Here is a 57,671-nt window from a genome sequence, read left to right on the forward strand (position 1 = left end):
CTCATCGATCGGCTGCTCGCCAGTCCCGAGTACGCACGACACATGGCGGGCGTGTTCGACGTGGCACTGATGGAACGGCGGCCGGAGAAAAACGTTCCGATTGCCGAATGGCAGAAGTACCTGTACGAATCGTTCGCCGCGAACAAGCCGTACGACAAAATCGTGCAGGAGATACTCTCGGCCGATGGTGTCGATCCCGCCGCCCGCGCGCCGGCCCGCTTTTACCTCGATCGTGAAGGGGAAGCGAATCTGCTGACGCGCGACATCGGCCGCATCTTCTTTGGCATGGACCTGCAATGCGCGCAGTGTCACGACCATCCGCTGATCGCCGACTATTACCAGGCCGACTATCAAGGGCTGTACGCATTCTTCAATCGCAGCCTGCTCTTCACGGACAAAGACAAAAAGGTCTTCTTCGCCGAAAAGGCTGACGGCGACGTGTCGTACGTGTCGGTCTTCGATGCCACGCGCAAAGGGGTCGCACTGCCGCAGCTTCCCGGCGGCGAAGCGGTGCCCGAGCCGGCGTTCAACAAGGGAGAAGAATACGTCGTTGCGCCGGCCGACAATGTTCGTCCCGTACCCAAGTACAGCCGCCGCGCTCAACTGGCGCAGCAGTTGTCGGCAAAACCGAATGCATATTTCGACCGGGCGATCGCCAATCGGCTGTGGGCACTCTTGATGGGACGGGGCCTGGTCGATCCGGTCGACTTGCACCACGACGGCAATCCTCCGTCGAACCCTGCGGTCCTTACGCTGGTGGCCGACTCGTTCCGGGCGATGAAATACGACGTTCGGGCAATGCTGGCCGAGCTCGCGCGCACGCGAACCTATGCCCGGTCCATGGATCTGTCCCCCGACATGCCGGCGCGCGGCCCGCAGCTCGAGCCGCAATTGGCGACATGGGAAGCAGAGCGAGTGCGGTTGGCCGCCGTGCTCGATGCATCGCAAGAAACATCGCACAAGATCGGCGGCCAACTGTCGGCAGCGCGGACTAACGCCGCGCCGGTCGCCGACGAGTTAGCCAAAGCCCGCGCGACTGCTGCGGAAGCCAAGAAGAACGCCGAAACGGCCACCGCTACGTTTGCCGCCGCACAGCAATCGCTTCCGGGTCGCGAGGAGGCATCGCAACTGGTCTCGGCGGCCAATGCCAAGACGGCCGAGGCTGCGGCGAAACTTCCCGACGACAAGGAACTGGCCGACGCGGCAGCAAAACTCAAAGCCCGCGCCGAACAGTTGACCGCCGAGGTCGCGAAGCTCACTCAGGCCGTAGCCGAAGGTCCGGCCGCGGTCAAAACGACAGCCGAAGCGCTCGTGGCCGCTGACCAGGCATTGGCCGGGGCGACCAGCAAATTCGAACCCCTCCAAGCACGCGTTGCCGAACTCACGGCTCAAGCCAAAACGGCCGACGCACAAACCCGCGCCGACCGTACGGCGCTCGCCGCCTTCACCAGCAAGATGGACGATGCCCGCAGTGTCGTCGAGCTGTCGCGAGCGAACGACTCGGTGCAAGCCGGCCGCGCCGCGACCATGAAAGCCGACGCCGAGCTAACTTCGGCGCGCCAGGCGATCGCCGGCATGCAAGCCGATATCGATCGCGCGACTCAGGTCTTCAAAGCCGCCCAACAAGCGGCCGCGGCGGCAAGCGCTGCCGCCACCGAAGCGCGCCAAACACAAGGCGAGCGCAAAGCAACGTACGACGCGGTAGCCGAAGCCGTCGCCAAGACGCAGATCGCGCGGCAAAAGCTGCCCGACTCGCCTGAGCTGGCGGCCGCCGTGCAGTCGCTCGAGCGCAAAGCGGACGAGCTGGCGGCGAGCCTGAAAATGGCCGATGCCGAGGTGAGCGATCGCGACAGCGCCGCCAAAGTCGCCGCCGAACAAGCGTCCGCCGCCCAATCGGCCGTCGACGCACTGACGGCGCAGCGGACGAAACTCGTCGAACAATCCGCTTCGGCCGAACAAGCCGCGGCCGCCGCTCATCAGAAACTCAATGCGGACCTGGCCAGCGCCGACACGGCACAGCGCAAACTGGTCGATCGTAGCGGCGTTCGCTGTGCCGTCGCGGTGTTAAAGCCGCTCTCGCCCGAGCAGTTGGCCTGGAGCATGATGCAGGCCGCAGGCGTGGTCGATCGAGTGCGCGCGGCGGTCGAGGCCGAATGGAACAAGAACCATCCGACGCCGGATGAAGCGGCCCAGGCCGCGCGGTCTCGCGAGATCGACCGTGCGCTAAGCGAGAAGCTCAAAGGAGCGGTGCAGGCATTCGTCGCACGCTTCGCCGCTGCGGCCGGCCAGCCGCAACAAGTCTACTCGGCCACCGTCGACCAGGCGCTGTTCCTGGCCAACGGCGGCGAAGTCCGTTCATGGCTCGCGCCGGCCGAAGGCAATCTCACCGACCGCGTGACGAAACTCGCCGATCCGCAGCAAGCGGCTGCGGAATTGTACTTGAGCGTGCTCACCCGCGCGCCCTCCGATCAAGAGACCGCCGAGGTCGCAAGGTTTCTCGAGGCTCACACGGCAGATCGGGCGGCCGCCGTTCAAGAACTCGCCTGGGCGCTGTTTTGCTCGGCCGAGTTCCGCTTTAACCACTAACGAGGGAGGATACCCTGATGCGCTGCGACTATGCCTGCCATTCGCCCGAGCATTTGCTCGCGCGGCGTCGCTTCCTGGGGCAAGTGGCCGCCAGCAGTGGACTTTTCGTGGGCGGACTGGGCGCCGCCGTGCGTCCCGCCGCGGCCGAGCAACTGGCCAAGAACCAGAAACGCATCCTCTGCTTCTACATGGCCGGCGGCCTCAGCCAGTTGGAAAGCTGGGATCCCAAGCCCAAGACCGACACGGGCGGACCGTTCCGCGCGATTCCGACCTCGGTCCCCGGCGTCCACATCTCCGAGCTGCTTCCCAATATCGCCAAACAGATGCAGCACCTGATGATCGTGCGCGGCGTGAACACCAAAGAAGACGATCACGGCAAGGGGGGCTACATGATGACGACCGGCCGTCGCCAGACGCCCGCCGCCGATTACCCGACGCTGGGTGCCGTCACGGCCAAGGCCCTGGCTCCCGACGAAAGCGCCATTCCTGGCCATATTCGCATTTCACCGGGCGGAGGCGGCGGACGATCGGACGACGCCGCGTATCTCGGTCCGCGCTACGCGAGCATCGTGCTCGGCAATGGCAATCCGCCCGCCAACAGCGCCCGCGACGGCTCTCTTTCGGCCGCCGCGGATGAAGAACGTAATCGCCTGCGCCGTCTGGCGGACGAGCGCTTCCTGTCGCGCCGTCGCACGGCGCTCACGGACGCCTACACCTACAGCTATGAACAAGCGCAGCGGCTCATGGGCGAGCGCGACCTGTTCGATGTCAGCAAAGAGCCGGCCGCCGATCTCGAGCGTTACGGAACGTACGACCTGGGCCGGCACTGTCTGCTCGCCCGGCGACTATTGTCCGGGGGCGCGACGTTCGTCCAGGTCACGCACTCGAACTACGACACGCACAACGAAAACTTCGATTTCCACCTGGAACAACTCGGCGAATTCGATCGCTCGTTCGCCGCGCTCGTGGCTGACCTGGCCGATCGGGGCATGCTTGATAGCACGTTGATCGTGGTGCTGGCCGAGTTCGGCCGGACGCCGCGGATCAACCATTTTTACGGCCGCGATCATTGGTCGGCCGCCTGGAGCGTCCTCTTGGGCGGATGCGGCGTGCAGCGCGGCGGCGCCTTTGGAAAAACCAACGCCAACGGCACCGAAGTGGTCGAGCACCAGGTCGACCACGCGCAGCTTTTCCACACCTATCTGAGCGCCGTGGGGCTTGATCCGTCGGAAAGCTTCGACGTCGGCGGCCGTTCGATGCCCATGGCCGACCCGGCGGCCAGCGCCATCAAGGAGTTGCTCGTATGAGCGACGCCGCGCAAGCGCCCAAGGCCGATCCCGCGCAAACGCACGTAGCGGTCGAGTGGAAATACACGAGCCCCTTCATCTCGTGCCGCTTCGACCCGACCGGGCGATTCGCCTTTGCGAGCGCCCAGGACAACACCGTGCAGCGTTGGGAGGTTACCAGCGGCGCGAACGTCTCGCTCGCCGGACATGAGAGCTGGGTCCGCGCGCTCGCTTTTTCGCCCGATGGGCAAACGCTCTACACCGGCGGCTACGAGGGGCGCTTGATCTTCTGGCCGGCCATGGCCGATGCCCCCGCGCCCGCCCGCACGATTGAGGCGCACACCGGCTGGCTGCGCGGCCTGGCGGTCAGTCCCGACGGATCGCGCATCGCCAGTTGTGGCAACGACAACCTGGTCAAACTGTGGAACGCCGCCGACGGCGCTCTAGTCCAAACGCTTTCAGGCCACACGGGCAACGTCTTCAGCGTGCTCTTTCATCCAGGCGGCCAGTGGCTGCTCTCCGGCGATCTCATGGGCCAGGTCCACCAGTGGGAAGTCACAAGCGGCAAGCTCATGCGGAGCTTCGATGCCAAGGAGCTACACACGTACGAAAAGGGGCAGGCGGTAGATTACGGCGGTGTGCGCAGCATGGCCCTTTCGCCCGACGGCAAAAGCCTGGCCTGCTCAGGCTTGCACAAGGCGACCAATCCGCTAGGTGCCGTGCAGGATCCACTCGTGATGGAATTCGACTGGGAATCGGCGAAGCCGCGTATTTCGCACGCGCCCGACGCCAAGTCGATCGCCTGGCGCATCGTCTATCACCCCGACGGCTACCTGATCGCCGGCTGCGGTGGCACCAATCCGCTGTTCCTGTTCTTCAAGTCGGACCAGGACAAGGAATTCTTCCGCTTCGCCTTGCCGAATACCGCCCGCGACATGGACCTGCATCGCGACGGCGTGCAATTGGTCACGGCGCATTTTGATAATCACGTGCGCATCAGCCGGATGACGCCGAAGGCAGCGTAAATGCCAACTCGGTGACGAATCATCAAGAGGATTATTGTGGTGCAGGCGTCCCGCCTGCGAATTTGTCCGCTCGATCATTGTGGTGCAGGCGTCACGCCTGCGAGTTCGCCCGCTCTGTCCAGTACTTCGCGCGGCACGGGACGTCGGCGGGCAGGCGGGACGCCCGCAGCACAAAAGGCGGGCGTGACGATCCTTTTGCGAGCGGCCATGAAAAAAACCGCCTCAGGCGGCGCTTGGTGGCTCGCTCAAGCACCAAGGCACCACCTGAGGCCAGCGTGGCGTTCCGAAAAACCCTGCCGCCTTAGTTTCTCAGTCGGTGGCCCAGATGTTATTCCGCTCCTGGCCGACCGTGGCCGCCTCACCTTCGGCCGCACAGACCGTCGCGCGGTGCGGGGCCGCACCGTTTGCGTGGCCGCGGTGCGCGTCCGCCGGGTGGAATTGGGCTTCTTCCGTCGAGCCGGTCAGGGCCGTGGTCGATGCCTCGCCGCGCGAGACGCACTGCGTGACCTGGTCGAAGTAGCCGGTGCCGACGAAGCGTTGATGCTTGGTCGCCCGGTAATCCCCTTCGGCCTCGCAGGCGAACTCGCGCTCTTGTAGCGCGGCGTAGGCCGTCATGCCATGATCGCGATAGCCGCGAGCCAGCTCGTACATGGACAGGTTCAGAGCGTGGAATCCGGCCAGCGTGATGAACTGGAAGCGGTATCCCATTGCCCCCAGCTCGCGCTGGAAACGAGCAATCGAGGCGTCGTCCAGCTTGCGCTTCCAGTTGAAGCTCGGCGAGCAGTTGTAGGCCAGCATCTTGCCGGGGAAGCGTTCGTGAACGGCCTCGGCAAACGTTCGGGCTTCCTCCAGATCGGGATGCGAGGTCTCACACCAGATCAAGTCCGCATAGGGAGCGTAGGAAATGGCCCGATCGATGGCCACTTCCAGGCCGCCGGTCATCCGGTAAAACCCTTCGGCCGTCCGCTCGCCGGTCAAAAATCGCTGGTCGCGCGCGTCGATGTCGCTGGTGACCAGGCGTGCCGCGTCGGCGTCGGTACGGGCGATCAACACCGTCGGCACGTCGAGAATGTCGGCCGCCAGGCGCGCGGTGGTCAGGGTGCGAATGAAGTGCGACGTCGGCACCAATACCTTGCCGCCCAGGTGACCGCATTTCTTTTCGCTGGCCAGTTGATCTTCGAAATGCACGGCCGCGGCGCCGGCTTCGATCATGCCCTTCATCAGCTCGAAGGCGTTGAGCGCGCCGCCGAAGCCGGCTTCGGCGTCAGCCACGATCGGCAAGAAATAATTCTTGTCTGCGCGTCCCTCGGCGTGCTGAATCTGGTCGGCCCGGCGGAAGGCGTTATTGATCTTGCGCACCACGTTCGGCACGCTGTCGGCCGGATACAGGCTCTGATCCGGATACATCTGGCCGGCGTTATTCGCGTCGGCCGCGACCTGCCAGCCGCTGAGATAAATCGCCTGCAAGCCGGCTTCGGCCATTTCCAAAGCCTGATTGCCGGTCAGCGCCCCCAGCGCGTGAACGTAAGGCTCGGATTGCAAAAGTTCCCACAGCCGCTCGGCCCCCATCCGGGCAAGACTGTGTTCGACGTGTACGCTGCCGCGCAGCCGCGCCACTTCCTCGGCCGTGTACTCACGGCAAATCCCTTCCCAGCGCGGGTCCGTATCCCAACGCTCCTTCAACTCTCCGATCGACGGGCAAGCACGGCGAATCATCTCAAACTCCCCAGAAATCCTTTAGGTGTGGCGATGCGTTACAAATCGGTGATCAACATTCTCTTTGAACTCGTGAAAGTAGCGGCGGCTCATGACAACTCGTCGTAGGCCGGCAACGTCAGAAACTCGACGAACTCGTCGTTCGCCACGATCTCGTCCATCAGCTCTGCGGCGCGCTCGTATTTGCCTTGCTCGAAGGCCGCGTCACCTACCGAGCCGCGGATCTTCTGCAACTCTTCGGCCAGCACCTGGCGGAACAGGTCGAGCGTGACCCGGCGGCCGTCGCTGAGCACCCCGCGCGGGTGGCGAATCCATTGCCAGATCTGCGTGCGGCAAATCTCGGCCGTGGCGGCGTCCTCCATCAGGTTGTAAATCGGCACGCAGCCTTGCCCGCGCAGCCACGATTCCAGGTACAACAGCCCCACGTTCACGTTCACCCGCAAACCGGCCTCGGTAATCGGGCCCGTGGGTACCTGCAGCAAATCGGCCGCCGTGACACGCACATCGTCGCGGCGGATGTGTACCTGGTTCGGCGTGGGCATGTGCTTGTCGAACACCTCAAGCGCCACGGCCACGAGCGCCGGATGGGCCACCCAAGTGCCGTCGTGCCCATCGGTCACTTCGCGCAGCTTGTCCTGGCGTACTTTTTCGAGCGCCGCTTCGTTGGCCGCGGTGTCCCCTTTGATCGGAATCTGCGCGGCCATTCCCCCCATCGCAAACGCGCCACGACGATGGCACGTCTTGATCAATAGTTGCGAATAGCTGCGCAGGAAGTGCGTGGCCATGGTCACCAGCGCCCGATCCGGCAGCACGTAATCGCCTCGGGCGCGGAACTTCTTGATGAAGCTGAAGATGTAGTCCCAGCGGCCGCAGTTGAGACCCACGCAATGGTCGCGCAGCTCCCACAGGATTTCGTCCATTTCGAAAGCGGCCAGAATCGTCTCGATCAGCACCGTAGCGCGGATCGTGCTGCGCGGCAGGCCGAGCTCTTCTTCCGCGGCCACGAACACCTCGTTCCACAGCCGGGCTTCGAGATGGTTTTCCATCTTCGGCAGATAGAAGTAGGGGCCGGAGCCTTTTTCGATCAACTGCGTCGCGTTGTGGTAGGCGAAAAGCGCGAAATCAAAGAGCGACGCCGAAACCGGCTGACCGTCGACCAACACGTGCTTCTCAACCAGGTGCCAGCCGCGCGGGCGGACCAGCAGCGTCGCCGTGTCACGATTCAGGCGGTACTCTTTCCCTTCCGGCGTCACTAGTTCGATCGTGCCGCGCACGGCGTCGCGCAGATTGATCTGGCCCTGGATCGTCGCTTCCCACGTCGGGGCGTGCGAATCCTCGAAATCGGCCATGTACATCCGCGCGCCCGAATTGAGGGCATTGATGACCATCTTGCGGTCGACAGGACCAGTGATCTCGACGCGACGGTCCTGCAAATCGGCGGGAACGTCCACGACCCGCCACTCGCTTTCGCGAATGCCGCGCGTCTGCGGAAGGAAATCCGGCACGTAGCCGGCGTCCAACCGCTCTTGCAACTGGCGGCGCCGGGCCAAGAGCTCGCGGCGGCGACCATTGAAGCGGCGGTGCAGCCGGGCCACGAATTCCAAAGCTTGCGGCGTCAGGATCTCGGCGAATGCGGGCGTTACGGGGGCCGTCACCAGGGCGGCCGCGAGGCGTGGGCGGGCGAGCATCATCGAACACATGGAACGTTCCCTTTGCGTTGGGGCGGCGGTGGCGCGGAAGTTCTCGAGGCGCGTGGTTCCGTCCACGCTTGACCTGCGGGACTGCCCGGAACGCGAACCATTCGCTGCCCCAAGCGGCCCACTTCTGTCACGATGGTACGGCGTGAGCTATTATTTGGGAAAGTAATTGTGTCAATAGATTGAATTGTTACAATCAATCAAATACTGATCATTAACCCTTTCAATGATCTGCGGAGTCTTGCTCCCATGCCCAGCCGACGCCTGACGCACGCCTACAAGGGAAGCCGTTTGCCGCAGCTGCGCAGCTTCTGTTTCGCGGCACAAGCCGGTAGCGTTTCCAAGGCGGCCGAGCGGATGTTTCTCAGCCAGCCGACGGTCTCGCTGCAGATTCAGGCGCTCGAGCGCGAATTGAAAACCGCGCTCTTCGAGCGGCGCGGCCCGCGCATCACGCTGACGCCCGAGGGCAAAACGCTCTACGAGCTGGCGCTGCCGCTGGTGGAAGGGATCGATGCGCTCGGAGAGAAATTTGCCGCGCGGCGCGGCGGCATCGAAGCAGGCCGGCTGGACATCGCCGCCGGCGAGTCAACGCTGCTGTACCTGCTACCGCCATTCATCAAGGAATTCGCCGAACGCTATCCGGCGATCGAACTAAAGCTGCACAACGTCACGGGGCGAGACGGGGTGGCCATGCTGCGGGCCGACCAGGTCGACTTTGCGGTCGGCCCCATGACCGAGGAAGGCGAAGGAATGGATTACCGCGACATGTTCGCCGCCGAGCCGATATTGATCACGGCCACCGACCATCCCTTGGCGAAGAAAAAAGAAGTGACCATCCGCGACGTCGCGGCGCACCCCTTGATCCTGCCGCCGCGGCACCTAGCCACGTGGCGCGTCGTCGACTTCGTCTTTCACAAGCACAAGCTGAAATACCACGTAAAGCTCGAAGCTGGCGGCTGGGAAGTCATCAAGAAGTATGTCGAACTGGGGCTAGGCATTTCGATCGTGGCCAGCCTGTGCTTGACCGGCAAAGAAGCACTCGTCGCCATCCCCATGAAGCGCTATTTTCCCACGCGCCGTTATGGCGTGGTCACGCGGCGCGGGAAGTTTCTCTCGCCGCAGGCGCAGCGCTTCCTCGAGATCATGGCCAAGGCGGCGCCCAAGCGGGCTCCGGCCGCCGCGCATGCCGGATGAGCCGATCACGCACTCGGCGCCGTACAGGAAACACGAATACAACCACACATTTCGCAGATGGCACAGATTTCAGGAATAGAGTACGGGCGCGTATGAACCCAGTTCATCAATCAATCTGCGGAATCCAATCTGTGGACGCATTAGTCCTTGGCGATCATCACGTCCGAGGCCTTGATCACGGCTGTAACGCGATCGCCGGCGGCCAACTTCATCCGCTCGGCCGAGGCCCGCGTGATGGCCGCCACGATCTCGACCCCGGCGGCAGAAATGACTACTTCCGCAGCCACGGCGCCCAGCTTTACCGCCGTGATCTGACCAGGGACCTGATTGCGTGCGCTGATCATCGAAATCTCCTTGTCGTAGGCTTTATGGGTGTCGAATAGCTCGATGGTAGAATCGTCGCATGTTCGCCGTCGATATCGTTATTCACGACACCTATTTCATTCTCGATTGGCGGCTAGTGGCGGGCATCGTGAGCGCCTTGATCGTTATGGTGGCCGCCATCGCATGGCCTCTCTTAAGCAGGCGGAGATAAGACCGCTGCTCCGCGAGAGGAATATTACCAGAATCCCGGCAACTTGCTGGATCGATCCGGTGGGCGATAAAATGCAATGCCGCGCGACTGCCTCCAGGACGGCAGGGCGCGGAGATTACTCTCAGACCAAGGCAGCCCACGGATACGCATGAGCGAGGACTACTACAAGACACTCGAAGTTGCCCGCGATGCCTCGCAGGACGACATTCAAAAAGCTTATCGTCGCTTGGCGCGGAAGTACCATCCGGATCTGCATCCCGACGACAAGGCCGCGAAGAAAAAATTTCAGGAGGTACAGGGCGCCTTCGATGTCCTGAACGATCCGAAGAAGCGCGAGATGTACGATCGCTACGGCAGCTCGTTCGAGAGCGCCGCGGCGGGTGCCGGCGCGGGAGCGGGGCCAGGCGGCCCATGGAGAACGACGGCCGGAGGTCCGGATTTCGAGAACGTCGACTTCTCGCAATTCTTCGGCGACCGTTTCGGCGGTGAGGAAGGGGGCGGCTTCGCGAGCATCTTCGGCAACCTGGGTGGGCGCGGCAAGCAACGTCGCGGTCGCGCGGCTCAGCCCGGCGCCGATTTGGAAAGCGAACTCGAGGTTCCCTTCAACACGGCCGTGCTCGGCGGCCAGGCCCAGCTCAGCGTGCGTCGGGCCACGGGAAAGGTCGACACGATCAGCGTGAAGATTCCGGCCGGGATCGAAGACGGCAAAAAAATCCGGCTGCGCGGCCAAGGTGAGCCAAGCCCGACCGGCGGCCAAAGCGGCGACATCCTGCTGACGATCCATATCGCACCGCATCCCTTCTTCCGCCGGCGCGGCGACGATTTGGACGTACGCGTGCCCGTCACCCTGCTGGAAGCGGCCGAGGGAGCAAAAGTCGAAGTCCCCACGCCGCGCGGCACCGTCAATCTGCGCGTGCCGCCGAAAACGTCCAGTGGCACCAAGCTGCGCATCAAAGGACACGGTGTTGCCAAAAGCGGCAAAACGCCGGGCGACCTGTATGCGGAAATCGCAATTATCCTGCCCAAGCAACTTAGCTCGGAGGATATGGAACAGATTCGCGGCATGTGCCAGAAGAGCCCGATCGACCCGCGGGCCGAATTGCGATGGTAGTGCGCCGGTCCGCAACGCTGGTCGCTTTATGTCCGCCGCCTGCCTCGGTGTTGTTGTGGGCCTTCGTCGAGACGGCGGAATTGCCGGTCGAGCCAGTGGCCGAACTCGACCCGGCCACACGTGCTACGCTGCTTTTGGCGCTCTTGGCGATTATCGTATTAGGTGTCGGGCTGATCGTGATGGTAATTCTCGGTGGTCGGATGGTGCGGCGGTGGGCGCGGCTCACGCCGCCATCGCGGGTGCCTGTACGCGTACCCACGCCGCCGCCGCGCGAACTTGTGATCGAATTCGACGATGACGACCCAGACGCTCCGGCTGGCGATGCAAACGATGCCAGGCCATGAACTGCCTGCCCAATTCCGTTTGAAGAGTCGAGAGGACTTCGCGCGCGTCTTCGAGAAGCGGGTTTCAGCGGCCGACGGTGTGCTCCGCATGTATGCGGTCGAGGGTAACGAAGCGTACCCGCGACTAGGATTGTCGGTTTCGCGCCGCGTCGGTAACGCCGTGGTGCGGAATCGCCACAAGCGGCTCTTGCGCGAAGCGTTTCGGCTGTTGCGCCCCGATTTGCCGGCGTTAGATATGGTGGTGATTCCGCACTCGCGCGGCGAGCCCGAGCTGGCCGCCTTTCAGCGATCGCTGGCCGCACTCGCGCGGCGATTGGAGCGGCGGCTGCGAAAGGAGTCGCCATGAGCGGGCTTTGGACTGCCATCCTGCGGCTGCCTGCGGAGACCTTGATTCTGGCGGTTCGGGTTTATCAATACACACTCAGCCCGATCGTCGGCCGGCAATGCCGCTTTGAGCCGACTTGCAGCCACTATTTCATCGGCGCCGTGCGCAAACACGGGGTTCTTGTCGGCACGCTCCGCGGTGTGGGCCGCATCTGCCGCTGTCACCCGTTTCACCCGGGCGGATACGACCCTCCTTAGTCTGTCATTCGCAGTACTCAATACGTCCAGGACGCTATCAGCAGTCGTTGCAATGATGTGACATCGACGGTACTTGCTGGCAAGGGACGCGATGTGCCGTCGAGCACGCAAGCTCGCCTTGACGCCCCGGCACCGTCCCACTATCTTCCCCGCCCGACTACCTTTCTCCAATTCCTTTCGCGACATTTGCCGGCGCTGGTCCTCTCGGCCGACGTGCGCTTGACGAGCGCTCATTTCAGGCTGTGAAGAAAACCAGTGTCTACGTTTACGGAGCGCAATGGCATGAGGCCTGCACGCTGGTCGCTCGTCGTTTTTGTGGCACTCGCCGGCTGTGGCGGACCGTTTATCCGCTCGCAAAGCCCCGAGCCCGACGTCGATATGCCGCGCACGAAACTCGTCGGCGATTACGCCGTGCCGTTCGGGATGCACCCGGTAAAGGTCGAGGCCGTGGGCCTGGTGACCGGCTTGCCGGGCACCGGCAGCGACCCCGATCCGTCGCCGCAACGCGATGAGTTGCTGGCCGAAATGAAGGCCTATGGCGTCGACCACCCGAACAAGATCTTGGCCTCGGGCACGGCTTCGTTGGTACTCGTGCGGGCCTACCTGCGTCCCGGCATTCAACAAGGCGACCATTTCGATATCGAAGTGCGCGTCCCCAGCCGCAGCGCCACGACGAGTCTGCGCGGCGGCTGGCTGATGGAAACGCGGCTGGCCGAAATGGCCGTGGTACATGGCAGCGTCCGCGAAGGGAGCCTGCTGGCCAAAGGTCAGGGCCCCGTGCTCGTCGACCCATCAGCCGACAGCAAGGACGATAATCACGTTTCGTCCGGGCGAGGCCGCGTGCTGGGCGGCGGTATCGCGTACAAGTCGCGCCCCTTGGCGCTGGTGCTCAAGCCCGATCATCGCAGCGTTCCCATCAGCTCGCAAATCGGCACGGCAATCAATCATCGCTTCCACACCTATACCGCAGGGACCAAAAAAGGCGTAGCGAATCCCAAGGATGACCAGCACGTCGAGCTGATCGTCCACCCACGCTACAAGGACAACGTCGAACGGTACATGCAAGTCGTCCGCTCGGTCGCGCTCAAGGAGAGTTCGAGTCAGCAGATGGCGCGGCTGGTGCTGCTCGAGCGGCAATTGCTCGATCCCATCACGGCCGCGGCGGCTGCGCTAAAACTAGAAGCCATCGGCAAGGACGGCATTGCCACGCTCCGGAAAGGACTGCAATCCGGCGACGCCGAAATTCGCTTCTACGCTGCCGAGGCCCTGGCCTATCTCGATCAGAAGGACGCGGTCGAACCCCTCGTCGAGGCGGCCCGCGAAGTACCTGCCTTCCGCGCCTATGCCTTGACGGCCTTGAGCGCGATGGATGAGGTGGCCGCTTACGATGGCCTGCGCGAACTGCTGGACATGCCCAGCAACGAAACCCGCTATGGCGCCTTCCGCGCCTTGTGGGCCATGAACGCTCAAGATCCGCTTGTTCGCGGCCAGAAACTGAACGACCAATTCAGCTATCACGTACTCGACACCATGGGCCCGGAATTGGTCCACGTCACGCGCAGCTATCGGCCCGAAATTGTCGTCTTTGGTCAGGATCAGAAGCTGACGACGCCGTTCGTGATCGAAGCCGGCAATCAGATCATGCTCACGGGCAAGGAAGATCGGGTCACCATCTCGCGATTCGCTCCTAACGAGCCGGACCAGAAACGAGTCGTCTCGTGCGGGCTGGATGACTGCATTCGCGCCATGGCCGATCTGGGCGCCAATTACCCCGACATCGTCCAGGCGCTGCAGCAAGCGAAATCGATGGGAGTCCTGAGCGGTCGCCTCGCCATCGACGCCGTGCCGACCGGCGGACGGCGTTACGATCGCGGGGCTGCGAGCAGTAGCACCGACGCCGAAGAGCGTTCCGGAGCCAATCCCGAACAGCCCGACAACGGCGACAGTGACGCGAACGACGGCCAGGAGGAATCAACCGGGGTGGCGGTGGCAAACCCGCTGCCGGGGCTCTTTGATAGTGGTAAATCCACCTTTGACCGCAAGGCGGCCGACCGCCCGTCCCGCTCAGAGCCCGAGCCTGCGGAGGATAACTCGGCTAAGAAGGCCCGGTCGTGGGGCTCGTGGTTGGGTACAATGGAATGACGCTCTCGAGCCGACCGCGCATGGCGCTTGGCGAGTCTAGGTCCGTACCTGAAAGTCGACGAGGCCGACCAGCAAGCGGCCCTGATGGACCGCTCGTGGCTATCGACCTCGGAGCTGGCGATCGCTTTCCCACACCCATTCCAAGTTTGTCATGCTCAAGGCGCTGGAACTTGTCGGCTTCAAAAGCTTCGCCGACAAGACCCGTTTCGACTTTCCATCCGGCATCACGGCCGTGGTCGGGCCAAATGGCAGCGGCAAGTCGAACGTCGTGGACGCCATCAAATGGGTGCTTGGCGAACAGAGCGTAAAAAGCCTGCGCGGCAAGGAGATGGCCGACGTCATCTTCAATGGTTCGGCCAGCCGCGCGCCGCTCAACTACGCCGAAACCACCCTGACGCTCGACAACAGCACGCGCCGGCTGCCGATCGATACGGCAGAAGTGCTCGTTACGCGTCGCGTCTATCGCAACGGCGAAGGCGAGTACATGCTCAATCGGCAGCCATGCCGGCTGCGCGACATTCGCGAGCTGTTTTCCGGCACCGGCGTGGCCACCGAAGCCTACAGCGTGATCGAGCAGGGCAAGGTCGACGTGCTCTTGCAATCGTCGCCGCGCGACCGGCGCCTGATCTTCGAAGAGGCCGCCGGCATCAGCCGGTTCAAAGCCAAGAAGGTCGAGTCGCTGCGCCGCCTGGAACGGGTCGAGCAAAACCTGCTCCGCCTGGGAGACATCGTCGCCGAGGTGGAACACCGCCTGCGCCAGGTGCGGCTGCAAGCCGGCAAGGCTCGGCGCTATAAGGAGTACTCCGACCGCCTGCAACAGTTGAGGACGCACGTCGGCCTGGCCGACTGGCGGCAATTGAGTGCCCGCATCGCGGAAATGGAGCGGGAACTACTCGCGCTCACTCTCGAGCGCAATCAAACGGCCGATGCCGCTCAACAGAGCGAAACCGCGGCGGCACTGGGCGAAACGCAGCTTGCGGCCACGGCGGAAAAGATTCGCGCCACCGAGGCCCGCAGCGCGCAAATCCGCGAGGGCATCGCCACCCGCGAGGCGGCGCTCGATCATCATCGGCAGCGCACGGCGGAGCTCGACAAGGAGGCGGACCGGTTGCGCCGGCAATTGTCGGCGGTCAACGTGCGCGCCGGTTCGCTCGAACAGCAATTGCACGAGACGGCCGCACAGCTCTCCGCCGCCGAAAGCGATTATGCTCAAGTCGCGGCCAACGCCAGCGCCGAAGACCGACGCCTGGCGGATGTGACGAGCCGATTAGCGACCTTGCGCCGCGAGGGCGAGGCATCGCGCGACGCGTATCTCGCCGAAATGCGCCGGACGGCTCAATGCGAAAGCGAAACAAGCTCGCAGACTGCACGCCTGGAGTCGGCCCGAGTCCGCCGGCAACGTGAGGAACAACGGCAACAGGAATTACAGGCGGCGCGGAACACGCTTGAAACCGATCTAGCCGCATTCCGCGAGGGCGAATCGGCCTTATCGGCGTCGATCGCGCAGTTAGACCAGGTGATCAAGGCCGCACGGGACGAAGCGGCCGGTCTTGCGCAGCGACAAGCCCAGCAGCAACGAGAGATCGCCCAAGTTCGCGAGCAATTGACCGCCGCCCGCGAACGGGCCTCCGTGCTCGAAGAATTCCAGCGGCGCCGGGAAGGATACTCCGAAGCCGTCAAAACGGTGCTCGAGCGGGCGGGCATACCGGGCGGGCCCTTCGAGAACGTCCAAGGAGTCGTGGCCGAGCTTCTGCAAGTCAATTTCGAGATGGCGCCGCTCATCGAAGTGGCGCTCGGTGGTCGGGCGCAGCACATCGTGGTGAGCACGCTGGACGAACTGATCCTCTCGATGCAAAAGGACCTGCAGCGATTTCCCAGCCAGGTGACGTTCACGCCGATCGACGCGCCTGAACATCGCTCAGCCACGCGCGACGTCGATTTGCGCGGCCAGACGGGCGTCTTGGGAAGAGCCGACGATTTCGTGCGCACCTCGGCGCCGTTCGTTCCCTTGGCAGTCCGGTTGCTCGGCCGGACATGGATTGTCGACACGCTCGAGCGGGCGACGACGTTGGCGGCCGCGCACGCCGGGTTGAACTTCATCACGCTAGCCGGCGAAGCCCGTTTCGCGGATGAAACACTGTCCTTTGGCGCAAGCGCCCCCGCGGCAGGACTGATCTCGCGCCAGAGCGAGCTGGCGGTACTGGCCGATCAGATCAAGCGTTTCGAGTCCTCGCTCGCCGAACAGTCGCGCCTGGCCGCAGAGTGCGGCGCCGAATTGAACGCGGCGAATCGTCGTCGTGGCGAAGCCGAGCACGAGAGATCGCAACTGGTCGCGCAGCGCAGCGAACTGCAATCCAGGATCAAGGCGTCCGGCGAACGCGCGACGCAACTGGCAGACGAGCAGCGCCGTTCGCAGCTCGACCTGGCGACGATTGCCGAAACCCTGGCGACCATCGACGCGGCGCTCGTAACGCTTCGCGAGCGCGCCGCCGCATCTCGTGCCGTGCAGGCGGAACTGGAGACGCACGCCGCGGAGCTGGCCGAAAAGGTCGCCGACGAGGACGCCGCACGGTCCGCGATCGAAGCCGCCGTGGCCACGGTGAAGATCGAACTTGGTAAAAGCGAAGAGCGGCTGGCGAACCTACGGCTGCGGGCACGCCAATTGGAACAGGACCAGCGCGAGCGCCGACGCACCGTGGCCGAGGTGTCGGCGGAATTGGCGCGCGCCATCGAACGACGAACGGCCTCGGACCGCGTCCTCCTTGATACAGAATCGGAGTTGGCGCTGCTCTACTTGAACAAGGAAGGAGCCTTTGCCGAACTGGCCACGCTCGCTGCCAGAGAGGAAACGCAGCGGACCGAACGTGCCGCGCACCTGGCCGACGTGCAGCGACAACGCGCGCGGGCGCACGATTTGGAAGAGAAGATGCACGGACATGAGCTGGCCACTCACGAAATCCGCCACGCCCGCACCACGGTGGCCGATCGGCTGCGCGAGGATTACGGGCTGGATCTGGCCGCCGCCGAGGAGCCGCAAACGATCGAAGAAACGCGACGGCGCGAGGAAATCGACGCCGAAATCGCGGAATTGCGGCGCAAGATTGCTCATATCGGCAACGTCAACCTCGACGCCTTGGCCGAGGTCGAAGAGCTTGAGGGGCGTTTTGCCCATCTTTCCGCGCAGCATCGCGATCTGAGCGAGGCCAAGCAATCGCTGGTCGAAATCATCGACCGAATCAATGCCGACAGCCGCCGGCTCTTTGCCGAGACCCTGGCCCGGGTGCGCGTCAACTTTCAGGCCCTGTTCCGTAAGCTGTTCGGCGGCGGACAGGCCGACATTCTGATCGACGAAGGGGCCGACATGCTGGAAAGCGGTATCGAGATCATGGCTCGACCGCCGGGCAAGGAGCCGCGCAGCATTTCGCTTTTGAGCGGTGGTGAGAAAACGCTAACCTGCGTGGCCCTGCTGCTGGCCATTTTCCAATATCGCCCTAGCCCTTTCTGCGTACTGGACGAAGTCGACGCGGCACTGGATGAAGCGAATATCGAGCGCTTCATCGGGGTGCTGCAGGAATTCCTGGCCTGGACGCAATTCATCGTCGTAACACACTCGAAAAAGACGATGACCTGTGCCTCGACATTGTATGGCGTGACCATGCAAGAGTCGGGGGTCTCCAAACGGGTGGCCGTGCGTTTCGAAGACATCACGGCCGAGGGCAAGCTAGCGCCGGCAGCCGACACGGCGGCTAGCGACGACGAGACGCAGGCCGCCTAGCTGCCGTCGACGATCGCCACGGACGAAATGTCCAGGTCGTCGTCATCGCCGGATCGAGCCCCCTCTTTTATGGCCTGGCACGCTTGCACCGCGGCTGCCGGCAACTTTGCGCCACACGGCAGAACCGGCACAGGCCGCTTGTGCGCTATCCGTGGGACAGCAGTCGCAGCCGGCTATTGTGACGCAGACCGGCGGCTTTTCGCCCGCGCCAAGAGCGGCACGATCGGGGTGGACGTTACGATTGGAAAAAGTTTTTAAAGTCGTAAGCGTCTTTATCTCGAAACTTACTTTCGGATAGCTCATCAGGCACATGAGGCCTCAGCCGAGGTACGTGCTGCCGGGGTGAGTTGCAGGGGGGAACCTGCCACAAGACACGCCTTGTTTGCTGGTCCGCTTGGCCCCATGCGCCAAACGCGTGCGCCGGCTCTCCCCTCAGCGTTCGCCGCTTTGCCTTTAGCTAGCAGAGACCTTCCGCATTGGCGCGATGGGAACGCGTGTTCCCTAGATTGCGGATTTTCTCTGCGTGCTGATTGCAATGCATGCCGATACGGAGTCAGTAAGGCACCGGTCAGAGGGAGCTGAGCCAGAGCCGACACAAGAGCAAACAAGTTAAGCCCCGACCCAGATGCTTGCCCCGCTGGCGGCCTGGTTGCCCACAGCCGGCACGAAGGACCGCGAGAAGGCCGCCGTTGAGCGCAAGCGAGGGGCTGTTGCTCGTCCGAGACCCTGGTCGTCTCGGAGGAGCGAAGATCCCAAACAACGTGAACGAATTGGAGAGTTTGCGATGAAGGTCTTTACAACTGGACAGGTCGCCAAGATCTGTAAAGTAGCCCCCCGCACCGTCAGCAAATGGTTCGATTCCGGCCGGCTGAAGGGCTACCGCATCCCCGGCTCGCAAGACCGGCGGATTCCCCGCGAATATTTGATTCGCTTCCTCAAGGAGCACGGCATGCCGCTGGGCGACCTCGAAGACGAAGCGATGGCGAAAGTGCTGATCGTCGGTCAGGATCAGGTCCTGATCGAGAACCTGAAGCGCGAGCTTCCCGCCGAGCGTTCCTTCCGCGTGGCCGTGGCTGCCAGCGGTTTCGAAGCCGGCATTCAGGCCGAGAGCTTCCACCCGGATTCGATCATCGTCGACTTCTCGATCGGCCGCACCGAAGCCCTGCAGATCTGCCAGAACCTGCGTCGGAACGCCGAGTACTCGGATACGATCCTGATCGCCCTGTTGCCCGATGACGGCAACACGAACAGCTTCGATCGTTCGAGCATCAACGAGACGTTCAAGAAGCCGTTCGACGTGGCCCTGCTTGCCGAACGCGTCCGCACGCTGATCGGCGCCCGCAAGGAACTCGTCTAAGTCAGACCGGCGTCCCGCTCGCCGCACAATAAACAAACCCGTCGCGGTAGACCCCCGCGACGGATCGGGAAACACGAGAGGCAGCTGAACGACTCGGCTCTTGGCAACGCAGGGCATTCCGGCCCCGGCCTTGCCCCTCTTGCTTAAAAGCGGCTTGCCACTTGTGCAAGCCGCTTTTTTTGCGCGCCGACCGCTGCGATGATGTCCTGTGCTCGGCAGTGCCCCGCGTTCGAACGGGGCTCCGCCCTCGACGGCCACTCGTCAGGCCTTACAATGGGCGCAGGGGGTGAGGCGCAATGCTCAGGACTTCGGCAGCGAGCCTTCTGCGATGACCGAGTTGACACATTTCGACGCTGACGGCGCCAGCCGCATGGTCGACGTCGGCGGAAAAGACGTCACGGCGCGCATGGCGCGGGCCAGCGGCCAGGTTCGCATGGCGCGCGACACGCTGGCTCTCATTCGCGACCGCCGCGTGGCCAAGGGGGATGTGCTGGAGGTGGCTCGACTGGCAGGCATCATGGCCGCCAAGCGCACAAGCGACCTCATTCCTCTATGCCACCCATTGGGATTGGATTCGGTGGAAGTGGCATTCAGCTTCCCGGATGCAGAAACGGTGGCGATCGAAGCCACCACCCGGGTGACGGCCCGCACCGGTGTGGAGATGGAGGCGCTGGCCGCGGTAAGCATTGCCGCCCTCACGATTTATGACATGTGCAAGGCCGTCGATCGCGGCATGCAAATCGGCGCCATCTGTCTGGAGGAAAAGCAAGGAGGCCGGAGCGGTCACTATCGACGCCAAGCCTGATTCCGCCGCGGTCGGCGAATGCCGGTTTCGAAGAGGGCCGACTTCGGTTAAAACGCGTGTGGAAACGCGGTTAGGGTCTCGGCATTGAAGTCTGGCCTTATGGCCGCGAACGGTCAGGAAGCGATAGCCCGCATGGCAGCGAATCGAGGAAGGGCATGAGCCGATTGGTCGAGGTTTCCGGGAGCGCTCAGAAGGTTTTACTCGAGCGCCTCTATCTACCCATTGCCGGGGAATTGGCTCAAGCTGAAGAAATTTTGCGAGCCGAGCTGCGCAGCAAATTTCCCTTTGTCGACGAGCTCGTGCGACACAGCTTTCGTCTGGGAGGCAAACGCCTTCGGCCGGCGCTGGTGCTCTTGGCCGCGAAGGCCACCGGCACGGTCTGCCACGACCACCTGGTGCTGGCAGCCGTGATGGAAATGATCCACACGGCAACCTTGGTGCACGACGACGTTTTGGATCAGGCCAATTTGCGTCGCCATCTCGATACGATCAACGCCCGCTGGGGTAACGAATCGAGCGTACTCTTGGGCGACTATCTGTTCACCCACTCCTTCTATCTGGCGAGCACGCTAGGCACTACGTACGCCTGCCAGACGATCGGCAAAGCCACGAACATCGTCTGCGAAGGGGAATTGCGGCAAATCGCCAGCCGTGGAGATTACGACCTTTCCGAGCAGGCGTACCTCGACATCATCGAGGCAAAAACCGCGGAGCTTTGTTCCTGCTGCTGCCGGCTGGGCGCCCACTACGCCGGCGCCGAGGCTGCAGTGGAAGAGTCGCTCGCCCGCTTCGGCCGCTACCTGGGCATCGCCTTCCAGATCGTAGACGATCTGCTCGATATGCAAGGCGACGAAGACACGACCGGCAAATCGCTGGGTACGGACCTGGAACAGCGCAAGCCGACCCTGCCGCTGATTCGCCTGTTGGCACAGGCCGACGCCACACAGCGCGGCAAGATCGTAGCCGCGCTCGACGCCGATCCATGCTGCCCTGGAGCGCTCGATCCATGGTTCGACGCCTCGGATGCGCTTGCATACACGCGCGACAAAGCCCGCTGGTTCGCCGATCAGGCGCGGGCTGAACTGGCGCAACTGCCGGCGAGCGACGCACGCGCCGTCCTGGAAGTGGTCGCCGAATTCGCCATCGAACGCCAGCATTGATCGTTGGCCAGGGAACTCAGCGGCGAATGTCGGACGGCAGGCGCGTTTTTATTTCGCAGTAACCTTGCCCCGATGCCACCGCATCACCAGTGCCGCGATCACGGCGCCGCAGGCGAACGTCAGGAGCCCTGTCGGCTCGGGAACGGCGGCGGCGTTCGTGCTTCCTCCGGTCGTTGATACGGCATCCGAGGTAGCCCCCCAGTTCGATGAAACGATGGCCAGATCCTGGGAATTGACGATGCCGTCGCCATTCAGGTCGCCGGTTACGCCTGTCCCGCTCACCAGCCAATCGCTCGACACCAAGGCGAGGTCCTGGCTGTTCACGATACCGTCGGTATTGATGTCGCCGGGCACACCCAGGAACGTGTAGTCGGCCACCACGGGCAAATGGTCAGTTGCCGTCGTCAGGGCCGAGAGCACGAGCGATTGATTAGGCAGGTCCGATAGTGCCGTGTTGCCTGCGGCCGCCACCGAATGCCGGTATGCGGTCGTACCATTATTGCCAAAGGCAGTATACGACCCCGGCACTTGTTGCATGCCATACTCGTTCATCATGGGACCGCTGATCAATTGCAGATCATCACGGTACTGTAGTGCCGTCGCACTTTCGGTGAAAATGCCCACGAACTTCGAAGCCCCTGACCAATCGCCGGCCGGGTTGACGGGATCGAACGCCTGCCCAGCGCCGGGCGCGACGAGCGTTTGATAGGCCGCCTCGCTAGCCCCGTTCAGATTCCAATCCCCCGCATAGATGATGTGCGCGTGCGGACCGAGAGTCGCCGCGTCGGCGCGTACTTCCTGCGCCTCGATGTTTCGTCGAGCTTCGTCGGATGCCTCGGTGGAATCCGAACTGGATTTCGCGTGATCGACGTACAGGTAAAAGTTCGCGGCGCTTCCGTAACCGACGGGCGCCAACTCGTAGCGCATGGGATCACGCGGCGCGCCCGAGCTGCTCGCCGGGCCGATGGCCACCGCGCCCAAGTCCTGGACGGTATGCGTGTTGTAAATCAATCCACTCGGGCCGTTGCCCGTGAGCGAATTGCCGGTCGTGGGATCGGTCGTCGCGTCGTAGGCGTAGGTCCCGGCGCCGTAGATCGCATTGAGCTGATCGACGATGTACTGCAGAGTGGTCGTGGGCGTCTTGTAGAGCTCTTCCAGCGCCAGCACGTCGATCGGCTGGGCGTTACCAGCCAGGTTCTCGGCGCCGATCGCCTGTAAGACCGTCGTCAGTCCGGGTCCGGCTGTGGGTCCACCTCTCTGGCCCGCGGCCCCGCCTGTATCGGCATCGATGTTGTAGGTAACGACGCGCAGCGTCTGTGCGTCAACACGTGGGGCCAGGAGAATCCAACCACAGATCGCCGTAAGAAAAACGCAGCGCCCTCTTGGCATGCAACTGATCAACCACCCATCCCCTTCCCAGTACCCGCGCTTGCGGCACCCTAAAAGAACAACGATTTCGCGCTTCCGAAATCGCTTACCTACACCCTACGAAGCAGAATCTCATGGCGTAGCGGCGACCGGCTCACCGCCATTACGCGTGCCGAGTGAGCGCCAGACCTGCAAATCGACGCTGTTGGCTATGCTGCTCACATGGCCATCTCCGAAACAGACATTGACCACGCCAGGGTGGTCGCTGCGCGCCGAAACCAGTGCCGGCTCGCCCGGCGTATCGGCGATCGGATCGTGGGCGCAATCCCACCCCTGCCAATTAGGAGGGGCCACATGGTTGTACATCGTGGAGATATACCCAGCGAACGGCCAGCCGTTCGTATAGCTTTGGTTAGCGTCCTGCAACCATCGTCCGAGCGAACTGAAATTGTATTGGCTGATCGCAGGCTTGTAGTTCAAGCAGGTATTGAAGAACGTATCCACAGGAGCGAGTCCCTCGGGGACGCTGTCGAAGACGTCCACTACTTCATATTTGGTGGGCAGTTGCTGGGTCATGTCCTGCCCGCTCCCCTTGGAGCGTTCGGAAAAGAAGGCCGTATTCGACAGGCCATCGGTGAACTCACCGGTGCGAAAGGCGGTTCCAAAAGTAAACGCGCCATTACCCAGGCTGACATCGGTGCGCGTTTGTTGGGCCGCGTCGCTAACCCCCCCGGCGTAAGGAGTCGAGCCCCCGAAGTTGTAGCGGTAGTTATTCTCCGATTGCATGATCCCGGTGTTGGGGTCGCTCGGGCAGATGAAGCCGTTGATGATCTGAGAAAAGGCGGCGTAGTTCTTGTTGACCTGGCTACCGCCGATGGTCATGACGTCGGTCCATCCGATACCCATGTTGATCTGGTCGTAGATCGTCTGCTGCTCCATGTAGGGCAATAGCCATACGTGCACCGAGACATTGCCCGTCTGACAGGCGGCGGTCTGCACGACACTGTTGTAGTTGGGGCCGCCGGGGTATGTCTGTGGAATCTTGAACGTGGACCCCGCCTTGGTCGCCAGATCAGGATATTTGCGGCCATAGGGAAACGTTTGAACCGCGCTTTCGTGATTGGCCAGGGCCACGCCGATTTGTTTCAGGTTATTAATGCATTGCGAGCGGCGCGCGGCCTCGCGAGCCATCTGCACGGCGGGCAGCAACAGCGCGATCAAAATGCCAATGATCGCGATCACGACTAGTAGTTCGACGAGCGTGAAACCGCGTCGTGGAAACATTCGATTGTCCATGCTTGCATCCTGCCTTCTGCGAGGGAGCCGCGCAGCTCGCAGCTGCGAGCCGACGCACCGCTCCGCGCGCACCTCGTGCGCAGACCCGAACGCAGCCGTCACGCCTCGCAATCGCCAAGATTCTAGAAGGCGATTGTTTGCGTCGAGTTTGGCGATCTTCAGAATCCCGTTAGGAATTCGTGAGAGACCGCCCAGATCGTCGAACGTGGGCCGCAAACTTGCTGCAGCTTACGCGCCCTTTCCTGACCGCGGCCCGCTGGCGATGACACTCAGCAATTCGTCATCGATCGACGACAACAACAACTCGTCCGCAATCGCCGTCCCGGCAGTGGACGAGCTCGCCGAACTGTCGCTCGACGTGCTGATCGGCGTCGCCGTGGGGCCCGTTTGCGAGAACAGGCGATCGACCGGCCCCGTCGGCAACGCGGCGTCAATGCGACCGACAAACGTCGCGAGATGCGCAAACGGAAGCGGCCCGATGAACGACGCCGGCACAGTGGCCAAAGCGGCATTCGGAACGGCGCCACTTTGCCCGCTCACGACGGCACTCGCGATTTGCGCGCCCGAAGACTGGGCGTTGGCCTGGGCAGCGCCGGCGGGCAAGGTCGAGAGCCAATTCGACGACATGGACGCCAGGTCCTGGCTATTGACGATGCCATCGGCATTGACGTCCCCGGCAGGACCGGTACCGAGCCAGTTCGACGAGACCGCCGCCAGATCCTGGCTGTTGACGATGCCGTCTTGATTGGCGTCGCCCGGCAGAACATTGAAGCCGAAGTTGAAGTCTCCGCCGGCGGTGCCGTCGCCCGAGGGGAACGCACTGGCGCCGTTGGTCCACTCACCGTCGAGGGCCTGGCCATCGGCAGTGCTGGTCACCGCGCCCGCACCACTGGCGTGTATGACCAGGTTCAGCCGGTCGGCCGGAATCTGACTCGACAGCGTCCAGGTGGCGGTAAAAGTCGCCGGATTGTAGCTGAAGTTGCTGATCGTGTAGGCGCCGTGAACGCCCGTCAGGCTCAAGCTGGCTTGCGAGACGCTGACATTCTCGCTGAATTGAACCTGGATCTGGTTGACGTTGCCCCAAGGCAAAGGTTTCGATTGCGCGGCGCCAGCCGGAATCGAGAACCCGAGCCCGTTCCCCTCGCCGTGGGTTTGCAGGGCGTTCAAGGCGGTCGCGCTCCAGGACGTGCCGTCGGCGACAATGCTGGTAATCGTGGGCGGCGGGCTCGCGACAGAACCCGTCTGGGTCAGCAAGGTCAGCATCGGCTGATTGACCAGGTAGTTGCCCTCCCAGTCGGCCGCGACAGGGCTTCCTTGCGACGGCGTGATCGCAAACCGAATCAGCGAAGCGCCACCTGAGTTGTAGTCCGCTGTCAGAGCATTTTTGACAGCCGCCGAAAGGTTGTCGAACACGAAGTCGTTGTAGCCCACCTGGTTGTTCGTGAAGTTGGCCGTTCCGACGAAGATCGGGCTGGCCTGGCTGCCAATCACAACAGAACCCGTGGCGCCGGTTCCGCCGCCATAGACCAAAGCCGTGTCGTCCACGGAATCATCGGTCAGCAAGTACACGTCGAAGCTACCGGGCGTGCCGGCGAAACTGCCCGTCGTCGCGATGTTGTAGATGCTGAGTTTGAGGCTGTCGACGGTCGAAATCTGGCCACCACCGAAAACCGTCGACGTTGAATCGAACGTCATCACCGGCATCGTCGAAAAGCCGAAGCCCGCATGCGGAGCCGAGACCAGGTTCATGAAATTGTTCACATAGAACGGGCCGCTGGTTTCAACGCCGGAGGTTTGCGAGGTGATACCCGATGGCGTCTGGCTATTGGCGGGAGCGTTGTCGGTGATCGTGATGGTCGAGTTCCCGTTGATGATCTGGGTGCCCGTGCTCACATCCGACAAGGTCGCCGTGAACGACCGCGTACCGGCGAAGGTCGTCACGTTGATCAGCGGTATCGTCACCGACGCCTGCGTCTGGCCCACCGCGAAATGAATCGGGTACGTGGGCGCGGTGCTGTTGCCGGCCGTGCCGAAATCGCGTCCTGCCTGGGCGTCTTGAGGGTTCTGCGGATCGCTCAAATAGGGAAGGCCGCTGGCGGTGCTGAGGATCACGTCGGCCGTCGCCGTGTTGACGTTCGCGCCCGATCGATCGACCTTGATCGTGACGGTGCCGGCGGATTCATTGACGCTGTACGAGCTCTGATCAATCGAGATCTGGCCCGCCTGCTTGTAAACAATTGTGACGGGCGCCGTGGCGCCGCCCGCCGGGAACACCGGCGCAATCGGGTTTCCGCCGTGGTCGCTCAAGGTTACGTTCAGGCTTCGGCTAGGATCGGTCGTGGTGATGTCCTTGAAGCTGACGTTGAACGTCTTGTCGCTCGTGTCTCCCGCGTCCCAATGCAGCACTCCGGAGGCCGGAATGTAATCGCCGGGAGCGTGCGCGGTGCCGTCGCTGGTCTGGTAGTTGATGTCGAGCGAGGAGTTCGGGTTGCCGCTTCGGTGAACCGTAATCGTGGCAATTGTTGTGGCGCCGGGATTCTGGTCCGCCTCGTTCACGCTGAAGCTGGGTGAGCTGAACGTCACGAGCGGCGCTTCGTTCACATCCAGTTGCACCTGGGGGAACTTGGCGGTGGCATTTCCGTCCCAGTCGGCTTTAACATTGTTGTCGAGCGCGACGATGGCCAGGCGAACGTTCGTGCCGCTGTTAATGTCGCTGGCGATGCCGGCCTGCGCACCGCTCGCCAGGCTGTTGAAATCGAACTCCGAATAACCCGCCGGCAGGTTGGAACTGATCGTGAAGGTGCCGACCAGATCCGAGGAATCAACTCCCAGAGTTGAAGCTCCGCCGGTTGTCGTGCCCAGGGCGGCCAGATCCGTCTGGGTGCCCCCCTTGGTACCGGTCGGCCCCCCGAAGCGCATGTCGCTGAGCGACGTGGTGTCGTTCGGAATGAAGTACACATTGAACGAACCGCCGGTCGGCGCAAATTTTCCGGAGGTCGCAGTGTTGTAGAGATTGAGGCTCAGGCTATTGACGCCCGAGACGCCCGAATTCAAGCCGAAACTGGCGGCCGGGACTTCCACCACTCCGAACGAAGAAAACCCGCTGTAGGAATTGGGACCGCTGCCGACCGGCAAAAAAGTGCTAAAGGGCCCGGTGAATTCGATTTCGGTGCCGACGCCGTTCACAAACCCCGAGGCTGTCAACAGTTCGCGCCGCTCTAGCGGCTCCAGCATGCACTGGCGATGCTTGTTGTTGCTCTGCGATTTCTTGGCCAATTTGCCGCGGGTGAGACTGAACGATCGGGCCATGGATGCGCTCCCTAAGAGAGTAATACCTTGCCGTGTAGCCAGCAGAATCCTTTGCCCAGCGCTTACACCCTAGGCAGCGCCTGTAGAAACAGATCACAGGCGAGTTCGGCGGGATGGTACCCGACGCACGTTTGCAAGCCATGAACGTCCTGTGAGACTTCAACGAGATTCCCGTGAGAGCACCATGTGCGATCTGTCAGAGCGCGGTTAGAGTTTCGTGAGAATCGATCTCTCCGCTTGACGGCATCGCATGGCCTTCTAAATTCGCGGTGCGCGGCGCCATCGCTCGTCGGCGGTTTCGCGATTTTGTTGACGTCGTCGCCCGGGACAACGTCCATTTTCTGCCTTTTGATTTGTCTCACTTGCCCCTCGAGTCTTTTCTCATGCGCACCGGCCGGATCGCGGTAATATTTGCGGCTCTTATCGTTGGCTCGGCGATCCAGGCGTTTGCTTGGAGTGAGGCAGGGCACAAGATCGTGACGGCCATTGCCTTCCGACAGCTCTCTCCGCAAGCACAGGCCAAATTCGGCGCAATCTTGAAACGTCACCCTCGGTACGAAGAAGATTTCGCGCGGCACATGCCGGCCGAAGTCGCCGCGGGATCGCCAGCCATGCAGAACGAGTGGCTCTTGCAACAGGCGGCAATCTGGCCTGACATGGCGCGAGGCCTGCCCGACGAACTAAAGGAGAAGTTCAACCACCCGACCTGGCACTACATCGATATTCCGACGTTTCTCAGCGAGGCCGACCGCACGGAGCTGGAAAAGAACCTCTCGCTAAACATGAGCCTCGATCCGCCGGCAACGGCCCAGCGCGACATGAACGCGGTACAAGCCATTCGCCTGGCGCGCAAAACACTCGGCGCTCCTCCGGCCGACGAAGCCGAGGCGGCTGTCTGGCTCTGTTGGCTGCTACACGATATTGGCGACCTGCACCAGCCGCTGCATTCGACGGCGATGTTTAGCGCCGCGCTTTTTCCCGAAGGGGACAAAGGAGGCAACTCGGTGCCCACGCAGCAGGGATTTAACCTGCATGCCCTGTGGGACGAGTTCCTGGGCGACTGGACCACGTTTGCCGCCGCCCGGCAGCGGGCCGCAGAGCTGATGGCCGACAAACGATGCGCGGATGTCGGCGAAGCGGCCGCCCAACAGCTCGACGAATCGATCTGGCTCACGGAAAGCCGTAACCTGGCACAATCCGCGGTTTACACGCCAGAAGTGCTCGGCTATCTGCGTGTACAAAAGCCACGCGAGAACGGCTACGGCCCGCCACCTTTGCGATTGAGCGAAGAATATCTGACCGGCGGCGTGCGGATTGCCACGGATCGAGTCGTGCAAGCCGGGTACCGCTTGGGCGCTGTACTCGAGTCGCTGACCGCCGAGTAGGGCAGAGAGGCGGATGCGGCCGAGCTTTCAGCGCGCCGGATCGGTCTTGTCCAACATCGGCTGCAATTCCTCGACGAAGTCGCGTACGTCTTCGAAGTCGCGATAAACGCTGGCGAACCGCACGTACGCGACCTGATCCAGTTGCCGCAGGTGCTGCATCGCCAATTCGCCCAGATAGCGGCTGTCGACCTCGGACTCGAAGTTGGCGAACACGTCCGATTCGATCGCCGCAACCACGGCTTCGATCTGATCGTCTCGAATCGGCCGCTTCCAGCACGCCTTTTCCAGGCCACGCTTGATCTTGTCGCGCTCGTAGGGAACGCGGACGCCGTCTTTCTTCACGACCTTGATCGCTTGTTCTTCGATGCGCTCGTAGGTCGTGTAGCGGCGATGACAGTTGACGCACTCGCGACGGCGGCGAATCGCAAAGCCGTCTTCGCTCGCGCGGGAATCGGTGACGCGGTCGTTATCGACGCGGCAGAAGGGGCACTTCATGATATTACTGCCAATCTCCGTCCGGTCGGCCCCATACCCCCACCCTCGTTTGCTCGACCTGTACGTGCAGGCCCGAGCAAGCTACCGCAAGTGTACTCCACGGCCCCCGCGCCTAGTAGCAATTGTGCCAGCAGGGTACCAGCGCTGGTAGCACAAACGTACCGAAGCCGAAGGGCATATTGCGCCAGGGGCGGATCCAACCGCAATCAGGCTCGAATTCGGGTACCCCTTCCCGCCGCGTATAATGGGCGGATGAAACCTACAAACTTAAGCCCCGAAGCCGCCGACGCATTGTTGTACGATCTGTGCGTTGTGATGGGATTCTGTTTGCCGCCCCAAGACAACGAGAGAATTAGGAATGATCCGCCCCCTGACGTAGATGCATTTATTGACGCAGTGTATGCGGCGGAGGGAACGGACGAGATAACGAACAATAGGTGCAGACCTAAGATGCGCGAAATTGCGACAAAGCACTTTCAGAACTGGCAATCTCGGCGAATATCTTGATTTCAGACTGACCCACTACCCGAATTCGCCGCGGGCAGGCCGCTAGCTTCCAAGCCGGAATCGCGCACGCGGGAATCATTCGTCATCGGCCGGGTCGTCTGGCAATTGACCTCGCGCGAGGTGCGGCTGTTCGACATGTCCGCCGGCCTGCGCGCCCATGCCATTATGCGAGTCCGCATGGCCCGGCGCCGGAGCGCTCCCCGGCGTGATCGTCCAATCGCGACGTTGCCGCGAGCTGGGAATCTTCATCGCCTTGCGATACTTCGTGACGGTGCGGCGCGCCACGGACAGGCCGTGCTTCTCCAGCTCCTTGACCAGCTCATCGTCGCTGTAGGGATGCTGCTTGCTCTCGCCGTCGACGATCTCTTGCAGCTTCAGCCGCACGGCGTCCCACGCCACTTCCTCGCCATCGGCACTGACGGTGCCACCGCCAAAAAACCGCTTCAAGGGGAAGATGCCGCGCGGCGTCTGGATCCACTTGTCGTCCACGGCGCGACTGACCGTGGTAACGTGTACGCCGACCTTGTCGGCGATTTGCTGCATCTTCAAAGGCTCGATGAACTCCGGACCTTTGTTGAGGAACTCGGTTTGATGATCGACGATGGCCTGCGCCACGCGCGTCAGCGTGTTGCGGCGCTGCTCGATCGACTCGATCAGCCATTGCGCGGAGTTGATCTTCCGCTTGATCCATTCCTTCTCCGCGTCCGTCGCGTCCTCTTTCATCAGCAGCTTGCGATAATAAGGGCTGATGAACAAGCTAGGCGTGCGGCCGTCCTCGAGCCGCACCTTGTAGCGCCCCCCCTCGACGACGTCGATAAACACGTCCGGAGTGACGGTCGGCGCCGGTACTTCGCCAAAATCCGCCCCCGGCTTGGGATTCAGCTTGCGCAGCTCGTGCAGCGTCTCTTGAATCAATTCCATCGAATAGCCGGTACGCCGCTGGATGACGGGCCAGCGATTGTGCTCGATATCCTCCAAGTGCCCGGAAATCAGGGTGCGCAGCTGCTCGTAGCAGTGCATGCCGGGCTTCAGTTGCAACAGCAGGCATTCGCGCAAATCGTGGGCACCGATCCCCGGCGGATCGAGCTTTTGCACGACGGCCAAGGCGCGCTTGGCCAGGGCCAACTGCTCCGGCCCGCCGTTGGGATCGATCAGGTCTTCCAGTTGTCCGCGCAACCAGCCATTGGCGTCCAGACTGTAGATGATTCGTTCGGCCATCTGCCGCGTGGCGGCGTCGAGTTCGAACCAGCTCAACTGATCGCACAGGTAGTCCTGCAGCGTTTGCGGCCGCGACACCATGTTGGCGATCGCGTCGTGCTTACGATTCGACTCTTCCTCCATGCGCGTGCTGGAGGTGCGCGGACGCTCGTCGAACGTGTCGGGCCAATCCTCGCCCAGATTCAGCAGCCGTTCGAAGTCTTCCTGATTGTTCTTCGTTTCATCGACGACCAACTCGCGCTCTTCCGAGGTGGGTGCATCAGGGTTCTCGACCTCTTCGCTGGTTTCATCGGGAAGGTCCGGATCGTTCTCCAGCTTGTCGAGGCAGGGATTCTCGGCGATCTCTTGCTCGATGCGCTCCTGCAGCTCCATGATCGGCAGCTGCAGAATCTCCATCGACTGGATCATCCGCGGCGCCAGAATCTGCTTCTGGACGAGCTTCATTTCTTGGCCGAACGACAAACGCATGCGACTTGCTTCTTTTGCTGATGTGTCAGTCGGCGACGAAGTAATTCGTCGAAAGTCTCCGCCGTGACTGGCCCCTTGCGACCCGGTCTATCCGCTGTTGCCCGTGGCCCCCGCCGACGAGCAGCGCACGATGTCAAATCCTGCTGTTTCCGCCTTGCAATGCTTCAAAACTTCTGCCGGCCCGAAAGCGCGTCCGCCAAAATCTCCTTGTTAGCAAATTCTAGCACGCTGCCCGTCGTGATCCCCCGGGCCAGCTTCGTGATTTCCACGCCATACTCGGCCAGGCGGTTGGAAATCAACAGCGCCGTCCCGTCTCCTTCCAGCGTGGGATTGGTTCCCATGATGACCTCGCGAAACGCTCCCGTTCGGACCCTTTCGACCAGTGCGTCGATCGTCAGTTGATCAGGTCCGACGCCCTCCAGTGGCGCCACGCGCCCCAAAAGCACGTGATACAACCCGCGATAGGCTCCTGCTTGTTCGAGGGCCATCAAATCGCGCGGTTGCTCGACCACGCACAACTGCTTTTGATCGCGGCGCGGATCACGGCAGATCTCGCACAGGTCTCCCTCGGCCAGATTATAGCAAACCTTGCAGTAGTGGACGTTTTCCTTGACATTCCGAATCGCATCGGCCAATCCCAATGCTTCCGACTTGCTCACTCGCAGCACGTGGTAGGTCAGTCGCTCCGCGGTCTTCTTGCCGATTCCCGGCAAGCGCGAGAACTCCTGCACCAGCCGGCTCACCGATTCCGTCAATTGCGGCACGTAGACGCTTCCTCACTCACCGCGCTCGTCGGAGCGCCGTGTCAAAGTGGCATTTCCTTGGGGTGCGCCAAAGGCGCGATCATCGAACGTTATCCGTTTGCTGCTCCGCCCCCCGTCAACTTCGCCAGCGCCTCGTTAAGCCCCGGCAGGTCGGCGCCCCCCATCAATTCCTTCATGGCGTCCGCATGAAACTGGCGCGCTTTTGCGATCGCGTCGTTCGTGGCGCCGCGCACCAGATCTTCGATCAGCTCGCGATCGCCCTGGGCGAACAGCCCCGGATCGATCCGACAGGCGAGGACCTCTTGCAGGCCATTGACCTCGACTTCCACCAGCCCGCCACCGGCGCTGCCATTGGCGCGCTTCGCGCGCAGTGTCTCATTCAAGCCTTCGAGCCTGCCGCCGATCTGCTGGGCCTGGCGAATCATCGACGCCAGGTTGCCAAGTTGGCCGAACACGTGATTCTCCCTCCGCGGTAGCGCCCATTGGTGTGCTTCGTGTACGACCATAACGCTCTAGACGTTCCGGTCGTCGACCCGCAGCGGCCGCGCTTCGAACAGCTCGATCGCGCGGCTAACCATCGGATGCTTGGCCTTCTCGCGAACCCGATCGCGCCCCTGAGGCGGCCGGGCCGCGGTGGTCGTCGTCGGGCCAGCCGACTGCTCCAGCACGAAGCTGACGCGCATCGGTTGTCCGGCGACCTCCGCCAGCGCCCGCTCGATTTTTTCGAGCTGATCGGTCTTCTCGCAGAAGGCTTTGGCCAAATTATACTTCTTGGCAAAGGTAACGACCAGCAAGTTTGGCGCAGAAATTGCTACATGACCGGCCTGATTCGCGTAGTCGGCCGCCATCCCCTGCAAACGCGCCAAGGTCTGCTGCCAAAGACGCGGGGCATCGGCCGGTTGCAACGAGGAAGGTTGCGAAGAATTGAGCGTTGGGGCGGGCGTCTCGTCGGAAAGATTGACCGACGCTACTTCACCGTTTTTTTTTACCTCGTTTTGCGTCGCCGATTCACTCGGTTCTGCCCGAGAGGCGGGTCTCGCAGCGGCAGTGGTCGATGAGCTGACCTGCCTCACCGGTTGCGCGGCCGGCGCCGGCGCGCGCTGCACAACGGGGCGGCTCACCGCGTCGTTTGACGGCGTGACGTCCGTTCCCGATTTGATTTGTTGAATCAGCGCTGGCAATTCTTCCAGGTCGGCAAGTTGGCAGATTCTAACGAGTGCCAGTTCCGCCAATACCCTGCCCTGCGTGCTATAGCGTAACCTGGCGAGCGTGTGGTCCAGCACCTGCATTGCGGCCAGCACGGTTTGCAGGCCCAGTTGCTGCGCCTGTTCGGCGGCCAGTTTTTGCAGCGCTGGATCCGATTGCAGCAGGATTTCGCCCGAGCCGCCCACGGCGGCCACCATCAAATCGCGAAAATACACGAGCAATTGGTCGAGCAATTGCCCGCTATCGACACCCGATGAAGCGGCGGCATCGAGTTCGGCAATGGCCGCCGCGGCGTCGCGCGCCACCAGGTGTCCAGCCATCCGCGACAGGCGCTCGTCAGACGCGGTACCGAGCAAATGATTCACATCGTCGACCGTGATTTCGCGCCCCCCAACCGCCAACAATTGCTCCAAGAGCGATTGGCTGTCGCGCATCGAACCGCCGGCCCGCCGCGACAGCAGCACGAGCGCTTGCGGATCGGCTTCGACCCCTTCGGCCGCCACGATCTGCCGCAGCCGATCGACGATCGAACCGGCCTGGATGCCGGCGAAATCAAATCGCTGGCAGCGCGACAGGATCGTTACCGGGATCTTCTCGGCCTCGGTCGTGCAGAAGATGAACTTCACGTGCTCAGGCGGCTCTTCCAGCGTCTTCAGCAAGGCGTTGAATGCCTCGCGCGTGAGCATGTGGACTTCGTCGATGATGTAGATCTTGAAGCGCGACCGGCTGGGGCGAATCGCCACGTTGTGCCGCAGCTCGCGCATCTCTTCGATGCCGCGATTGCTGGCGCCGTCGATTTCCAGCACGTCGACGTCATCGCCGGCCGCGATGCTCAAGCAGCTATCGCAGCGGTCGCAAGGGACCGGCGCCGGCCCCTCTTGGCAATTCAGACATTTGGCCAGAATCCGCGCGGCCGAAGTCTTACCGACACCACGGGCGCCGGTGAACAAATACGCGTGACCGACACGGTTGCTCGTAATCGCGGCCGTAAGAGCACGGGCGACGTGCTCCTGTCCGACCAGCTCGGCAAAGGTCTGCGGTCGATAACGGCGGGCGACGACGACATATTCCTTCTTGCCGCCTTCCCGATGAACGCCCCCGGACGGACTGGCGTCGTCGCTGAGACCGGGTAATCCGTCGCTGGCCATGGGAAAAGCGCCTCCTTGGTCCGCTTCGCGGCATCGAGCCCTCGGGCCGCAAAAAACTGGCGACCGGTGAGAGACCCCCGCACAAAGAGCTGACTGCTTATGGCTGCTGGATTTCTCCCCTGACCAGGTTCACAGCGCCCCATTGCGGGGGCCTCTCATCGGCAGCCAGAATGCCGCCGCGCCGAGCGACACTACTTTTTACGCTGCCCGAGCCGGTCCGTCAAAGCCTCGCGAAAAGAGCCCCACCCCGCCACTTGACGGCGACGCGAACCCGGCTGCGCGCTCCTTTCCCGATTTCGCGCGTCCGGCCGCGTCGCGCCCGAACAAACGGACTTCGTTGGCACACCCCGCGTTTAAGTCCAATTCAGTTGGTACACGGCGCCCGTTCGCGGAGCGCTGATATGCCAGAAGGCGAGACTTCCGCTGGCAATGTCGAGTGGTTTTTCGGCAACCGGCAAGAGCGGTCCCTCCGCACGATGCCGCCACATTCCCTGCAACGAGCGAAACGGCTCTTGTTCCGGGAACTTGACGAGCATCGTCAGGCTATCCGTCGTATAGGCCACGTGCGATTGGATCATCTTTTCGTGGGGACGCATGAACCCGGTGGCGAGCTCTACCTGATTCTGCACGACCATCCCCTCTCGCGGCAGGCCCGGCACTTGCAGAAGCAATGCCCGCAAGCGGTCTTGCGGCGCGCGGTTGCCACGGTCTGCGCGCGTCGTGTCGGCCGACGAAAGCCAGACGGCGTTGCGATGGTGCGACAACGAACGCCCCTCGACGGCGGTGGCGGGGTAGTAGAACATCAGTTCTTCGGTATCGGCGGGGCATTGCCGCAACCACACCGTATCGGTCAACACGGCGGCAGCCGTGGGCTGCCAACGGCTGTTGTCCGCACCGCTTCGGGTGGCCGGCAGTTCCAGCAGCCTGATGTTCTGCTGAATAATGACGCCGCCCACGGTTTCCGGATCCTCCCGGCGCCTGACGAGCAGGTCCGAAAGCTGAACCGGTCGCCCCAAGCAACCGGCCAGCACCGTGGCGATGGCCGTCAGCGTGGCAGCGGTCGTACGACGTCCTCCCTCGACGTTCCCAATGGTGCGCAGGCCATATCCCGCCCGCTCTGCTAGTTCGTCTTGAGTCAAGCCAGCCTCGCCGCGTAAAGCGGCAACGCTCGCGCCGTCCGGCAGGACGTGTCCTCGCGGCATAGGGGGATTTCTCTGTTCCGGAAAGGAGAAGGGATTACTAGCACTACGCGGGCAGGTCGCTGCGCGTTCATTGCCTTGTCTTGGCCGTCATTTCTGGCAAAGATCACACCGCCGCGAATCGGTTGGGGGAATTGCAGGGGTTCCCCTACCACATCTTTGCCGGCTCCGCCGGGCCCAAGATTCGCCGCGTTCGTAAGAGCCAGTAGCGGTGTTCTTCCGCGCGCTTATCCAGTCAGGGTACGGGCGGGAGTGCGATCCGTTTTCAGCAGGTCTTTCGCCAGGTCAGCGCCGAGGATTTTTGTCGCGTGCCGACCGGGACTGCGGGCACCATCCGGAGATCACACCATGAGGAAGCGTGGCAACTGGCGCAATTGGCTCCCTGAATTTACTTCGCCGATCTTTGGCAAAAGCACGTCTTCACCCACGCGCACGCGGCGCGATTCGCGTCACAGTTGGCGCAGCAGTGGCTTCGAAATGCTCGAAGATCGCAGCATGCTGGCCGCCGGCGTCGTGGCCACTTACTCCGTCACCAACGACTGGGGGTCGGGCTACCAGGCCCAGATTCAATTGAACAATCCACAGGCGACCAGCATTTCCAATTGGCAGGCGCAGTTCGACCTCGCCCGCAATATCACCTCGATCTGGAATGCCACGATCGTCAGCCACACCGGTAATCATTACGTCGTTCAGGGCGCCGCATGGGACAGGACGCTGGCAGCAAATTCCAGCGTCGCCTTCGGCTTCGTCGCCAGCGGCGGCGGCAGCGTGGCGCCGACGAACTACGTGATCAATGGCGTGCCGTCCGGCGGCGGTGGTCAGCCGGCGCCCACGCCCACGCTCTCGATTGCCGATGTCACGCAAACCGAGGGAAACAGCGGAGCCACGAATTTCCTTTTTAATGTGACACTCTCGGCCGCCTCGACCACGCCCGTGACCGTCAAGTACGCCACCACCAATGGCACGGCAACCGCCGGCAGCGACTACACGGCCACGAGCGGCACGCTGACGATTCCTGCCGGCCAACTGAAAGGGCAAATCTCGGTTCCGGTGCTCGGCGACACGATGGTCGAGCCTGACGAGACATTCACGGTCACGCTGAGCAGCCCTACCGGCGCCACGCTCTCGCGGGCGAGCGCCACCGGCACGATCACCAACGACGACACCGCGCCCGCCTCGGGAAACTTCAAATTCCAAGTCACAAGCGATTGGGGGTCGGGCTTCACCGGCCAGGTCACGGTCACCAACAGCAGCCAGCAGCCGATCACCAACTGGCAACTGGAATTCGATTTCCCCGCCGCGATCACCTCGATCTGGGACGCAACGATCATCAGCCACACAGGCAACCACTACGTGATCGGCAACGCCGGCTGGAACAGCACCATTCCGGCCGGCGGTACGGCGTCCTTTGGCTTCAATGGCAGCCCTGGCAACCTCTCCGTCGTGCCGACGAATTACGTGCTGCACAACGGTACGAGCGGGGGCGGTGGTGGATCCACGGGCACGACCAATCATGCCCCGACACCAGCCGCCGACGCCCTACTCGTGAATCCCAGCCAGGCCACCGTTCTCAATGTGCTGGCCAATGACACCGATCCCGACGGCGACCCGCTTTCGGTAACCGCCGTGACCACACCGCAGCACGGAACCGCCGTCTTGAACTCCAATGGCACGGTGACCTACACGCCGACAACCGGTTACACCGGCACCGACGCGTTTTCCTACACCGTAAGCGACGGTCGCGGCGGAACGGCCTCGGCCGCCGTGACACTGACGATCGGCACGCCGGCTTCGACGACCAACTGGCCGGCTCAGTACTATGCGCCGTACGTCGACGTCACTCTCTACCCGACTTACAACCTGGTCTCTGCGACGCAAACGCAAGGCATCAAGTACTACACGCTGGCCTTCATCACGGCCGACGCCCAGAACCAGCCCGCCTGGGGCGGCTACAGCGAGTATGAAATCAACGGCGGCACCTTCGACATGGCGCTACGCCAGCAGGTTGCCCAGGTACGGGCGCTGGGCGGTGACGTGATGGCGTCGTTCGGCGGCGCCGCGAATCAGGAGCTGGCGCAGGTCATTACCAACGTCAAAACCCTGACGGCCGCGTATCAGACCGTGGTCACCGACTACAACCTGACACACATCGATTTCGACATCGAAGGCGCGGCGGTCGCCGACCACGCCTCGATCGATCGACGATCGCAGGCGCTTGCCGCGTTGCAGCAAGCCCAGGCCGCCGCCGGCAAACCGCTGTCGATCTGGTTCACGCTACCCGCACTGCCCACGGGCCTGACGGCCGACGGGCTGTACGTTTTGCAATCCGCGCTAAAGTACGGTGTTCAGATCGGCGGCGTGAACGTGATGACGATGGACTATGGAGAGTCGGCCGCCCCGAACCCGCAGGGGCAGATGGGCACTTTCGCGATCGAAGCCGCCAACAGCCTGTTCACCCAGTTACAAGGGCTCTATGGCGGCGCCAAGACGAGTGCGCAACTGTGGCAGATGATCGGCGTAACACCCATGATCGGAGTCAACGACGATACGAAGGAAGTGTTCGACAAAGCGGCTGCGCAACAGCTCACTACGTTCGCGCAGCAGCACGGCATGGCGCGCATCTCGATGTGGTCGCTGAACCGCGATACGGCCGGAACAGCGAAGAATTATGTCGACAACACATCGAGCAGTATCACGCAGAGCGCTTTCGACTTCTCGAAGATTTTCGAAACGATCTGATCGCGCAACGCCCTCTGTCTCTTGGGCTGGTTGCCGCGGCGGTGTGGTTCGGGGATCAAACCCTTGCCAGATCCTCAGGGCCTGCCGCCGCGGCTTTTTTACTGCGGCGGTCCGGCGACGCCGGCCGTGACCACGCCCTGCCCGTTCGCCGAGGGTGCGTCGGCACTCGCCGCGACTGTGTCGGCGACGACCGGCGGCTGGCCGCCTAATGCGCCGTTTTCGGCGCGGCCCGCGCGCACTAATTGATGAATGAATCGCAGCTTGACGACCACGGGGTCGACGAAAATCTCGGGCACCACGTCCAAGAGCCCCATGCTGCGATTGACTTCGTTCAGGGCGATGCCCAATTGCTGATAGCGTTTCACCATGTCATCGACGTCGGCCTCGATCGGCTCCGTCTCGCCGCCGAAACCGACATGCTGAGCCGTATCCAGGCCGCTGATCATGTCCAGATACGTGGCCCAGGTTTCTGCAAAGTCCTCCCAGGGGTGCATCGTGGCGTAGGCGCTGACATGGCGCTGCGCCCAGTCGGCGGGTGCCCCGTCCTTGTAGTACCTCTCCAGCGCCTCGGCGTAGGTGGGGCTGTCATGATCGCCAAAGACTTCTCGGCATTCGTCCTCGCGACGCCCCTTCACCAATTGATCCCAGTAATAATGGCCGATTTCGTGGCGAAAGTGGCCGATCAAGGTGCGGTGCGCCTCGCCGAAATCAACGCGGAGCTTTTCACGCTCGACGTCGTCGGCTTCCTTGATATTGATCGTGATGCGCCCGGCCGCGTGCCCGGTGTAGACCCTTTCGACTTTCCCTTTGCCCATCGAGCGCCAGAAGTTCTTGCCGGGTATGACATCGGCCTTGAAGTCGAACGTCAGCGGCGGATTGACCTGGTCGCTCGCCTTGCCGTAAGGGAGGCCCAGTTCATCCAGATCGTAGAACAAGCGACGCTTGGCAGATTCGAGCAGGCGCCACTTCTCCCAATTTCCAGCGACCGTCAGATCGGGAATGGTGTCGTTGAAGCGGCAGCAGTCGCACAACGAGCCCGCCGCATCGGCCGTCACACAACGATTGCAGACGTTGTGTTCGGCATAGTTCTGGCACTTGGCCAGCGCGGCACCGCAGTTTAAGTTGCCGCAGGTGTACTGGCCGCTGCCGTCGGATAAAAGCGACACGATATTCCGGCACGTCGGACAAAAGCCGAGATCCTTCCCGCAAGCCACGCACTGACTGTTGTCATAAAAGACGGTGTTCCCACAAGCACATTGATAATTCTGCATACCCTGGTCCATCCGCTTGGCTACTGGCTCAATGCGCCGGCGCGACTCAATGGCGAAACGGCGTTTCCGATTTCTCGGAGCGAGAAAATCGACCCCTCAAGCGTAGCTTAGCAATGGATGTGCCAATGGACAGCATTTGCATGCCCCCTCCGCGGATGGCTTAGACCATTCAAAACCCCGCGTGCCGCCAATGGCACTCGGGCCGGAACCTGCAACCGCTTCAGAGAATGCCTCTTCCCCGTTCCGGCTTACTTGGCCGCCGTCCGGAAGCGATAGACCTTCGGCGCGAGCGGCACACCAAAGCGGCTTTGGAAGTTGATGTAGTCCGGATCGTTCAGGCCGAACTGGTAATCGTGATCGGGCTCGAGCTTAACTGGCAGCGTGCAAGTCAGACCGTCCGCTGTCCAGGCAGCTTGCCGCCCCTTTTCCCTCGTGGGGAAGTTCGGGCCAACGTCCACCCAGGACATGCCCTGGCCCATCGGTATGTCGAAAGTCACGCTCAGCTGTTTGATGTTGGGATCAACGTCCTTTGCGCCATCAGCAGGAAAGATGCTCGCCACCTTGGGAGCCCGGACCCGCGCGACGACGTCCGGCGCCGCCCCCTTGGTAACGAAATAAATCGCGGCAGGTCGTGCCGCGACCCCTTCGGCCGAGCGAAAGTTCTGATAGCTGGTCGAATTGATGCCAACGCGATAGAGCGTGCCCCCGGCCAGCTTCACGCGAAGAAGGCACGTGCGGCGATCCTTCCACGCGGCTTTCTCACCCTTTCGAGTCTCGGGAAATTCCGGGGGTCCGCCGGTCCAACTCATTCCGCCTTGCATATCACGGTCGAAAGTGACCGAGATCGAAGAGAGGTTCGGATCGACATCCGTCGCGCCGATCGCCGGCTCCGTCGCAACAATTTGCGGATACTTGGTCGTCGTGGCGGCCGGCGCCTCGGCCGCGCTCTTATCCTCCGCAGCCGCGTTAAACGGCGCGGCCCCTGGCGCCATCGGGAATGCGAGCAATGCAAATAGGGCCACGGCCAGTCCGGATAACCATGACGATCTTGGCCTTCGTGTTTCGAATTCCATGATTTCCTCCAATCGGTTTTGCAGTTTCGTGCCACGCTCGAACACGCCCACCAGGCTGCCTGCCGCCAGCGACCGACCCCGCGCCGCTGTCAGCACGCGGACGATCGAATCGCCATATTGCTCGGCGGGTAGCTCACTCTGTCGTAAGACAGCTTCATCGCACGCACATTCACGCTCGTGCCGCAGCTCGCGATTGGCCCACCACACGAACGGGTGAAACCAGAACAAACCCTGTGCCGCCACCTGCAACCACCCGACGAGCACGTCGTGGCGTTGCCAGTGCACGAGCTCGTGCGTCAGCACAGCACGCAACTCGTGATCGGCAAGGCCATCGAGCATCGCCACCGGCAGCACGATCCGCGGCCTTACGACGCCAAACAAGAAAGGGCTGGTCACCTGCGAGGTGGCCAAGAGCTCCGGCAATCGCTTCACACGCAAGGCCAAACCGATCCGCTCGAGCTCGACGCGCAGCGGGCCTTCGTCGATCACTTGCGCCGCGCGCAGCGCGTGCAACACACGGGCATAGCGACACGCGACGAGGCCCCAGAACAAGAATAGGCCCGCCCCCCAGGTAAACATGAGCCAGGCGGTGGCCGGCAATCGCGCGGCCGTCGACGCCGGCTCGCTGTGCGTTACATCGGCACTCGTCGAACGATCTTCTGAGGAGCCCTCGGTCGGGTGTGTCAGGTTCGCATCGGCGTTATCAGTCCCGCGGTCGGTCGCGGGGCGCCACGACAGAACTCCCGCGGCGTCGAGCCACGGCCGGGCCAATCGCCCGACGCTCCACGGCGCCGTCAGTCCGGGCGGAATGAAGACTTTGATAATGACTAACAGCCACAGCGCATGCCGCAAGCGTGGTGATGCACGGCGCAGCAAGACCACCGCCGCGGCGACCAGGCACGTGAGTAAGGCCAATTGCCAACTGGCCGCTGTGACCCACCCCCACCACGCGCGCGAAAGCCGCTCAATCAATTGCAGGCTTGGTGCGTTCATTTTTCAGCGACCCTTTCGCTTGTCGTCGAGCTGGCGCTTGAGGGCGCGGATCTCTTCGTCGCTGAGATCGGCCTCTTCGATGAATTGCGCCAACACCGGCGCCGAGGCCTCGCTGATCAGGCGCTCGAAAATCGATCGCACCTCCTGCCGGGTCATGCGCTGGCGATCGACCGCCGCGCGGTACAGATACGAATTGCCGACCTGGTCGTAGGCCAGTGCCTCTTTCGCCACCAGACGCGACAGTAGCGTCTTCACGGTCTTGTAGGCCCAACCCCGCTTTTGTGGCAGCCGCGCAAACACGTCGCGGGCGGCCAGTGGTCCATGATCCCACAGGATCTTCATGATTTCCCACTCGGCCGGCGAAAGCGGCGTCTGCTCGTCACGTCGTGTCACGGCGGCTCCTCTGGGCGGATGGTCTCATGCGCTCACAACGCTCGCCATTAGACTACACTTGTAATCCTTTGTCAACAACACTACGGCGAAGCATCGAAAAACGGGCGGAATCCCCGCTAACCGTCCAGATTGCTCGGCGCTGCGGCTTCTTTGGAAATCGAACAGGTCGGCGACACGAATTGGGCGCCGCCGGCTGCGACGTCGGACCGTTTACGGCGTCACGATCGGGAACCACGCGTCGAACGTATCGAGCAAGCCGAACAACTGCCCCACGCTCGCCACTTTGCCCGTGATTTTGACGCTGCCGTCGCCCAAGGCCTCGGGCATGGTCAACTGCCTGAGCATGATCTTGTTCAGCGTCGACCGCTCCAGGCTCAAGGTCGCGTCGGCGTCGGCCGCCTGATCTCCGTCCCAATGATTCAGCACCGAGTCGGCCAGTTTGAGCACGTAGCGCTCCTTGGTGTCGGTGAAATCGAAATTGAGCGTGATCTTCTTGCCAGCCGCTTTCGGTGCATTGAGTCGGATTCCCAGGTAATCGAAGAACTGATCCAACGTCAGGGCTTCGACCACGTCGCCGACGGTCGCCGCCGCATTGGCGCCGCGCTTGATGCCATCGCGCAGCTCCTTGGCGCCGGTCAGGTAAAAGTTCCGCCACGGTCCCGATTCCGCCTGATAGCCAAGCTGCTCAAGCGTGTCGGCCTGAAGTTCCTTGGCGGCAATATTCTCCGGCTCGGCGAAAACGACATGGTTCACGACTTCGGCCACCCAGCGATAATCCCCCTCCTTGAATGCTTCGCGCGCTTTGGACAGCACGGCTTCGGCTCCGCCCATATAGGCGACGTACTTCTTGCTGGCTTCGACCGGCGGCAAGCGATGCAGCGTGGCGGGATTGCCCTCGAACCAGCCCAGGTAAAACACGTACGTCGATTTCACGTTGTGATTCAACGTGCCGTAGTAGTCGCGGTTCGACCAATACTTCGCCAGTGGCTCGGGCAGCTCGACCGTTTCGGCGATCTCGGTCATCGTCAGGCCCTGATTGGCCAGCCGCAGCGTCTGATCGTTGATAAAGCGGTACATGTCGCGCTGCTTTTCCAGGTGCTCGACCACGCGTTCGGTGCCCCACACAGGCCAGTGGTGCATGCCGTAGAGGACCTCGGCCTCGCCGCCCCACTGTCTTACCGACTTGTGCAGATATTTCGACCAGGCCAGCGGATCGCGCAGCTTCGTGCCGCGCAGCGAGTACAGGTTGTGTTGCGTATGACAGGCGTTCTCAGCAACCGTCAGCGCCTTTAGTTCTGGCAGGTACCAATGCATTTCCGCGGGCGCTTCGCTGCCCGGGGCAAGCAGAAATTGAAACTTCAGCGCATCGATCGTTTCCTCTTGTCCATCGCGACGGATATAGACGGTGGGCGGAATGAGGGTCACGGTGCCGGTCGAAGTGGTCATACCGAGCCCTGCCCCGACCTGCCCGCGCGGCTCGGGCGGCAGCAGGTTGCCGTACATGTAGTTGGCCCGCCGCCCCATCACATTACCGGCCATGACGTTTTCGCTGATGGCGTGCTCGAAAAAACCCTCGGGGGCGTAAACCTGGACTTTGCCGGCCTGCACATCATCGCCCGACACGACGCCACGTACGCCGCCGAAGTGATCGATGTGTGAGTGCGAGTAGATCACGGCCACCACGTTCCGCTTGGGCCGATGCTGAAAATAAAGTTCTAGCGCCGCACGCGCCGTCTCGGCCGAGATCAACGGGTCGACGACGATGATTCCGGACACGCCCTCGATGATCGTCATGTTCGAAAGATCACCGTTGCGCACCTGGTAGATGCGATCCACGACCTTGAACAAGCCCGAGATGTTCACCAGTTGCGATTGCCGCCACAGGCTGGGATTGACCGTGTCTGGCGCGTCTTTGCCTTCCTCGATGAAGGCGTACTTATTCGGGTCCCACACCGCATCTCCCGCTTCTGTGCGGATGACCTCCTTGGATAGCGGCGCGATGAAGCCGCGGTGCGCCTCGTCGAACGATTGCCGGTCGGCAAAGGGCAATTGCTCCCGCACGCGCTGGTTCGCTTGACGCGTGGCGGTGGTCGCGTCTTTTGGCTCGGCAGCCATGCTGGTTCCGGCAACCAACAGCAGCACGATCGCTCTTGCACAGCGCATAGTGATTGTCCTTCTTGGGCTAATCGACAGGCAGAACGCGACGAGAGTGCAGCCGAGCGCACCGCCGCGCGAAACCAGGGAAGTTTACCTCGCAATCGTGCGTTCGAGCATTAGCGCTAATGACTGGCGTTGCTGCGAGTGCGCGGGCATAGTAGTGCTTGATCAGCATTACTTTTCCCCGGCCGCGGAACTCCCGGCTTTGCACGAATCGACACGCAACGAATTGGCCATCCAGGCGATAGGACTGGCGAAGTCTTACGGCGGCGCGTCCGCGCCGGTCCATGCCTTGCGCGGCGTCACGCTCACGGTTCGTCCGGGGGAACGCGTCGCACTGTTGGGCAAATCCGGCTCCGGCAAGTCGACGCTATTGAATCTACTCGGAGGTCTCGATCGCCCATCGTCGGGTGCGTTGCACGTCGCCGGGCAAGATCTCACCGCCCTGGCCGATCGCCCCTTGGCCCAGTTCCGTTCGGCCGCAGTGGGCATGATCTTTCAGTCGTTCAACCTGGTCATGTCGCGTTCCGCGCTTGAGAACGTCGAGCTGCCGATGATCTTTGCCGGCCAGCCCGCCGCCGCGCGCCGCACGATCGCCCGGCAGGCGCTCGAAGCGGTCGGCCTCGGCGAGCGGCTGGACCATCGCCCGGCGCAGCTGAGCGGTGGCGAAAACCAGCGCGTGGCGATCGCCCGCGCCCTGGTCAATCGGCCGCAAATCCTGCTCGCCGATGAGCCGACGGGAAATCTCGACAGCGCCACGGCGGGCGAAATCGTGAGGCTGATCTCCACGCACCTGGCAGAACATCGAACGACGCTGGTTCTGGTCACACACGACGAAGAACTCGCGCAAAACCATGCGGAACGCATCATCCGCCTGAAAGATGGTCAGCTCCAAGAGAGTTAGCGACGCTCCGGGGAACACATTGTGCGCACGATCGACCTTGTGACACTGCCTCTGGCCGCGCTCGCACAGCAGAAATCGCGGACCGCGATGACCACGCTGGGCATTGTATTCGGGGCGTTCGTCCTGGCGGCCAGCCTGTCGATCGGCCAGGGCGTGCAAGACACCATCCAGCGCGAGAGCCACCGCACTGACTTGCTGCGAAAGATCAACGTCCACCCCAAATGGCTGACCGGCGACATCGACAGTGTGCCGGAAGTGATCGATGTGCCGGGCGCGATGAGCAATGAGCGACGAGAGCGACTGCGCACGGCGCTCCGCCAGTCGCAAGCGCGCCGCCAGAACGGCTCACCCACGATCAAGCTGTCGCGCGAAAAGCTTGCCGAGCTGGCGGCACTCCCGCACGTCGAGTTGGTCCTGCCTGTGGTGCACGAGAGCTGCCACGCGCTGCTCGCTGACAAGTCGCAACCGGCCATGGTCGCGGGGGCACGTCCCAGCGACGACTATTTGTTGAAGCGGATCGTCGCCGGACACGGCTTTCAGACGGCTGATGAAGCGTCAGCCGTCGTCAGCGAATTGTTGCTCTACCGGCTGGGCCTGCTTGACGAAGCGACGATCGAAGGCGCGATCGGCAAGACGCTCCGTCTGAAGATGAGCACAGTGCATCAATCTCCCGACGGCTTTCGATTGTTCCTGCTCAAGCCCGATGGCAGCGAGTTGTCGCTCGCCGAGAAAGAGATCGTCGACAAGATCAAGGACCGGCTCCCGGAGTCGCTCGACAAGCTCGATCTGAGCCCTGCCGAGACGGCTGTCCTTCGCGCAGCGCTGGGTAGCGAGTCGAAGAGCGTCCGTGAGCCTCTCTCGGTCGACGTGACGATCGTCGGCGTCGCTCGCGATCCTGATGCCGAAGAACAAAAAACGCCCTGGGACCCGTCGCGTCAGACTGCGGAAGTGATTCTCCCCTACCAGTTCGCCACAGACATCGATTTTCGTCGGCCGCTGCGGCAACAATACGGTGCGGACCAGGTCGTCGTCATCGTGGATAGCGAAGATCACACACTCGAGGTGGCCAGCGCGATCAAAGAGCAAGGATTCAATACTTACGCCGCCGCGGAGTTCGTCCGGCAACAGCGCCTGATGTATTTGTTGATCTTCGCCGGCATGACCTGCGTCGCCACCGTGGCTCTGCTGGTGGCAGCCTTGGGAATCGCCAACACGATGTTGATGAGCGTGCTGGAACGAACACGTGAAATCGGCATCATGAAGGCCGTTGGCGCGGCAAGTGCCCAGCTGCAGCTTATTTTCCTCGTCGAAGGAGCTCTCCTGGGCTTCGTCGGCGGATTGCTCGGCTTGTTCTTGGCCTGGGCAGCGTCGTTTCCCGGCGATGCCTGGGTCCGCTCGCGAGTTTCCAGCCAGTTGAAGATCGACCTTACGGGCTCGATCTTCGTCTTTCCGGCGTGGCTACCGCTGGTCGTGCTCGCCTTCGTCGTCACGGTCACAACGCTGGCGGCATACTATCCGGCGCGGCGGGCGGCAAAGACTGATCCTGTGGTGGCCCTGCGGCACGAATAGAATTGATGGTCGCATGGGGGAAACACCCCGATGCGCCGCAATGGGAAGCGCTATCGCCGGGCTGCCGCCTTTTCCACCGCCCCCACCAGAATCTTTTCCGCGGCCGGACGCCCGAGCGTCGTTTCCTCGCCGTCAACGACAACGGTAACGATGCCGGCCTCGGCGCGATTCGTCTTCACGCGCCCCACGGCGCCCAGCGGCAAACCCGTCTCGCTCAGATAGCGCAGAAACTCGGGCGATTGGTCGATCACCCGTGCCAGGCGAAACGGCGCGCCAACCTCGCACTCGGCCAGCGAACGTAGCGACTCGTCCACCACCGACCCGTCGGCGCGCGGAATGGGATCGCCGTGCGGGTCGACCGGCGGATAGCCGAGAAAGGCGTCGATGCGGTCAACCAGCAGGTCGCTGACCGCGTGTTCCATGTTCTCGGCTTCCTCGTGTACCTCATCCCAGCTCAGGTCGAGCGTCTTGGTGAGAAATAGCTCGATCAAACGATGACGGCGGAGGATGCGCAAAGCCAGGCTCTTGCCCGCCGCAGTCAGCCGCGCTCCTTCGTAGGGCGTGTAAGTCGCCAGCTTGCTGTCCGAGAGCGTTTTCAGCATGCTCGTCACGGTGCCGGGCGAAACCGCGAGCGCCGTCGCAATTTGCCCGGTGGCGGCCGGCTTGCCATCCTGGGAAGCGCCGATCTGGTAGATCGTCTTCAGATAGTTCTCGACGGTAAGACTGGCCAAGCGAACGGCTCCGCGGTTGAAAGCGAACACGACAAATCGAAAACGCACCGAGCGGATCTCCGCCCCCGATTCGCCGTACGGAATTCTAGATCACGCTTAGGCAATCGGGCAATCGAGCCCCGCATGGTCGCCACGAGCAACCCCGAAAAGCCGGGCCCCATTGCCAGTAGCTGGCTAAGCGACGATCATACGAAAGCCATGTCTGGCACTTCCTGACCATCGGTACGATCACCGTGAATCTGAACCAGCGGGCCGCCGCACTTTGCCAGCGAATTGTCGCCGATGTGGCGCGGCTGCGCGTCGAGGTTTCGTCGATCGCCGGCGCCACCGTGATCGACGCCGGCATTGCCGCCGCTGGTGGGCTCGAGGCTGGCCTGGCCTTGGCCGAAGTCTGCCTGGCCGGCCTGGCAAACGTCGCGCTCGCTCCGTCTTCTGCGGCGTGGCACGGGCCGTCGGTGACGGTGGCCACGGACCATCCCCTCGCCGCGTGCATGGCCAGCCAGTATGCCGGTTGGCAAATCGCGCAAGGCAAATTCTTTGCCATGGGATCAGGTCCCATGCGCGCGGCCGCCGGCAAGGAGGCGGTGTTCGAGCGCATCGGACATCGCGAGCAGCCCGGGCAAGCCGTGGGCGTGCTCGAAACCCGCAAGCTGCCGCCCGCCGAGGTGATCGACTACATCGCGAAGGCCTGTCAGGTTGAGGCCGGGCAGCTCACGCTGCTTGCTGCCCCCACGGCGAGCCAGGCCGGCGGCGTGCAGATCGTGGCCCGCTCGATCGAAACGGCGCTGCACAAGATGCTGGAGATCGGCTTCGACATAACTCGCGTCGCCAGCGGCTACGGCATCGCCCCCCTGCCCCCCGTGGCGGCCGACGACGTCGCCGCCATCGGCCGTACGAACGACGCGATCCTGTACGGCGGCGAAGTTACCCTATGGTGTCACGGCGCGGACGCGGATCTCGAGTCGTTCGGCCCGCGCATTCCCAGCAGCGCGTCGGCCGACCATGGGCAGCCGTTTCGGCAAATCTTCGAACGCTACGATCGCGACTTTTATCGGGTTGATCCGCACCTGTTCAGTCCGGCGGTGGTGAATCTCGTGAATCTCGACTCGGGGCGCAGCTTCCGCTTCGGCAAGTTGCTGCCCGACGTGGTCGAACAATCGTTCACGACTTGAAGCGAGGCCGCGCGATGGAAGTCGCCGTCTTGGGCTCGCCGACAAGTTGGTATCTGCGCGATCTACAGCGCGCGGCCGGCACGCACCATCGCGTTACTCCGGCCACCTTTCGCGACATGGCGGCCTCGGTCAGTTCGACGGGGCAGGGATGCCGCTCGGTCGGACTGAATCTAGGCCGCTGCGATGCGGTGCTGGTAAGAACGATGCCCCCCGGTTCGCTGGAACAGGTCGTCTTCCGCATGGACGTGCTGGCCCGCCTGGCGGCCGCGGGCGTGATCGTGCTCAACCCTCCCCGCGCGGTCGAGGCAGCCGTCGATAAGTACCTGGCCACGGCGCGATTGCAAGCGGCGGGCCTGCGCGTGCCGCGTACCGTCGTATGTCAGACGGCCGAAGAGGCCCTCTTGGCTTTCGAAGAGCTTGGCCGCGATGTCGTGGTCAAGCCGCTTTTCGGTTCCGAGGGGCGCGGTATCACGCGATTGCAGGACGCGGCGCTCGCCGACCGCGCCTTTCGCATGCTCGAGCAACTGGGCGCTGTGATCTATTTGCAGGAATTCGTCCCCCATGACGGTTGCGACCTGCGGCTGTTGGTGATAGGCGATGAGACGTTGGCCATGCGCCGATGCAATCCGCATGACTGGCGCACGAATGTCAGCCGCGGCGCCACGGCCGAAGCGTTTGCGCCCGGCGATACGTTGATCGATATGGCCCGTCGCGCGGCGGCCGCGGTCGAGGCGCCCTTGGCGGGCGTCGATATCTTGCCGGGACGCGACGGCGAGCTTTATTTGATCGAAGTCAACGCCGTGCCCGGCTGGCGGGCACTTTCGCGCGCGACCGGCAAGGACGTCGCCGGCATGGTGCTAGGGCTTGTCGAGTCGATGGTCGCGCGCGCTCAGGGTCCACCTGGAATCATCCACGCGCAGAAGTAAGCCTGCACGAGGGTGAGCAGCCCCACCAGGCAGGCCAGGGCAATGCTGTGCGGAAAGACGAACCGCAAGATCGCTCCTTCGCCGCCGTCCTGCTCGGTGGCCACGGCAGCAACGACGATGCTTTGTGCATCGATCATTTTGCCCATCACCCCTCCTGTGCTGTTCGAGGCGACGATCAACACCGGCGGCAGATTCAACTGTTCGGCCGTGATCTTCTGCAAACTGCCGAAAAGGGCGTTCGACGACGTGTCGGAACCGGTCAGCGCGACGCCCAGCCAGCCCAAGAGTGGCGCGAAAAACGGATACAGCCATCCCGTATGAGTAAAGGCCAGCCCGAGCGTCGCGTCCGCGCCACTGAAGCGCGTGACGAAGGCGATTCCCAGCATGCAGGCGATCGTCATTAGTGCCAGCCGCATGCGCCACAACGTGTCGAAGAATTGCCGCACGAACACGCCCGGCGCAATGCGCATCCAAAAGGCCGCCAGGATCGCGGCCAGGAAGATGCCGGTTCCCGTAGCGGAAAGCCAATTCAGGTCGTAAACGGCCGGCAGCGCCTCGGCGGCGCGGTCGGCTCCGGCCGGCACTTCGGCCACAGGCGCCGTTGGAAAGACGACGCCGTGCAATTGGTGGATTCTGAAGGAAAACTTACCGATGCCGGCCAGCGCGCTGGGATGTTCCACCGTGCCGCCGTTCAACAACGTTTTGAATGACGGCCAGCCCCACAGAAAAACCATGATTGAGAGCAGCACCCACGGCATCCAGGCGTGGATGATCTGCCGCCGCGTGAGCGGATCGCCTTGAACGGTCGGCGGCGCGGCATCCGGAAAGCGCCATACTTCGGCGGGCTGCCAGAAGCGTAGGAACACGGCAAGCGCCACGAGGGAGCCCAGCCCACCGACAACATCGACCAGCGTCGGACCGTGCAGATTCGAGGTAAGGAACTGGAGTGCCGCGAAGCTGCCGCCGCAAACCACGATCGCCGGCCAACAGTCACGCACGCCGCGCCAGCCCGACATCACGGCCACCAGCCACGCCGGCACGACCAGGGAGAACAAGGGCAACTGCCGCCCGGCCATCTGGCTGAGCGTCATTTCGTCGAGGCCCGACACCTTGGCCAGCATGATGATCGGCGTCCCGAGGGCTCCGAAGGCGACGGGCGAAGTATTTGCCAAGAGCGCCAGGCCCGCCGCGTAGAGCGGCGTGAAGCCCAGCCCGATCAGAAGCGCCGCCGAGATCGCCACCGGTGTACCGAAACCGGCCGCTCCTTCGACGAAGGTGCCGAAAGAAAACGCGATCAACAGCGCCTGCATGCGCTGATCGGACGAGATAGCGGCGACGGATCGCTTCACGATCTCGAACTGCCCCGACAGAACAGTCAGATGGAACATGAAGACGGCAGCGACCACGATCCAACCGATCGGCAGCAATCCATACGCGGCGCCATTACCCGCCGCCGCCAATGCGGGCGCGACGGGCATGCCGAAGCCAAGAACTGCCACGCCCAGCGCGGCCAGCAATCCGGCCAGCGCGGCGCGCTCAGCGGCGACTCCCACGACCAGCAGTCCGAGCAGCAGGCAGACAGGCGCCCCGGCCAGCAGCGTGGAGAGAAAAGCGCAACCCAAGGGATCGTAGTTTTGCGTCCAGGTCACGTGCAAGGGCCCTCCAGCGTGGCCGACGTGTGAAGAAATGTTGAAGTCGCGCTCCGTCCGCGGGCCATCGAGAATAACCGCACCCTACCGCACGCCGCAAACCCACCGACGCCCGCCAAGAATTGGTTAACAAGTTCGGACCACGCTGATATTGTGAAAAAAGGTGAATTGGCGATCGGAGCAGCTCTGGGCTCGCGTGGAGGAGACGAACGATGCGCGCCATGCTTCTTGAGCGTCCGCACGCTCCATTACGTGCCGCCGACATTCCCGACCCGCGGCCCGGCGAAAACGAGCTGCTGATCGAAGTCCGGGCGTGCGGCGTGTGCCGCACCGACCTGCACGTCGTCGACGGCGAACTGACCTCTCCGAAGTCGCCACTCGTGCCCGGGCATGAAATCGTAGGAATCGTCGCGGAATTGGGAACAAACGTCGCAGGATTCCGCGTGGGCCAACGCGTGGGCGTTCCCTGGCTCGCCTGGACGTGCGGCGAATGCCCCTTCTGTCGGCGCGGGGAAGAGAACCTTTGCGACCGGCCCCGCTTCACGGGATACACCGTCGACGGCGGTTACGCCCAATTCACGATTGCCGATGCGCGATATTGCTTTGCGATTCCTGAAAGCTATTCCGACGCCGAAGCCGCGCCGCTTTTGTGCGCTGGGTTGATCGGTTATCGCTCCTTGCGGATGGCCGGCGATGCGGGACGGCTGGGGATTTATGGATTCGGCGCCGCGGCACACATCGTCGCCCAGGTGGCCGTTCACCAAGGGCGCGAAGTCTTCGCCTTCACGCGCGCCGGGGACGACAAAGCGCAGCAATTCGCGCGCTCGCTCGGCGCCGCTTGGGCCGGCGCCTCGGAAGAAAACCCTCCGGCCCTGCTCGATGCGGCCATCCTGTTCGCGCCTGTCGGGTCGCTCGTGCCGCTGGCCCTATCCGCGGTGCGCAAAGGAGGAATCGTCGTCTGCGCCGGAATCCACATGAGCACGATTCCGGCGTTCTCCTACGACCTGCTATGGGGCGAACGCGCGGTTCGGTCGGTCGCGAACCTGACGCGTCGGGACGGGGATGAGCTGTTAGCTCTCGCCCCGCAGGTGCCCGTCAAGACCGAGGTCACGACCTTTCCACTGGCACGCGCCAACGAGGCGCTCGACGCGCTCCGTTCAGGCCGGGTTCACGGCGCTGCCGTGCTGACGATCTAAAGCCGATCGGTGCGAGGGCGTTCCCGAGGACCAGAGTGCCATTTGGGGGGGACCGAGTTTAAGAAGGACGTCGAAATACCACCCGGCAGGGAGGTATTTGCCCCATTTTCAAGAAAATCGCAAAGGCCGGCGCTTTTTTGCGTCCGATTTTGCCTCGCTTTGGCAATTAGTGATTGGGGAGGTCGTTAGGGACCAAATTGCTACGCGGGAGAACGACGTGGAAATCGCGAAACCGAGGGGCAGCCGGGGGCGAGAGCGGTACCTGGTCATGTGGGGAGGGAATGTTGTCTGTGGTCTGCAATGCGCCGTCGGCCCCGCCCAAAGCTTTCGCTCCGTGGGCCCGAGTCTGCGGCTCGGTCCGCGCGGTCAGGAAGCCGCGCGCTACCGGGACGGCCTGTGGATCAACCGAAAGACCGGGGGTCGTTTTCCGTGCCTGTGGATCGAGACGGCTTCGCTGCTGCGGCTGGAAAACCCGCTTAACGGTCAGTCGCTGACACTTGGCACGTTCGGCATGATCGGCGTGATGGGCAATACGGTTTATGCCGAACGCGAGAATAGCCACGCCGTTGCCACGCTGAACGAACGAAGCGGTTTGTGGGAAACATGCCGCGACCAGCGCGCGTGGTCGGATCTGACCGTGCAGCCTGCCGCCAGCGTCGGTGGCTGGCCCGCCGGGGTGTTCGCAGAGTTGCCGAATCTCAATGTGGACCGATGGGAGGCGTTGGCGCATTAGCCACTGCCGAGAGTCCGTGTCGCACGGAGCGGTCCGGAGCACACCACGCACTGTGCTTCGGTGCCGCTCCGATGCGGTGCGGGATCTGGGTATCGCTTGCCAGGCACCGCTCGTCACTCATCAATGATCAAGCGCGCGACTGCCGCGCCCCTTCGGCTGCCGCCGCCAGGCACTGGCGGATATCGTCCAGCGGATTCTCCGGCTTCTCTTCGTACTCCAGGGCAAGGCAGGCATCGGCCGGGAATTCGGCCTTGCGCAGCGCCCGGAACGTCGCTGGCAAATCCAATTGTCCCTTGCCGAGGATTACGCCCGCGGCATCCTTTTTCGGTTCGGCGAAATCCTTGAGATGTACGCCGTACAGTCGGCCGGCCAACAGCGTGATCGCGCGCACCGGATCTTCGCCGGAACGAATGTAGTGCCCCAAGTCGGCGCACGCGCCGATCGACGGATGATGGCCTTTGACGGCATTCAAAACGTCGGAGACCTTATCGTATCGCGCGCCTGGGCCGTGATTGTGGATGGCGATGCGGATGTCGTATTCGGCCACCAGCTTGTCGAGGCTGTCGAACGCATCCTCGTGCGGATCAGCCGACAGGTTGCGGACGCCGAAGCGCTTGGCGAACTCGAAGATCTTGCGATTTGCTTCATGGTCCTTGGTGAAGGGATTCACGCCATGCGCAAGCGCCTTCAGCCCTAACCGATGGACCTGCGCCTTGACCGCATCGATCTCCGCCGGCGATGCCTTGGTGCTCAAGTGTCCCGTGGCGAATTCCAAGGTCGTGAATCCCAGCTCTTTGGCGAGCTGCAGCGCCTTTTCCGTCGGGTAGCCGCGCAGCGAATACGTCTGGATCCCCATCATGAAGCCCGCGTAGTCGTCGGCGGCGCGAGCCTCGAGGCCACGACCGGCGAATGCCATTCCGGCGCCAGCGGTGGCCACGCCAAGAAACCGGCGGCGCGAAAGGTCGCGGCCGACGAGCGAGGAATTCACCGCAAGCGGTTCCGACGAGCGTGTCATCGACGATCTCCCCAGGGAATGAAATCTACCGACGTAATCAAGGCCCTCGTTAAGCTGTGGCAGCAAGTCTAATTAGCCGGCCCAGACCCGCACAAGCGGCTACTCGCGGGCGTATCAGGAAGAGAGGGTGAAACCGGCCTGGACGGCGCTGCCTGCCGTTTGCTACAGAATTGCCGGCCGGCGGCTTCTCGGCGCCGTGGAACGTGCTATCTATAGGAACCGAGCTATGTGACCCCTTTGGGGCATGGCAACCGTGGAGATTGGCGCAGGGGAGTTTGGCAAAGTGGCGATTTCTTCCGACAACACATTCGACGCGGGCACGGCCACCCTGCCGCGCCTCGAAGACGAGATCGCCAACAGCATCACGCATGGCATCGGACTCGCCCTGAGCCTGGTCGGAGCTGCCGCGCTGGTCATCGCCGCGGCCCGTACCGCCGACACCCGCGAGTTCGTCGGCTGCCTGATTTATGGCCTGTCGCTGGTGGCCGTGTACGCGGCCTCGACGTTGTCGCACGTCTTCTGGCAGCCGCGGCTGCGACGCGTGTTCCGCATGCTCGATCAAGGGTGCATCTACCTGTTGATCGCCGGCACATTCACGCCGCTCGCCTTGCGCTATCTTCGCGACGGATGGTGGTGGGTACTCTTGGCCACGATGTGGACGATCGCCGTCGTCGGTTTCTGCTCGAAGGTGTTCCTGGCACATCGCGTCGAGGCCGTGTCGACGGCCGCTTACGTCGTGATGGGCTGGCTGCCCGTGCTGGCCGCCAAGCCGATGATCGCCGTGACGCCCGGCCGCTGCCTGTGGATGATGTTCGCCGGCGGGCTGTGCTACACGGTGGGGACCCTGTTCCTGACCTTCGACCGCAAGGCGCTCTACCTGCACGCCGTGTGGCACATCTTCGTGATCGCGGGGAGTGCCGTGCATTACTTCGCGATCCTCGAGTACGCCTTGCCGGGCGCGACCGTGTAGCCCTGCGTCTGTCAGGCGCTTTCGTTCGTCGAAAAAGACGAATCCCAGCGGCGGAAAAAGCCCTAGATTGCAGGCCGCCCCCCCGTCGGTTATCGTTTACCCAGTGCCCGATTGTGCTGGCGGATAGCGTCGTTCCCTTGCGGCTCGACGCCCTTCCCCGAACGTCGCTTCCTCAGGCGGCCTGCGTCTTGCGAACCCAGGGGCGAAATCGCGAGGCAGGAACAACAAAACGAGGACGTGGCGCCCACCCGGAACGCTTGCGCAATCCATGCTTCGTCACACACCGCAGACGCGGCGGAGTAAGTCCTACCCTTGGTGCTCTCACGGTCCCCTGGCCATTCGTTTGAGCCAGGCGACCGCAGCCAGAACAAAGTCTCCCTTATTGCGAAGGAGTTCCGCACATGAAGCGTTCAACGAGTCGTCGTGACTTCTTGAAATCCACCACCGCCGCGGGCGTCGGCTTTTGGGTCGCCGCCGGCGCCACGCCGAAGGAAAGCCGCTCGGCCATCGAGCGCATTCGCTTCGCCTGTATCGGCGTGGGCGGTAAGGGAAGCAGCGATTCGAAGGACGCCAGCCGCAACGGCGACGTCGTCGCGATTTGCGACATCGACGACAACACGCTCAACAAGGCGGGCGACGCTTTCTCCGGCGCCAAGAAGTACAACGACTTCCGCAAGCTGCTGGAAGAAATGGGACCGAACATCGACGCCGTCACCGTCAGCACGCCGGATCACACGCACGCCGCGGCCTCGCTGATGGCCATGCGGATGGGCAAGGCCTGCTTCACGCAGAAGCCCATGACCCACAGCATCTACGAAGCCCGCCGCATGGGCGAAGTCGCTCGCGAGATGAAGGTCGCCACGCAGATGGGCAACCAAGGCACCGCCAACCGCGGTTTGCGTCAGGCCGCCGCCGTCGTGAAGGCCGGCACGCTGGGTAACGTCAAGGAAGTACACGTCTGGACGAATCGTCCCATCTGGCCGCAAGGCGCGGGTCGTCCGCCCGAGACCGAAGTGCCCAAGCATGTGCACTGGGACCTGTGGATCGGCCCGGCCGCCTATCGCTCGTACGCCAACGGCTATCACCCGTTCGCCTGGCGCGGTTACTGGGACTTCGGCACCGGCGCCCTGGGCGACATGGCCTGCCATACGATGAATATGCCGTACATGGCGCTCGACCTGCAGCACCCGATCTCGGTCGAGGCGCAGACCTCGGGCCACAACAAGGAAACCTATCCGGCCTGGTCGATCATCAAGTACGAGTTCCCGGCCACGGAGAAGCGCGGGCCCGTAACCTTCACCTGGTACGACGGCAAGAAGCTGCCCCCCGCCGAGTTGCTGCAAAGCGTCAAGTGGCCGAAGGAGGCCATCAAGGACGGCCCCAAGGGGGACAAGGCCGAGACGTTCGAGACCGCGATCTCGGGCGCGCTGTTGATTGGCGACAAGGCTTCGATGTACTCGCCGGGCGATTACGCCGACAAGTACTACCTGCCCGAAGGCATGGAGAAGCCGAAAATCGAAGTCGAAACGATGAACCACTTCGCCGAGTATGCCCGCGCCATCAAGGAAGGCATCCCGGCGACGTCCAACTTCCCGAACTACTCCGGTCCGCTCACCGAGATCGTGCTGTTGGGCAACCTGGCCGTGTGGAGCGGCAACAAGGTTCTCTGGGACGCCAAGGAACTGAAGGCCAAGGGCGCCCCCGAGCTCGACAGCATGATCCGTCCGACCTACCGCGAAGGCTACACCCTGTAAGGGGCGCGAGTATCGGTCGTACGAATTCCGTCAACTGATTTTAAACGCGAATGCGGGCTGCCAGGGTTGGCGCAAGAACCTCCCTGGCAGCCTCGCTCGCTTTTGACGTGGTCCTTTTCCCCGGCAGCCTGGACTGCTTAAACACGTATTTCATTTTTCGCGAGATTTCCTCCGTGACACGATTGCCGATCCTGCGTGCCGTGCTGTTCTCGTTAGCCGTGAGCGCTTTCTCTTTCGCGCATGTCGCGACCGCGGACGACGCGGCCGTCGCTAAGACGCTCGATGGTTTGGGCGCGCTGGTCAAGTTGAACGACGCCAAGCAAATCACCAGCGTGAATTTCGGCGAGCATCCCGTGACCGACGCCGACCTGGCACTGATCACGCCGTTGACGGAACTCGAGCAATTGATGGTCACAGGGCCCGGCGTGGGCGACGCGCAGATTTCGACCATCGCTAAGATCGCCAAGCTCAAGGATCTGTCGTTGGAGAACACCAGCGTCTCGGACGATGGCCTGTCTCGTTTGGCGCCGCTCAAGAATCTGAAGTCCTTGAACCTGCGGCGCTGTTCGCAGGTCACGAATGCCGGGCTGGGCAACCTTGCCAAGCTGCCGCAGCTCGAGCAGTTACACTTGCTGTACACGAATACCGCCGACGACGGCCTGGCCCGGCTGGCGCCGCTGCAAAAGCTGCGCGTGCTCGACTTGCGCGGCTGCGTCGGCGTGACCGATGCCGGCATGGCGCACCTCGT

43 protein-coding genes and 1 other RNA gene (1 of these 44 running past the window's edge) are annotated in these 57,671 nt (G+C 62.8%); 24 read left to right on the forward strand and 20 right to left on the reverse strand.

Translation table 11 applies throughout. The features are described 5' to 3' along the window. The 3 genes from VHD36_10620 to VHD36_10630 form a co-directional block, all read left to right on the forward strand. The coding region (locus VHD36_10620; protein HVU87764.1) for a DUF1553 domain-containing protein at positions 1–2,586 on the forward strand (2,586 nt) is incomplete at its 5' end. A gap of 17 nt (positions 2,587–2,603) precedes the next feature. Continuing rightward, complete coding sequence (locus VHD36_10625; GenBank protein HVU87765.1) at positions 2,604–3,893, forward strand: DUF1501 domain-containing protein; 1,290 nt, start codon at positions 2,604–2,606, stop codon at positions 3,891–3,893. Next, complete coding sequence (locus VHD36_10630; protein ID HVU87766.1) at positions 3,890–4,897, forward strand: WD40 repeat domain-containing protein; 1,008 nt, start codon at positions 3,890–3,892, stop codon at positions 4,895–4,897. The genes VHD36_10625 and VHD36_10630 overlap by 4 nt, the downstream gene beginning before the upstream one ends. A gap of 309 nt (positions 4,898–5,206) precedes the next feature. On the opposite strand, the gene aceA is transcribed toward VHD36_10630, so the two are convergent. After that, entirely contained in the window at positions 5,207–6,613 is a 1,407-nt protein-coding gene (aceA, locus tag VHD36_10635) for an isocitrate lyase (GenBank protein ID HVU87767.1), read from the reverse strand. Positions 6,614–6,702: 89 nt separating this feature from the next. Beyond that, positions 6,703–8,313, reverse strand: coding sequence for a malate synthase A (aceB, locus tag VHD36_10640; protein HVU87768.1), 1,611 nt, complete (start codon positions 8,311–8,313; stop codon positions 6,703–6,705). 246 nt (positions 8,314–8,559) lie between these two features. Between aceB and VHD36_10645 the strand changes: the two genes are divergently transcribed. After that, positions 8,560–9,504 (forward strand): LysR family transcriptional regulator, encoded by a 945-nt coding sequence (locus tag VHD36_10645; protein ID HVU87769.1) that lies wholly within the window; start codon positions 8,560–8,562, stop codon positions 9,502–9,504. Positions 9,505–9,644: 140 nt separating this feature from the next. Here VHD36_10645 and VHD36_10650 read toward each other — a convergent pair whose 3' ends face one another. Continuing rightward, entirely contained in the window at positions 9,645–9,848 is a 204-nt protein-coding gene (locus VHD36_10650) for a TOBE domain-containing protein (protein HVU87770.1), read from the reverse strand. A gap of 339 nt (positions 9,849–10,187) precedes the next feature. Between VHD36_10650 and VHD36_10655 the strand changes: the two genes are divergently transcribed. The 9 genes from VHD36_10655 (at position 10,188) to VHD36_10695 (ending at position 21,315) form a co-directional block, all read left to right on the forward strand. Continuing rightward, complete coding sequence (locus VHD36_10655; GenBank protein HVU87771.1) at positions 10,188–11,150, forward strand: DnaJ C-terminal domain-containing protein; 963 nt, start codon at positions 10,188–10,190, stop codon at positions 11,148–11,150. After that, positions 11,144–11,494 (forward strand): hypothetical protein, encoded by a 351-nt coding sequence (locus VHD36_10660; GenBank protein ID HVU87772.1) that lies wholly within the window; start codon positions 11,144–11,146, stop codon positions 11,492–11,494. Before VHD36_10655 ends, VHD36_10660 begins: the two co-directional genes overlap by 7 nt. Beyond that, the gene (gene rnpA, locus VHD36_10665) at positions 11,445–11,840 is read left to right on the forward strand and encodes a ribonuclease P protein component (protein ID HVU87773.1); all 396 of its coding nucleotides are present in this window, start codon (positions 11,445–11,447) and stop codon (positions 11,838–11,840) included. Before VHD36_10660 ends, rnpA begins: the two co-directional genes overlap by 50 nt. Beyond that, positions 11,837–12,076 (forward strand): membrane protein insertion efficiency factor YidD, encoded by a 240-nt coding sequence (gene yidD, locus VHD36_10670; GenBank protein HVU87774.1) that lies wholly within the window; start codon positions 11,837–11,839, stop codon positions 12,074–12,076. Before rnpA ends, yidD begins: the two co-directional genes overlap by 4 nt. Before the next feature lie 282 nt (positions 12,077–12,358). Next, positions 12,359–14,218 carry a flagellar basal body P-ring protein FlgI gene (locus tag VHD36_10675; GenBank protein ID HVU87775.1) on the forward strand — a complete coding sequence of 620 codons (1,860 nt, stop codon included), beginning with the start codon at positions 12,359–12,361 and terminating at the stop codon, positions 14,216–14,218. 151 nt (positions 14,219–14,369) lie between these two features. Then, entirely contained in the window at positions 14,370–17,993 is a 3,624-nt protein-coding gene (smc, locus tag VHD36_10680; protein HVU87776.1) for a chromosome segregation protein SMC, read from the forward strand. Positions 17,994–18,618: 625 nt separating this feature from the next. Then, positions 18,619–19,350 carry a helix-turn-helix domain-containing protein gene (locus tag VHD36_10685; GenBank protein HVU87777.1) on the forward strand — a complete coding sequence of 244 codons (732 nt, stop codon included), beginning with the start codon at positions 18,619–18,621 and terminating at the stop codon, positions 19,348–19,350. Positions 19,351–19,678: 328 nt separating this feature from the next. Then, positions 19,679–20,155: a cyclic pyranopterin monophosphate synthase MoaC gene (moaC, locus tag VHD36_10690; GenBank protein ID HVU87778.1), complete on the forward strand. Its 477-nt coding sequence runs from the start codon at positions 19,679–19,681 to the stop codon at positions 20,153–20,155. Positions 20,156–20,310: 155 nt separating this feature from the next. Next, positions 20,311–21,315, forward strand: coding sequence for a polyprenyl synthetase family protein (locus tag VHD36_10695; GenBank protein HVU87779.1), 1,005 nt, complete (start codon positions 20,311–20,313; stop codon positions 21,313–21,315). Between the two features lie 48 nt (positions 21,316–21,363). On the opposite strand, the gene VHD36_10700 is transcribed toward VHD36_10695, so the two are convergent. From VHD36_10700 to VHD36_10710, 3 genes are all read right to left on the reverse strand, one after another. Further along, complete coding sequence (locus tag VHD36_10700; protein HVU87780.1) at positions 21,364–22,704, reverse strand: dockerin type I domain-containing protein; 1,341 nt, start codon at positions 22,702–22,704, stop codon at positions 21,364–21,366. Between the two features lie 111 nt (positions 22,705–22,815). Next, the gene (locus VHD36_10705; protein HVU87781.1) at positions 22,816–23,979 is read right to left on the reverse strand and encodes a DUF1559 domain-containing protein; all 1,164 of its coding nucleotides are present in this window, start codon (positions 23,977–23,979) and stop codon (positions 22,816–22,818) included. Between the two features lie 228 nt (positions 23,980–24,207). After that, positions 24,208–27,288, reverse strand: coding sequence for a Calx-beta domain-containing protein (locus VHD36_10710; protein HVU87782.1), 3,081 nt, complete (start codon positions 27,286–27,288; stop codon positions 24,208–24,210). A gap of 383 nt (positions 27,289–27,671) precedes the next feature. Here VHD36_10710 and VHD36_10715 point away from each other — a divergent pair, with 383 nt between their 5' ends. Further along, positions 27,672–28,673, forward strand: a complete 1,002-nt coding sequence (locus tag VHD36_10715) for a S1/P1 nuclease (GenBank protein ID HVU87783.1) — start codon at positions 27,672–27,674, stop codon at positions 28,671–28,673. A 27-nt stretch (positions 28,674–28,700) separates the two neighbouring features. Here VHD36_10715 and nrdR read toward each other — a convergent pair whose 3' ends face one another. From nrdR to VHD36_10750, 7 genes are all read right to left on the reverse strand, one after another. Further along, positions 28,701–29,168, reverse strand: a complete 468-nt coding sequence (gene nrdR / locus VHD36_10720) for a transcriptional regulator NrdR (protein HVU87784.1) — start codon at positions 29,166–29,168, stop codon at positions 28,701–28,703. A gap of 582 nt (positions 29,169–29,750) precedes the next feature. Beyond that, entirely contained in the window at positions 29,751–31,361 is a 1,611-nt protein-coding gene (gene rpoN / locus VHD36_10725; protein HVU87785.1) for an RNA polymerase factor sigma-54, read from the reverse strand. Positions 31,362–31,525: 164 nt separating this feature from the next. Further along, positions 31,526–32,125 (reverse strand): recombination mediator RecR, encoded by a 600-nt coding sequence (gene recR / locus VHD36_10730; GenBank protein ID HVU87786.1) that lies wholly within the window; start codon positions 32,123–32,125, stop codon positions 31,526–31,528. An 89-nt stretch (positions 32,126–32,214) separates the two neighbouring features. Continuing rightward, positions 32,215–32,580: a YbaB/EbfC family nucleoid-associated protein gene (locus VHD36_10735; protein ID HVU87787.1), complete on the reverse strand. Its 366-nt coding sequence runs from the start codon at positions 32,578–32,580 to the stop codon at positions 32,215–32,217. Between the two features lie 57 nt (positions 32,581–32,637). Continuing rightward, positions 32,638–34,479, reverse strand: coding sequence for a DNA polymerase III subunit gamma/tau (gene dnaX / locus VHD36_10740; GenBank protein HVU87788.1), 1,842 nt, complete (start codon positions 34,477–34,479; stop codon positions 32,638–32,640). 62 nt (positions 34,480–34,541) lie between these two features. Continuing rightward, positions 34,542–34,639, reverse strand: an RNA gene (gene ffs / locus VHD36_10745) — signal recognition particle sRNA small type. 193 nt (positions 34,640–34,832) lie between these two features. After that, on the reverse strand, positions 34,833–35,681 hold the full coding sequence (locus tag VHD36_10750; GenBank protein HVU87789.1) for a helix-turn-helix transcriptional regulator: 849 nt from the start codon (positions 35,679–35,681) through the stop codon (positions 34,833–34,835). A gap of 345 nt (positions 35,682–36,026) precedes the next feature. Between VHD36_10750 and VHD36_10755 the strand changes: the two genes are divergently transcribed. Beyond that, a complete protein-coding gene (locus tag VHD36_10755; protein HVU87790.1) occupies positions 36,027–38,417 on the forward strand; it encodes a cellulose binding domain-containing protein in 2,391 nt (796 codons plus the stop codon). Between the two features lie 98 nt (positions 38,418–38,515). Here the strand turns inward: VHD36_10755 and VHD36_10760 are convergent, their stop codons facing one another. The 4 genes from VHD36_10760 to VHD36_10775 all read right to left on the reverse strand — a co-directional run bounded on the left by VHD36_10760 (position 38,516) and on the right by VHD36_10775 (position 44,310). Further along, positions 38,516–39,700 (reverse strand): putative zinc-binding metallopeptidase, encoded by a 1,185-nt coding sequence (locus tag VHD36_10760; protein ID HVU87791.1) that lies wholly within the window; start codon positions 39,698–39,700, stop codon positions 38,516–38,518. 236 nt (positions 39,701–39,936) lie between these two features. Beyond that, positions 39,937–41,754 (reverse strand): M56 family metallopeptidase, encoded by a 1,818-nt coding sequence (locus VHD36_10765; GenBank protein ID HVU87792.1) that lies wholly within the window; start codon positions 41,752–41,754, stop codon positions 39,937–39,939. A gap of 3 nt (positions 41,755–41,757) precedes the next feature. Beyond that, positions 41,758–42,147: a BlaI/MecI/CopY family transcriptional regulator gene (locus tag VHD36_10770; protein ID HVU87793.1), complete on the reverse strand. Its 390-nt coding sequence runs from the start codon at positions 42,145–42,147 to the stop codon at positions 41,758–41,760. A 210-nt stretch (positions 42,148–42,357) separates the two neighbouring features. Next, positions 42,358–44,310, reverse strand: a complete 1,953-nt coding sequence (locus VHD36_10775) for an alkyl sulfatase dimerization domain-containing protein (GenBank protein HVU87794.1) — start codon at positions 44,308–44,310, stop codon at positions 42,358–42,360. Positions 44,311–44,509: 199 nt separating this feature from the next. Here VHD36_10775 and VHD36_10780 point away from each other — a divergent pair, with 199 nt between their 5' ends. Both VHD36_10780 and VHD36_10785 read left to right on the forward strand, forming a co-directional pair. After that, the gene (locus tag VHD36_10780) at positions 44,510–45,208 is read left to right on the forward strand and encodes an ABC transporter ATP-binding protein (protein HVU87795.1); all 699 of its coding nucleotides are present in this window, start codon (positions 44,510–44,512) and stop codon (positions 45,206–45,208) included. Between the two features lie 39 nt (positions 45,209–45,247). Next, a complete protein-coding gene (locus VHD36_10785; protein ID HVU87796.1) occupies positions 45,248–46,777 on the forward strand; it encodes an ABC transporter permease in 1,530 nt (509 codons plus the stop codon). 50 nt (positions 46,778–46,827) lie between these two features. On the opposite strand, the gene VHD36_10790 is transcribed toward VHD36_10785, so the two are convergent. After that, entirely contained in the window at positions 46,828–47,508 is a 681-nt protein-coding gene (locus tag VHD36_10790) for a metal-dependent transcriptional regulator (protein HVU87797.1), read from the reverse strand. A gap of 233 nt (positions 47,509–47,741) precedes the next feature. Between VHD36_10790 and mch the strand changes: the two genes are divergently transcribed. Both mch and VHD36_10800 read left to right on the forward strand, forming a co-directional pair. Beyond that, complete coding sequence (gene mch / locus VHD36_10795) at positions 47,742–48,680, forward strand: methenyltetrahydromethanopterin cyclohydrolase (GenBank protein ID HVU87798.1); 939 nt, start codon at positions 47,742–47,744, stop codon at positions 48,678–48,680. 14 nt (positions 48,681–48,694) lie between these two features. Continuing rightward, entirely contained in the window at positions 48,695–49,606 is a 912-nt protein-coding gene (locus VHD36_10800) for a RimK family alpha-L-glutamate ligase (protein ID HVU87799.1), read from the forward strand. Here the strand turns inward: VHD36_10800 and VHD36_10805 are convergent. Next, positions 49,570–51,255 carry a lactate permease LctP family transporter gene (locus VHD36_10805; protein HVU87800.1) on the reverse strand — a complete coding sequence of 562 codons (1,686 nt, stop codon included), beginning with the start codon at positions 51,253–51,255 and terminating at the stop codon, positions 49,570–49,572. The two genes, VHD36_10800 and VHD36_10805, sit on opposite strands and share 37 nt — an antisense overlap. Positions 51,256–51,467: 212 nt before the next feature. Here VHD36_10805 and VHD36_10810 point away from each other — a divergent pair, with 212 nt between their 5' ends. Both VHD36_10810 and VHD36_10815 read left to right on the forward strand, forming a co-directional pair. Then, positions 51,468–52,451, forward strand: a complete 984-nt coding sequence (locus VHD36_10810; protein HVU87801.1) for a zinc-dependent alcohol dehydrogenase family protein — start codon at positions 51,468–51,470, stop codon at positions 52,449–52,451. A 97-nt stretch (positions 52,452–52,548) separates the two neighbouring features. Beyond that, positions 52,549–53,184 (forward strand): hypothetical protein, encoded by a 636-nt coding sequence (locus tag VHD36_10815; GenBank protein HVU87802.1) that lies wholly within the window; start codon positions 52,549–52,551, stop codon positions 53,182–53,184. 127 nt (positions 53,185–53,311) lie between these two features. Here VHD36_10815 and VHD36_10820 read toward each other — a convergent pair whose 3' ends face one another. Then, a complete protein-coding gene (locus VHD36_10820; GenBank protein ID HVU87803.1) occupies positions 53,312–54,199 on the reverse strand; it encodes a sugar phosphate isomerase/epimerase in 888 nt (295 codons plus the stop codon). 283 nt (positions 54,200–54,482) lie between these two features. Here VHD36_10820 and VHD36_10825 point away from each other — a divergent pair, with 283 nt between their 5' ends. The 3 genes from VHD36_10825 to VHD36_10835 form a co-directional block, all read left to right on the forward strand. Then, a complete protein-coding gene (locus VHD36_10825) occupies positions 54,483–55,169 on the forward strand; it encodes a hemolysin III family protein (GenBank protein HVU87804.1) in 687 nt (228 codons plus the stop codon). Between the two features lie 401 nt (positions 55,170–55,570). After that, the gene (locus VHD36_10830; GenBank protein HVU87805.1) at positions 55,571–56,923 is read left to right on the forward strand and encodes a Gfo/Idh/MocA family oxidoreductase; all 1,353 of its coding nucleotides are present in this window, start codon (positions 55,571–55,573) and stop codon (positions 56,921–56,923) included. A 173-nt stretch (positions 56,924–57,096) separates the two neighbouring features. Next, positions 57,097–57,671: the 5' portion of a hypothetical protein gene (locus VHD36_10835; protein HVU87806.1), read on the forward strand. 682 nt of this gene lie beyond the right edge of the window; only the first 575 of its 1,257 coding nucleotides appear in the window; its start codon is at positions 57,097–57,099; its stop codon lies beyond the right edge, outside the window.

It is taken from the genome of Pirellulales bacterium, assembly GCA_035546535.1.
Lineage (GTDB): Bacteria > Planctomycetota > Planctomycetia > Pirellulales > JACPPG01 > JACPPG01.

Bases quoted from the DNA above. Each gene is read 5' to 3' on its own strand.
- moaC (HVU87778.1), top strand. From the start codon at position 19,679: ATGACCGAGTTGACACATTTCGACGCTGACGGCGCCAGCCGCATGGTC.
- aceB (HVU87768.1), bottom strand. From the start codon at position 8,313: ATGTGTTCGATGATGCTCGCCCGCCCACGCCTCGCGGCCGCCCTGGTG.
- yidD (HVU87774.1), top strand. From the start codon at position 11,837: ATGAGCGGGCTTTGGACTGCCATCCTGCGGCTGCCTGCGGAGACCTTG.
- VHD36_10685 (HVU87777.1), top strand. From the start codon at position 18,619: ATGCTTGCCCCGCTGGCGGCCTGGTTGCCCACAGCCGGCACGAAGGAC.
- VHD36_10700 (HVU87780.1), bottom strand. From the start codon at position 22,704: ATGCCAAGAGGGCGCTGCGTTTTTCTTACGGCGATCTGTGGTTGGATT.
- aceA (HVU87767.1), bottom strand. From the start codon at position 6,613: ATGATTCGCCGTGCTTGCCCGTCGATCGGAGAGTTGAAGGAGCGTTGG.
- VHD36_10765 (HVU87792.1), bottom strand. From the start codon at position 41,754: ATGAACGCACCAAGCCTGCAATTGATTGAGCGGCTTTCGCGCGCGTGG.
- VHD36_10655 (HVU87771.1), top strand. From the start codon at position 10,188: ATGAGCGAGGACTACTACAAGACACTCGAAGTTGCCCGCGATGCCTCG.
- VHD36_10800 (HVU87799.1), top strand. From the start codon at position 48,695: ATGGAAGTCGCCGTCTTGGGCTCGCCGACAAGTTGGTATCTGCGCGAT.
- VHD36_10650 (HVU87770.1), bottom strand. From the start codon at position 9,848: ATGATCAGCGCACGCAATCAGGTCCCTGGTCAGATCACGGCGGTAAAG.
- rnpA (HVU87773.1), top strand. From the start codon at position 11,445: ATGACGACCCAGACGCTCCGGCTGGCGATGCAAACGATGCCAGGCCAT.
- VHD36_10715 (HVU87783.1), top strand. From the start codon at position 27,672: ATGCGCACCGGCCGGATCGCGGTAATATTTGCGGCTCTTATCGTTGGC.
- VHD36_10660 (HVU87772.1), top strand. From the start codon at position 11,144: ATGGTAGTGCGCCGGTCCGCAACGCTGGTCGCTTTATGTCCGCCGCCT.
- VHD36_10755 (HVU87790.1), top strand. From the start codon at position 36,027: ATGAGGAAGCGTGGCAACTGGCGCAATTGGCTCCCTGAATTTACTTCG.
- VHD36_10630 (HVU87766.1), top strand. From the start codon at position 3,890: ATGAGCGACGCCGCGCAAGCGCCCAAGGCCGATCCCGCGCAAACGCAC.
- dnaX (HVU87788.1), bottom strand. From the start codon at position 34,479: ATGGCCAGCGACGGATTACCCGGTCTCAGCGACGACGCCAGTCCGTCC.
- VHD36_10775 (HVU87794.1), bottom strand. From the start codon at position 44,310: ATGCGCTGTGCAAGAGCGATCGTGCTGCTGTTGGTTGCCGGAACCAGC.
- VHD36_10705 (HVU87781.1), bottom strand. From the start codon at position 23,979: ATGGACAATCGAATGTTTCCACGACGCGGTTTCACGCTCGTCGAACTA.
- VHD36_10760 (HVU87791.1), bottom strand. From the start codon at position 39,700: ATGGACCAGGGTATGCAGAATTATCAATGTGCTTGTGGGAACACCGTC.
- VHD36_10710 (HVU87782.1), bottom strand. From the start codon at position 27,288: ATGGCCCGATCGTTCAGTCTCACCCGCGGCAAATTGGCCAAGAAATCG.
- VHD36_10750 (HVU87789.1), bottom strand. From the start codon at position 35,681: ATGCCGCGAGGACACGTCCTGCCGGACGGCGCGAGCGTTGCCGCTTTA.
- nrdR (HVU87784.1), bottom strand. From the start codon at position 29,168: ATGAAGTGCCCCTTCTGCCGCGTCGATAACGACCGCGTCACCGATTCC.
- VHD36_10820 (HVU87803.1), bottom strand. From the start codon at position 54,199: ATGACACGCTCGTCGGAACCGCTTGCGGTGAATTCCTCGCTCGTCGGC.
- VHD36_10695 (HVU87779.1), top strand. From the start codon at position 20,311: ATGAGCCGATTGGTCGAGGTTTCCGGGAGCGCTCAGAAGGTTTTACTC.
- VHD36_10625 (HVU87765.1), top strand. From the start codon at position 2,604: ATGCGCTGCGACTATGCCTGCCATTCGCCCGAGCATTTGCTCGCGCGG.
- VHD36_10675 (HVU87775.1), top strand. From the start codon at position 12,359: ATGAGGCCTGCACGCTGGTCGCTCGTCGTTTTTGTGGCACTCGCCGGC.
- VHD36_10645 (HVU87769.1), top strand. From the start codon at position 8,560: ATGCCCAGCCGACGCCTGACGCACGCCTACAAGGGAAGCCGTTTGCCG.
- VHD36_10810 (HVU87801.1), top strand. From the start codon at position 51,468: ATGCGCGCCATGCTTCTTGAGCGTCCGCACGCTCCATTACGTGCCGCC.
- smc (HVU87776.1), top strand. From the start codon at position 14,370: ATGCTCAAGGCGCTGGAACTTGTCGGCTTCAAAAGCTTCGCCGACAAG.
- rpoN (HVU87785.1), bottom strand. From the start codon at position 31,361: ATGCGTTTGTCGTTCGGCCAAGAAATGAAGCTCGTCCAGAAGCAGATT.
- VHD36_10830 (HVU87805.1), top strand. From the start codon at position 55,571: ATGAAGCGTTCAACGAGTCGTCGTGACTTCTTGAAATCCACCACCGCC.